This window comes from Variovorax sp. Root318D1 (assembly GCF_001424835.1).
Taxonomy (GTDB): Bacteria; Pseudomonadota; Gammaproteobacteria; order Burkholderiales; family Burkholderiaceae_C; genus Variovorax.
Genome location: NZ_LMCQ01000002.1, coordinates 343 through 56,985 on the forward strand (window position 1 = coordinate 343; position 56,643 = coordinate 56,985).

Consider the following 56,643-nt stretch of genomic DNA (forward strand, 5'->3'; position numbering starts at 1 on the left):
GCGCTGACCGCGACGTCGAAGATGGTGTTGGTGGCAAGAATGCCGGCCTCGGTGGCCGACGTCGATCCRATGACCTTGCCGCCCACCAGGTACAGGTAGATGGTGGCGCCATCGCTCTTGAGCCCTGAGTCACCACCCTGCGTGGCCACGCCCAGTGCGAAGCTCGACGTGGTGGTRCCYGGCCCGTCGGCGCCGTAGTTGACCGTCGCCGCGCTGAAGGCGGTCGAGAAGTCCTGCGTGTCCGAGTCGGTGGCCGCGCCGATGGTGTCGGCGTCCTGCNGGCCCGTCGGCGCCGTAGTTGACCGTCGCCGCGCTGAAGGCGGTCGAGAAGTCCTGCGTGTCCGAGTCGGTGGCCGCGCCGATGGTGTCGGCGTCCTGCGTGTTGAGCAGCACCGTGTCGGTGGGCGCCGCAAGCGCGGCCGACGGCCCGTCGTCCTCGAAGATCATCATGGAGCCGACTTCTCCCGTCGACTGCATGGTCTGGGGCAGACTGAATCCACCGATGTCGAAACTGGCGTTGAAATCCTTGTCGGTCGAGCCGACGTTTTCAATCAATACGCGGTTGTGGCCGCCACTCGTCTGGTATTCGATGACATAGCCGGCCTTGACTCCGCTGATCACGGCGGTGTCGCCGCTGAGATCAATGGACAGGCCTGTTACGAGGTTTCCGGCCGAATCGCGAACGACGACCGAACTGATATTGACGGCCGTATTATTTTGAAGGTTGTCCACATAGTCGTCGCCCGTCGCCAGCACCGTCGTAAAGGCACTGATCTTGAGCGTGGCCGCCTTATCGGGCTGCAGTTGAGCGACCGTGAAAGCTGCCGAAGTGGTGCTGACAAGGCCGGTGAAATCGATGTTCGATTCTTCGTCGGCCTCATTCTGATCGAGATTGGGAACCGTGTCGTCGGTGCTTGCGCCACTCACGAAAGTGAAATACATCCCTTCGGCAGGGCTCTTGGCGCCGGGAGGATCAATCATCTGGTTGTTGGTACCCAGGCTCGTGAACCCGCCGCCCTGACTGGAATTGACCGTGTCTCCTTCGTTGAATTTAGCGCCCGTCGATTCATTGGCCGGATTCTTGCCGGTCACGACAATTGCGGTGCTCGCATTGCCGAACATTGCGAACAGATTCTGGCCTGACGGCACATTGGCAAAAGAGAACGCGTTATCCGAAGTGACGGAGACAAATATCTTGTCCGCGAGATTGACGGGGTCGTCCGGATTCGAAGCATCCGGATGCGATATTGCTTCGTATTGAACAGTCCAGAGCTTCGCGCCCGACACCGGCGTTCCGGTTTCCTCCAGATAGGCCGCAAACACGACGACATTCAGGGCCGTCTTCCCATAGACGATGTTGTTGTTGGTTGTGTCGGTGTAAAGGAAGATATCTTCACCGTCGGTGGTATTGAGGCCGCTGTCGGCACCGTTGAACAAAGCGCCGTTGGTGTCCGTGAATGCAAGATCGCTGACCGTGCCCGACACGGTGAATGTGAATGCGTTGGTGCCGGTATTCGTGCCGTCGTAGCCGCTCAAGGCGGCATTGATGGCGGTCCCGACATTCTGGGTTGCCAGGCGGGTGCTGAAGGCCGTCGGCAGCGAGCTTGCGGCAATGTCGTTGTCGTTACTGTCGCCCGCAACAGCGGGCGTAGCGGCAAGGTTCTGTAAGTTGGCGGATTCGTCCAGAGTGACGGTCGAGCCGGCCGTCAAATTTAGCGCGGGCATGAAACACTCCTTTGCTGAAAAAATACTCCGATGGCAATAGCAATTTCGAGAGAGGCGATGGCGAACACCCGGTTCGCCTATATGCGGGATAACGATGCTGAACCGCCCGCCTGAGCGATGTCCATAGGCCGAAAGTTGTCACCCAAAGGATGACGCGCAGTGGCGGCGGCGTACTCATCCATGGGGAAGGGCCGTCGCGCCTCGATACCCCCGCGCCGCGCTCGCCGCGCGCGTCTCACGGCTCTCACACTTCGATACCTTGCGAGCACTGCAAATCGATTCGCGCGGTTGTGTGGTCTTTATCATTACTTCAAGCGAGCGTCTCAGGGAAGCCCATGGAACAAGTCCCACAGTCGCCTGCCAGGTTGGAACCTGCGCGGAACGTAGATCCTGCTCGACCGTCAGCGCGAGACTCTTGCGCGCGGCCGGCATTCGCACGGCCCGCGCGGCGCGCATCCAATCATCGTCAGACGGTGAGCCCGGAGATCCAGTCTCCTGCCGCGTGCCCTGCGCTCGAAACCCGTGTTTCAGTTCTCGTTGCAACCTGCCCAAGCCGCGCATCGGCGCTGTTCGGGCTGGGCCTGCTGGCGTCGAGGCATCGGCCCGAACGGATGTACCAGGTCGAGTACGCAGAGATGAACAGCATCTGCGACCTGGATGCCCGCTGCCGGCAACGGCCGCCTCGCTTGCTGCTCGTGGACGTCGCGTTGATTTCACCGCACAGCGTCAACCAGTTGGCCGATCTGCGTCGCCACTTTCCAGCCACCGACTGGCTCCTGGGCTGGGATGGGCCCTCGTCACAGGGTTTGGAGGCAGCGATTCGAAGCCAGGCGCGAGGCTGCGTCGAGTGGGGATCGACCGCGAAGCAGTTCGCACAATCGCTGGATGCGGTGCTGGCCGGCAGCTTGGGCTTTCCCGGTCCGGTGTTGCAGGCGCTGTATCTGTCCGTGCTGCGGTTGAAGTCAGCCGGCGGGCGGCCAGCGTCCACTGCGGCACCGCCTGCAGCCCGACTGACCGCACGCGAGGACGAGGTGCTGTCGCTGATGTACCGGGACATGACCAACAAGCAGATTGCCGAGCGACTCGGCATCAGTGTCAACACAGTCAAGAAGCACCTTGCGCACGTGTTCGCGAAGCAGGGGCAGCACAGTCGGCGCTGGCATTTGATCTGACCTGTACTCGCCGGACCGTGAACCGCGCATCCGCCCATCAGGAGTGGCCGTCCACCCGCATCTGAAAAAGAAAGTAGGGCGGAATGCAGGCGCCGCTGCCTTCGGGCTGGCCGTCGGACTGCGCGCAGATGAAGTCGTCGCGGCAGGGCTGCTGCGCCGAGCAGCTGCGCAGGTTGCCGGGCCGCGTGTGCTTGCTCAGGCACTCGCCAAAGGGCTTGCTCGCCGCCAGGCACTGGTTGAAGTCGCTGAGGATGGCGATGCTGCCGCAGGTGCCGTTCCTGTCGAGCGGATCGCAAGGGCCCGAGCACATGCCGCCGGGAAAGCCGACCGAAGTCTTCTCGCACACGGAGAGCGCACCTTCGCAGGCAATGCGCGGCAGCTTCTCGGCGCGGTCCAGCCAGGGGTTGGCGGATTGCGTGATGCGGGTGGGCTCGCAGCTTGCGCCGACCGTGGCTTTTTCATTCGCGGCCGCCGCATCGTCCGGTTCGGCCAGCGGCCGGAACGGCTCGGGCTGCGGCTTGGAGAGCGCAGCACGCACATAGCGGCCCCGCCGCGCCAGCTCGTCGTGCAGGTGCGGCGAGTGCGGCAGTGCAAGGGCGTTGCCATCCGTGAAGGTGCGCGTTGTCCCGCGTCGATCGACGCCCAGCAGATGAAAGCCCGCCACCGCGCGGCTCTGATGGCAGCCCGCGCAACTCAGATCGTCTAGCCGGCGCAGCACGGCTTGTGGCGATCGCAGCGTGCGGCTGCCGGGCACGGCCTGCCACTCATTTGCTGAGAAGACCTGCGCGAAGGGACGATTGGCCAGCCTTTCGAGGCCGCGAGGCGCCACCGAGATGGCCTCGGTCGCCAGGAACTTCTGGGGCACTTGCAGTGTGGCCTCGTCCAGTGCGCGCAGGTTGGCAGGCTGCCGCAGCCACTGCTGCAGTTCCTTGCGCAGCGGGGCATTGGCCTTGAGCCGCGCGACATCGGGCGTGTTCTCGAGCGGGGCCGCATTGAACCGCCGCGTGCCGGCATTCCAGCGGAAGGCGCGCAGCATGTATTCCGCATGGCCACCGAGATCGGGCCGCACCGCGGAGGGCCAGCGCACGCTCTGCAGGTTGGTCGTGATCTGCGCGATGCGCGCGGTCGCAAGGCGCTGCGGCGCCAGCGGACCTTCCGGCGACACCAGCCATCGGCCGAGCGCCTCGTCCGTCATCGAAGGCTGTGGCGGCTGCCAGCGCCGCGCGGTGCTCGCGCAGCTGCCATCGGCGTCGGGCGCATCGCCGCGCAGTTCGACATTGGCCGTCATCGGCAGGCGCGATTGCATCGCGGGCGTGCGGTAGGCGAGCCGGTAAATCAGCCGTGTCTCGCCGCAGGCGCCGCTCTGGAACGGCCGGCGGTCCATGCGGTTAGCAACGCCCACGAGTTCGAAGAAGGCATCCGGGCTCGCAAGCCAGCGCGCATTGAACAGCCGGTGCGGATAGCGTGAGATGCCGACGCCGGCTTGCCGGTCGCTGCGCTGGATGCGCGCGATGCTCTCGGTGAGCGGGCGTGCGATGGATTGCCACGCGGGGGACCGCATCAGCGCCTGGTTGGTTGTGATGCCTTCGGACGAAGCGGATGTTTCGCCGATCCAGTGGGCGAAGCCGGCGCCGGACTTTTCGGCGGCTTGCAAGGCGACCGGAGAAGTGACAAGAAGCATCGGGTCGGCCGCGTGCGCCATGGACACGGCCAAGGCGAGGGTCAGCGCGAGGCATGGAAGGCGGTGCTTCGAGAGCGGCATGCGCGCGATTGTGCCCGGGCCCTCCGGAGGGCCTGAACGGGCGTGACACAGTGTCCCGCTCCTGGGACATCGCCCCGCTTCTCCACGCGCGGCTCAGCAGTGCGCCCCTGTGAAGGCTCGGACGGAACGGGCCTTGCTATGACAAGCGGGTCCATGACTTCGCCGCGCCATCCACCACCGCCCATGAACTCCGCCGATCTCGCATTCGCCCCCCGGCACGACCTGGGCATTCGCACGGTGAGCGTGAGCGCTCCCGGACGCCTGCACCTGGGTTTTCTCGATCCCTCCGGCTCCCTGGGGCGCGCCTTCGGCAGCCTGGGCGTGGTGATCGACAGCTTCACGACCGAGCTCGAGTTGTCGGCTTCACCGTCGGACCACCTGGCGGCCGACACGCCGGCCGCTGAAGCCGAACTGGCCCGCGCCGCTGCGCATCTCTCGGCGCTTCGGCAGCGCAGCGGCTGCCATGCGCCGCTGGCGCTGCGCCTGTGCCAGGTGCTGCCGCCGCATGCGGGCTTCGGTTCGGGCACGCAACTCGCCACGGCCATCGGACGCGCCTTTGCCGAATGGCACGGCCTGGACGTGAGCACCGCGACTCTCGCGCACTGGCTCGGCCGCGGCCTGCGCTCGGGCATCGGCATTGCGGGTTTCGACACCGGCGGCCTGCTGCTCGACGGCGGTCCCGGGGCCGATGGCCTGCCGGCGCCGCTGCTCTCGCGCATTCCGTTTCCGGAGGATTGGCGAATCATCGTGGTCCAAGATCCTGGACACCGCGGCCTTTCAGGCGGCGCAGAAAAGAACGCCATTGCGGCCTTGCCCCCATTGCCGCAAACGGTGGCCGCCGACATCTGCCACCAGGTGCTGATGCGCGTACTGCCAGGTGCGGCCAGCGAGGAGTTCGCGCCGTTCGCCGCCGGCATCAACCGCATGCAGCAGCTGCTCGGCGAGCACTTCGCGCCGGCCCAAGGCGGCGTCTTCACCAGCCTGGCGGTCGGACGGCTGATGCAATGGTTCGCCGATGCGAGCCGTGCCAACGGCGCAGCCATTGGGCAAAGCTCATGGGGCCCGACTGGCTTTGCGATCGTGCAGTCGGAAACCCGCGCCCAGCTGCTCGTCGACGCCGCGCGGGCCGGCGGGCATGTCGACCCGGCGCTCGAGATCCGCATTGTCACCGGCCGCAATCGCGGTGCCGTTGTGCGCGACCGCAACGCGCCGCCGCGCACGCGCTGAAGCCGCCGCCTACTTTTTCCAACCACTTCAACGCAGGCTCTCTCACATGGAACGTCCCCGCATCCTCCACATGTTCACCCCCGGCCCCCAGATGAGCCCGTTCGACATCAACATGGCGGCGGACGCGGGCTACCAGATCATCGTGCCCTACTGCGGCGTGGCCATCGACCGCATCACGGGGCTGACGCAGGACACCATCTTCTCGCGCGGACCCAAGGGCGTTGCGCGCACCGGCATCTTCATCGGCGGGCGTGATGCGCAGCTGGCGGCCGACATGCTCGAGCGCGCACGAACCTCGATGGTCAAGCCCTTCGTCGTCTCGCTGATGGCCGACCCGAGCGGTGCCTACACCACGGCCGCGGCCATGGTGGCCTGCGTGGAGGCGGCATTGAAGCGCAACCATGGCCACGGTCTGGAAGGCCAGCGCGTGGTGATCCTCGGTGGCACCGGCCCGGTCGGACGCGTGGCCGGTGTGATAGCGGCGCAGGCCGGGGCCGACGTTTACTTGTCGAGCCGCAACGGCATCGACGCGGCGCAAGAGGCGGCGGATGAAACCGGCCAACGCTTCGGTGTGAAGCTGCACGGCCTCTCGGGCGGCGACCCCGACGCGGTGCGCCGCTCCATCGCCGATGCCGACGTGCTGCTGGCCTGCGCGGCCGCGGGCGTGCAGGTGGTGTCCGCTGAAGCGCTGGGCGCCGCGACGCGGCTCAAGGTAGCCGCCGACGTGAACGCCGTGCCGCCCGAAGGCATTGCCGGCGTGGGCGTGATGGACGACGCCAAGCCGCTGGCCGGCACGCAGGCCGTCGGCATTGGCGCGCTGGCCGTGGGCAACGTCAAGTACCAGACGCAGCACCGCCTGCTGGTGCAGATGTGCGAAGCCGAGAAGGCGCAGGTGCTGAGCTTTGCCGAAGCCTTTGCCGTGGCGCGCGCGTTCCTGGTCGAGCAGGCCGCCAAGACGGCTTGAAGCGCCTTCGCAAAAAAATGCCGACGATTGCCGTTGCCGCCATCTCCGCACGCGCCATGGCCGAGGCGGCGGCCAGCGACGGCTTCAAGGTCGTCGCGCTCGATCTCTTTGGCGATACGGATACGCGCCGCGCTGCATCGCGCTGGCTGCCGATCGGCGCGCCCGGCAGCTTGCAGATCGATGGCGCCAGCGTGATGGCGGCGTTGCGCACCTTGGCACAAGAGGGCGTGGACGGCGAACCGGTGCTCGGCTGGATCGCAGGCAGCGGCTTCGAAGGCGAGCCCGACCTGATCGAAGAGGGCGCGGCCGTGCTGCCCTTGATCGGCACCGCGCCCGCCGCCGTGCGCCGCCTGCGCGATCCGGCGGCTTTCTTCGGCTTTCTTTCGGCGCACGTCCTGCCGTTTCCGCAGGTGTTGCTGCAGCCGCCCGAGGACCCCGCGGGATGGCTGATGAAAGACGCACATGGTTGCGGCGGCTGGCATGTGCGCCATGCGCCCTGGTCGATGGACGAGCCGCCATCGCCGCACCACTACTTCCAGCGCGAGATGGCCGGGCTGCCGATGTCGGCCACCTTCATCGCCAATGGCCGCGACGTTCATGTGCTCGGCTTCAACGAGCAGAGCGTGCGCCGCTTTGGCACGCGGCCCTACGTGTTCTGCGGTGCCATCGGACCTGTCCCGTTGGCGGACGGCCTTGCGAGCCGAGTGACCGACATTGCGCGCGCATTGACCGTCGAGTTCGATCTGCACGGCCTCTGCAGCCTCGACTTCATGCGCGACGGTGACACCCTCGGCGTGCTCGAGGTCAACCCCCGTCCGCCGGCCAGCATGAGCCTCTACCGCTGGCCCGAAGGCACCCCAGGCGTCATGCAGGCGCACCTGCGCGCCTGCCTGCACGGCGAACTGCCGTCGACGCCTTTGCCCGCGCAGGACATCGAAGGCATCGAGATCGTCTTCGCGCGGCAAGCGATCGAGCTCGATGGGCCAGCGGCAGATCGTCTCGCCGCATGGCCAGGACTTCGAGACGTGCCGGCCGCGGGCCAGCGTTTCGACATCGACGACCCCGTGTGCACCTTGTCCGCCAGCGGCACCAGCGCGCAGGAGGTGCGAACCCGCTTGAACGAAGGCCGTGAACGGCTGCTGCAATCATTGGAGACCCACGCATGAGCAACACATCCTCGCCCACGGCCGCCGCAGGCCTGAGCGTCAACCTGCTGGCCCGTCCGATGGTCGAGCGGCTCCTGGCCGACGCCGACGCGCTCGGACTGCGGGTGCGCCGCGACGACACCGGCGTGCACATCGTCGATGCCGGCATCGAGGCGCCCGGCAGCGTGGCGGCAGGCCTGCAAGTGGGCGAGATCTGCATGGGCGGGCTGGGGCACGTGAACCTGCGAAGCGGCTCAGCGGGCGAGGGCTGGCCCACGTGGCTCGACGTGCGCAGCTCGCAACCGGTGCTGGCCTGCCTGGGCAGCCAGTACGCGGGCTGGAGCCTCTCGGCCAGCAAGGAAGAGACCGGTGGCAAGAAGTTCTTTTCGCTCGGTTCCGGTCCGGCGCGTGCACTGGCTGTGAAGGAAAAACTCTTTGCCGAACTGGACTACCGCGACCATGCACCCTGCGGCGTGCTGGTGCTCGAGGTCGACCGTGCGCCGCCAAAGATCGTCATCGACAAGCTCCTGCGCGACTGCGGCCTGGCGCCCGACGCGCTGACGCTGATCCTCACGCCCACCACCAGCCTTGCAGGCACTACGCAGGTGGTGGCGCGCGTGCTCGAGGTGGCGCTGCACAAGGCGCACGAGCTAGGCTTTGCGCTGGCCAACATCGTCGATGGTGCCGGCACGGCGCCGTTGCCATCACCAAGTGCCGATGGCGTCGAGGCCATGGGCCGTACCAACGACGCCATCCTGTACGGTGGCCGCGTGCACCTCACGGTCCGCGGCGATGATGCCGCGGCGCGCGAGCTGGCCCGTGCGCTGCCGTCGCGCAATTCACGCGACCATGGCCGCTCGTTCGCCGACATTTTCAAGGAGGTCGACTACGACTTCTACAAGATCGACGGCGCGCTGTTCGCACCCGCCGAGGTGTGGGTCAGCAACATCGACAGCGGCAACACGTGGCACGGCGGTGCGCCAGAGATGGGGCTGCTGCAGCGGCTTTGGCTGCAGGAAGCATGAAGGCAATCACATGACCATGCGCATCGTCATCATGACGGACGAGATCGGCTGGCACACCCGCCAGCTGCAGGCGGCGCTGCGTGCACGGGGCGCGGTGGGGCGCTGCGTCGACCTGGCCGACTGCAACATCGACACCACCGCGGCCTGGCACGGCCTGGTCATTCCCGGCTATGGGCGCGAGCTGCCCGATGCGGTGCTGGTGCGCGGCATTGCCGGCGGCAGCTTCGAGCAGGTCACCAAGCGGCTCGGCGTGCTGCATGCGTTGCGCGAACTGGGCGTGCCGGTCTACAACGACGCGCGCGCCATCGAGCGTACGGTCGACAAGTCGATGACCAGCTTGCTGCTGCATGCCGCGCGCATTCCGGCGCCGGCCACATGGGCTACCGAGTCGGCGGCGCAGGCGCGGCGTATCGCGATGCGCGAGGTGGCCGCAGGCCATGCGCTGGTGCTCAAGCCCTTGTTCGGATCGCAAGGCAAGAACCTCCGGCTCGTGGGCGAGGTAGACGGCGTGCACCACCCCATGCCCGACATCGATGCCGGCTACGCAGGCCTGGCCTATCTGCAGCGCTTCGTTCCGCCGATGGCATCGCCCGGTTTCGACTGGCGCGTGATGGTGGTGGGCGGGCGTGCCATCACCGCGATGCGGCGCGTCAGCACGCACTGGATCCACAACGTCGCGCAGGGCGCGCGCTGCGAGCCGGCCGAGCTGGAGCCGGCGCTCGCGCACATGGCCGAAGGCGCGGCGCGGGCGCTCGACATGGACTATGCAGGCGTGGACCTCATCGCCGCCGCCAGCGGGCCGAAGATCCAGGTTCTGGAGGTCAACGGCGTGGCCGCCTGGCAGGGCCTGCAGCGCGTCACGGGCTTCAACATCGCACGCGCCATCGTCGATGACCTGATCGACCGCAAGATGGCGCTGGCACACAGTGCCGCGCAGGCGCGCGTGGCACCAGAGCGCCGCGCCTGACGGCCATGCGCCAAGCGGCCGTTATCGAGCGCGCAAGGGCCTGTTTCCTTCGGGCCTGCTGGCTCGACGTGGCCGTGCGAAAGCCGGGCAACGTGAGCCTGGCTTCGCCCGGCCACGGCATGCAGGCGTCGATGTTCATTGCCAGCGCGCGCGCCGCGGCCGTGCCGCTGTTCGAGCCCGGCCGCTCCGTGGGCGAGCGCATCGAGGCCGCGGTGGAGGCCACCTGGAGCGTGGCGGGGTGCAACACCAACCTCGGCATCCTGCTGCTGTGCGCGCCGGTTGCCCTTGCCATCGAGCAGCATCCAGGCGCCGTGACGCCTGCTGCGTTACGCGCCGCCGTCGAGAGCGTGCTGGCTACGCTGGACATCGACGACGCCAGCGCGGCCTACCGCGCCATTGCGCGCGCGCACCCGGGTGGCCTCGGAAGCGCGGCGGAGCAGGACGTACACGACGCCCCCACCATCGACTTGCGCGCCGCCATGGCGCTGGCCGCCGACCGAGACCTGATTGCGCGGCAGTACCGCGACGGCTTTGCCGATCTGTTCGCCCTTGCATTCCAGCCGCCGGTCTCCCAGCCCGGCTGCGGGGAGACGCCGTCCGATGCCGAGACGCTACCGGATACAGCCACTGTGGCTTCGGTCCAACGGCTTTACCTCGCTTGCCTCGCCGCCTTTCCCGATTCACACATTGTTCGAAAACACGGCGAGCGCGTGGCACAGACTGTCATGACGGCGGCGCAGGGCTGGCGCGAGCGCGCCGCCGCCGGCGTCGTGCTCGATTCCGATCCTGCCTTTGCCGAGTGGGACCTGTCGCTCAAGGCCGCAGGCGTCAACCCTGGGACAAGCGCCGATTTCACCGTGGCGGCGCTGCTGCTTTCGGGCTGGATCCGCTCGTGCGCCGCGCCTGCGCGCGATGCGGCAAGCGCATGGCACGGATCGTGATACCCATGGCATTGCGCTGGTCTTCCTGACCGGTGTCGTAATGACCCTAATCACCTTGGACCTCTGAGAGGAGACTCGAAACCATGGCAAAAATCGATCGACTGATGGTGGGCGAATCGCTCGTTGGCGACGGCAATGAAGTAGCCCATATCGACCTGATCATCGGGCCGCGCGGCAGCGCTGCCGAGACCGCCTTCGCCAACGCGTTGACGAACAACAAGGACGGCTTCACCTCGCTGCTCGCAGTCGTGGCGCCCAACCTGCTGACCAAACCGGCCACCGTGATGTTCAACAAAGTGACCATCAAGGGCGCCAAGCAGGCGGTGCAGATGTTCGGCCCGGCGCAGCGCGGCGTGGCGCTGGCAGTGGCAGACAGTGTCGAGGATGGCACCATCCCCATGGCGGAGGCGGACAACCTGTTCATCTGCGTCGGCGTGTTCATCCACTGGCTTGCCGATGACGACAAGAAGATCCAGGACTACAACTACCAGGCCACTCGCGAGTCCATCCAGCGCGCAGTAGCAGGCTTGCCAACCGCCGCCGAGGTGGTCGACAAGAAGGGCACGACAGCGCACCCTTTCGCTGCCCACCTCTGAAGCGCACAAACAAAAACCGACGCGTGAACCGCGTCGGTTTTTTTCCATCTTCCGCCGCAACAAGCGGCGGAGGGCACTGTTCAGTGCTTGGCAGGCACCATGCCACTCGCGAGAAAGTTCAGCACCGTGGCACCTGGGGCCGACTTGGAAGCGCGATGCGTGGGCGCATGGCGTTCGATCTGCACGCCCACCGCCTGCACGTCGTCGAACTTGCGCGGCTTCACCACCTTCACGCGCGCCCAGCTGGCACCGAACTCGTCGATCAGGATGTCGGCAATGGCCTCGGCAAAGGCCTCGAGCAGTTGCAGCCGGTGCTCGGCCATAAGGCGCACCAGCCGCTCGCGCACGACGCCGTAGTCGATCGTGTCGCCGATGCGGTCGGTGTCGCAGGCACGCGCGCGCGGTACGCCGGCATGCACGTCGATCACCAACGGCTGCGCGTGATGCAGTTCCGAATCATGGATGCCGATCACCGTCTGGCCGCTGAAGCCTTCGATGAAGATCAAGTCCATGGGCGCGGACGCCTCCGCATGCGAGACAGCCGAAGCAAAGGGAGCGTTGGAAGGACGCGGGCTGGTGTTCAAGGGGGTGTCTCCAGTGATTCGAATGTGTTTGAAAGTGTGTCGGACAGCAGGCAAGTCAGCCAACGACAGGATTCATCTGCAAAATGCAGGCCAGAGATCGGACCCACTGCGGGGCTGCGAGTGCTTGGTGTTTCACCCGGTGCGCGGTAACTCAGCAGGAACAACAATGGGCCGACCAAGGAGACATATGGAACGCGCCGGAGAACTCCAATGACATTGACGCTGCGACAAGGCGACAGGCACGCTGACCGTGTGCTCGACGTGGTGAGGCGGGGCTTTCACGAGGAAGGCAACGATCTGGTCACGCGCTCGTGGAGCCGTTGCCTGAATCAATACCAGCTCGACCCGGGCCGCCCGCGCGAACCCGTGATCATCGCGTCGTCGGCCTTGCAGAGCCGGCGAAACCAGCATGCCGACGTGATCGAGTGCGCGCGCTACGAAATGACCACGCTCTACCAGCAGCTCGCGGACGCGGAATCCGCCGTGGTGCTGACCGATACCGATGGCGTCATCGTGCACATGGTGTCCTCGCCCGAGTTCGCGGCCGAGGCGGAGCCCATGGGCCTGCGCGCAGGCGGCATGTGGGGCGAGGCCGAGGCCGGCACCAACGGCATGGGCACCTGCCTCGCGGCCGCACACCCGATCTCCGTGCGGCGCGAAGAACATTTCTTCAGTCACTTCACGCAGCTCACCTGTTCGGCGGTGCCGGTGTTCGATCCGTCCGGCGAAATCATCGCCGTACTCGACGTGACCAGCCGCTCCAGCCTGATGCAGCAGCACGTGCTGGTGCTGCTCGGCATGACGGCGCGCATGATCGAGAACCGCCTCATCGACAAGCGCTTCTCGAATGCGCATCCGCTGCACTTCCACAGCCGGCCGGAGTTCGTCTACACGCTGCACGAAGGCAAGCTCGCGGTCGGCGACGACGGACGCATTCTTGCGGCCAACCGCAGTGCGCTGTTCCAGCTCGGCGTGCAGACAATGGACGAGATCCGCACGCAGCGCATCGACGATCTGTTCCAGACCTCGCTCGAAGACATTGTGCAGCGCAGTCTTTCTTCTTCATTCCATCCGGTAGTCGCCTACCGGGCCAACGCGGCGCTGCGCTTCTTTGCGGTGGCGCGTCGGCCCGCCTCCGATGCGGCAACGCCGTCGCGCGCAACGCGTGCAGTCGGCGCGGGTTCGGGTCCCATCGTGGCGGAGACCGGTGCCGAAGCCTTCCGGGCGCCGTCGCGCCCATCGGCCCCGCGCGCGCCCGGCATTCGCACCTTCAAGGACGCACGCCTCGTTGCGCACCTGGACACCGCCCGCCGCGTGGTCGCGCGCCGCACGCCCGTGCTGCTGTGCGGCGAAACGGGCTCGGGCAAGGAAGTGTTCGCACGCGCCATCCACGAGACCAGCCCCCACGCCGAAGGCGCCTTCGTGGCCGTCAACTGCGCGAGCCTGCCAGAGACGCTGATCGAATCCGAGCTCTTCGGCTACAAGGCCGGCGCGTTCACCGGCGCGCAGCGCAGCGGCCGGCGCGGCAAGATCTTGCAAGCCGACGGCGGCACGCTGTTCCTCGATGAAATTGCCGACATGCCCCTGGAACTGCAGGCCCGGCTGTTGCGCGTGCTCGACGAGCGTCAGGTCACGCCGCTCGGCACCGAGGAAACGCATCCGGTGGACTTTCAGCTCGTGAGTGCGAGCCACCAACACCTGCCGAGCCTGGTGCGCGAAGGCCGCTTCCGCGAAGACCTCTACTACCGGCTCGCAGGCATCGAGCTCGACCTGCCGCCGCTGCGCGACCGCACCGACAAGCGCGAACTGATCCACGACGTGCTGAAGGACGAAGGCGGCGGCGACAGCCGTCTCGGGGACGACGCCGAGCGCGTGCTCATGGCCTATGCGTGGCCCGGCAACCTGCGCCAGCTGCGCCACGTGCTGCGCAGCGCCGCCGCGCTGGCGGACGGCAAGACCATCACACGCGAGCATCTGCCGTCGCTGGCCGCCAGGGTGGTGCCTTCGCCTGTCTCGGCCTATGCCGCGCTGCCTGCCGCATCCGAGCCTGCGGAAGCTTCAGCGGACGCCGCGCCTTCCGACGCGGCACCCGCCGTCAAACTCAACCCGATCCAGGCCAACGAGCGGCAAGTGCTGTTGCAGATGCTCGAGCAGCATCGCTGGAACGTGAGCAACGTCGCCAAGGCGCTCGATGTCAGCCGCAACACCTTGTACCGAAAACTCCACAAGCTTCACATCGAAATCTCTCCACCCGATTGAGCCAACGGGCTCGCTGGACATGACGACGAAGGGGGAACCACCGGCCACGGGCACCAAGATCGATCCACGCGGCGCGGCCCTGGTGGCCGAAGACGGAGAGCCTCCGCTTGCGGCCTCGCCGCCGCGCTCGCGCATCGCCTGGTGCATCACAGGTTCCGGCCACTTCCTGGAGGAATCGCTGGCGCTCGCCTCGCGGCTGCCGTCCGTGGACCTGTTCCTCTCGGCTGCCGCCGAGGAAGTGCTGCCCATCTACAAGCTGCACATTGAAGCGCTGAAGAAGCGATTTCGCGTCTTTCGCGACAAGACGGCCAGCGGCGTGCCGGTGGGCATGCTCTACGACGACGTCTATCACACGGTGGTGGTGGCGCCCGCCACCAGCAACACGGTGGCCAAGTGCGCTTTCGGCATCAGCGACAGCCTGCCGACCAACATGTTCGCGCAGGCCGGCAAGCTCGGAATTCCTGGCATCGTGTTTGCATGCGATACGGAACCGGTGGTGGTGACCAAGTCGCCGCATGACTGGGTCACGCTGCGTCCGCGGCGCATCGAACTGGACAACGTGGAACGGCTGCGCGGCATCGACTTCTGTCACGTGGTCGCGTCGCCGGCCGAACTCGAAGCCGTGCTCGATGCACGCATGAAGGAACTCTCTCTCGCATGGAACACATCGTCTTCCTGACCGGGCGCCTCGCCCAAGCCAGCCTCACGCGGGTGCTGGCGGGTATCGAGGCGGCACCGTTCACGTGGGAAGTGCGGGAGATCGGGTTGCAGGTGGCCGCGCTGATGACGGCCGACATGATCCGCCGCCGCGTCGCTGCACCGGTGGTCACCGAGGCTGAAGGCGAGGGCGCCGCGCCGCGCGCAGCCGACCGCATCATGGTGCCGGGCCGCTGTCGCGGCGACGTCGAGGCCCTGAGCCTTCACTTCGGTGTTCCGGTGGAGCGCGGCCCGCAAGAACTGAAAGACCTCCCGCGCCACTTCAACCGCAGTGCACGGGCCGTGGACCTCAACGAGTACGAGGTCGCGATCTTTGCCGAGATCGTCGATGCGCCTCGGCTCACGGTGCCGCAGATCATCGAACGCGCGCGTTTGCTGGCGGCCGACGGCGCCAACGTCATCGACCTGGGCTGCCTGCCCGAGACGCGCTTCGACCACCTGGCCGACAGCGTGCGGGCATTGAAGGCCGAAGGCTTCCAGGTGAGCGTCGATTCGAGCGAGGCGCAAGAGCTTCTGACCGGCGGCAAGGCCGGTGCGGACTACCTGCTGAGCCTCACGCTCGATACCCTATGGATTGCCGACGAAGTCGAATCCACACCGGTGCTGATTCCGCGCGTTCCGGCCGATGAAGAATCGCTGTACGAGGCGGTGACGCTGATGCAGCAGCGCGGCCGCGCCTTCCTGGCCGATTCGATTCTCGATCCGATTCCGTTCGGCCTTACCGCATCGATCGTGCGCTACCACCGGCTGCGCGAGCGTTTCCCCGATGCGCCCATCATGCTCGGCGTGGGCAACCTTACCGAACTGACCGAGGCCGACACCAGCGGCATCAACGCGGTGCTGTTCGGCATTGCCGCCGAACTGAACGTGGCGGCCGTGCTGACCACGCAGGTGAGCCAGCATGCGCGCCGCGCGGTGAGCGAGGCCGACTGGGCGCGGCGCATCATGCATGCGGCGGCACGCAATGCCACGCTGCCCAAGGGCATGAGCGACGCGCTGATGACGGTGCATGCCAAGCACCCGTTTCCCGACACGCCCGAAGAGATTGGCGAGATCGCCTCGCAGGTGCGCGACCCGAACTTTCGCGTGCAGATTTCGCCGCTGGGCCTGCACGTGTACAACCGCGACGGCCTGCGGCTGGGGCAGGGCGCGTTCGAGCTCTGGCCGCAGCTCAAGCTGCAGGACGATGCCGACCATGCGTTCTACATGGGCGTGGAGCTCGCGCGCGCCGAGATCGCCTGGCAGCTGGGCAAGCGCTACGTGCAGGACCAGCCGCTGGACTGGGGCTGCGCTGCGCCAAGGCCGACCGAAGACCTCGCCCGCTGGTGCGCACCCGGAACGACCATGAAGACAGCGAAGAAGAATGACAACAACAACAACGCCGCCGAGCCCGGCGCCGTGAGCGCCACCACCGCGCCGACACCCTCATGAACGACCAGATCTTCGAAGCCGTGGTGACCACGGTGTCGCCCAGTGGCCAACCGCACGTGGCGCCGATGGGCATCCGCTACCAGGAGGGCGGCATCCTGCTGATGCCGTTCAAGCCCTCGACCACGCACGACAACATCGTGGCCACCGGCCATGCGGTGCTCAACATCGTCTGCGACACCCGCGTGTTTGCCGGCTGCGTGACCGGCCGTAAGGCGTGGCCCACGCTGCCGGCCGAACGCATCGAAGGCGTGCGCCTGGCCGCCGCGCTGCGCCACGTCGAATTGAAGTTAGCCGAGCAGCGTGACGACGCACAGCGCCCGGTGCTGCGCATGATGGCCGTGCACGAGGCCACGCACGCGCCCTTCGTCGGCTTCAACCGTGCACAGGCCGCGGTGATCGAGGGGGCCGTGCTGGTCAGCCGCCTTCACATGCTGCCCCCTGAAAAAGTGGAAACCGAAATGACCTATCTGCAGATTGCGATCGACAAGACCGCCGGCCCCGAAGAGCGCGAAGCCTGGGAGTGGCTGCGTACCGCGGTCGGGCAGCACCGTGCCGGCATGCCGGAGCGCGCATCATGACGCGCATGCTGGTGAGCGTGCGCAGCGTGGACGAAGCCTTGGTCGCGGCGAGCGGTGGGGCCGACTTCATCGACCTGAAGGAACCTAGCGACGGCGCATTGGGCGGCCTGCCCGTGGCGACCATCGGCGCCATCGTGGGCGCACTGCGCGCGCATGGCAGCGGCCTTCCGGTGAGCGCAACCATCGGTGACCTGCCGATGCATGCGCTGGACCGCATTCGTGCGCAAGTGGACGCGGTGGGTGCCTGCGGCGTGGACTACGTGAAGGTCGGCATCGAGCGAGGCCCTGAAGCCTTTGCGGTACTCGATTCGCTCGCAGCCTGCGATTGGCCGGTGGTGCCGGTCTTCATTGCCGACAACGGGCTGGACGCTGCGCTGATCGCGCACGCCTGTGCACTCGATTTTCCGGGGATCATGGTCGACACCGCCGACAAGCTCGCCGGCAGCCTGTTCGATGCGGTGCCGATGGCAGACTTGCGCGCCTTCGTGGCAAAGGTGCGCGCATCGGGCCGCATGGCCGGTGCGGCCGGTGCGCTGCGCGTGGCGCACGTGCCTTTGCTGCAGGCGCTGGCGCCTGATTTCGCGGGATTCCGCAGCGCGGTGTGCGTGGCCGACCGCAAGACGGCACTCTGCCCCGAGCGGCTCGCGGCGCTGGCCGCGCTGCTGCATGGCGAGGCCGTCGTGGAGCCGGCGGCGGCCTGAGATTTTCGAATCGGGCGATCTGGGTGATCGCACTTTTGGTGCGGCCTGCGCGGTTTCTTAGCAGAGCTTTCTCTGGCGTGGCTCGCTGGATTGCCGACCCATTTGTTGAGTGTTCAATTCCCCTCGATCGAGGCGCTTCCGGATAGTGGACGGCGAATCTACGGAGCGTCTGAGAGATGGACGCCACCATGATCTGAATGTCTTCAACTGAATTCGATTGTCAACTCGCTATGACAATTACTGCTTTGCAATGAGAGGAGATTTTTAACTCGATTTCGTGATTAAGTCCCTCGGCTTCGAGAGGGCAGGCTCTCACAATTCCGCTCAAACAACCCGCGTTGGGCACCCGGCAATTCGCCGAGCCAACGCGGTGTTCACCCGATGCAACGGGGAGGGACGGGAGCGTCATGAATAAAAGATTCAATCGGGTGATCTGGAGCGCAGCGCGCGCCATGCGGGTCGTCGTTCACGAGGCCGCCGCCACCACCGGCAAAGGCTCTTCCAAGGCCACCAAGATCACCACGGGCGCGCTCCCCAGCACTGCAGCCCTTGCACCCATGTTTGTAGGCGCCGCACTCGCGGGCCTGCTGACAGCCCCCTATGCACATGCCCAGATCGTCGCCAACCCGATGGCCCCCGGCGCCCAGCGCCCGACGATCCTTGTCGCGCCCAACGGCGTCGGCGTCGTCAACATCACGACGCCCTCGGCCGCCGGCGTTTCCAGAAATCAATACATCCAGTTCGACGTGAACGGCCGGGGCGTCATTGTCAACAATTCACGCACCAACGTGCAGTCGGGCATCGGCGGCTGGATCAATGGGAACCCCTACCTCGCCACCGGACCGGCGAGAGTGATCCTCAACGAGGTGAGCTCTTCGAATCCGTCGTACATCAACGGGCCGGTGGAAATCGCGGGCCAGCGCGCGGAGTTCATCCTGGCCAACCCGTCCGGCATCGCCCTGAACGGAGGCACGTTCATCAACTCTTCTGGCGTGACGCTCACGACGGGCACGCTGCAGTTCAATGCGTTCGGCGGCCTGGATGCCTATGTGGTGCGCGGCGGCACTGTCACCGTGGGCGGCAGCGGACTCGATGCGACACGCGCCGATCTGCTCACGCTGATTTCGCGCGGGGTGGTCGTCAACGGCGGCATCTGGGCCAACGACCTCAAGGTCGTGGCCGGGGCCAATGTGGTGAGTGCCGACGCGATGAACGTCACGCCCACGAGCGGCACCGGTCCCGCGCCGAGCTACGCCATCGATGTCGCACAGCTCGGCGGCATGTATTCAGGGCACATCCAACTGCTGGCGAACGAGGCCGGCATCGGTGTGCGCAACGCGGGCGCGATCCAGGCCTCGGCCAGCGCGGGTGCGGCGGGCCTGGCCGGCCTCGGCCAGCTCGTCGTGACTTCGGCCGGTCGCCTCGAGAACATCGGTACGATCCAGGCCACTGCCGATGCGAACCTCTCGGCCTCGAACCTCGCCAACAGCGGCACCATCAGCAGCGGCAGCAACCTCCGGGTCACGACACAAGGCAACCTGACCAACGCGCTCAACGGCACGGGCGGCACGCTTGAAGGCCAGGGCGTGCAGCTCGCCAGCACAGCGGGCGATATCGACAACCGAGGCGGCACCATCCGCCAGACCAGCGGCGTGGCGCTGACCCTTGCCGCGCCGACGCTGAGCAACACCAGCGGCGGGGTGATCGGGCTCGAACCCGCACCGGCGCCGACCGCTGGATCGGGCGGAACGACCGGCACCGGGACCACCTCGGGCGGCACCACCGGGACGGGCTCGACATCCGGCGGCACCACGGCGACGGCCAGCGGAACGACTTCGACGACGACCGCCGCCCCCGCACCGCCCCCCATCGAACCGGGCACCATCACCGCCGCCGGAGCAATCCGCAACGACGGCGGCAAGATCTACGCCGGCGGCCCGATCACGCTGCAAAGCGCCAACCTGATCAACAACGGCGGCACGCTGAGCGTCGCGAACATGGTGATCAACCAGCCGAGCTTCGACAACCACGGCGGCACGCTCAACGTCAGCAATGGCTTCAGCGCCAACGTCGAGCGCTTCGACAACACTGGCGGTACGCTCAATGCCGGCAGCCTGAACATCGCCACCACAGGCGACCTGATCAATGTCGACGGCACGCTCACCAGTGCGGCCGATGCCGTCCTGACGGTCGGCGGCCAAGCCGACAACACGCGTGGGACGATCTCGGCCACTGGCAGCTTGACAGCCAACGTGACGGGTGCGGTCAACAACACGGCCGGTACGCTGGCCTCCAACCAGGCCCTGACACTTACCGGCCAGTCCCTGAACAACAGCCAGGGCACCATCCAGTCGGCCGGCGGCAACGTCCAGCTCACCGCCGGCCAGCAGCTGCTGAACACCGACGGCCACATTGCCAGCGGCGCGAACCTCACGATCCAGACCGGCAGCCTCGAGGGCAGCAGCGGCACGCTTCAGAGCACCGGCGACCTGTCCGTCACCGCCGCCCAAGGCCTGACTGCGACCGGTACTAATGTCGCGAGCGGCAACGCCACGCTGCGGGGCGCATTTGTCGATCTCTCCGGCAGCCAGACCGGCGCCGCCAACGTCGCGATCGCCGCCACCCAGGGCAACGTGACCACCAGCGGCGCCACCGTCGCCACGCCCGGCACGCTCGCCGTCTCGGCCAATGCACAGTCCGGCCAGACACTCGTGAACAGCGCCGGCACTCTGAATGCCGGCCAGCTGCAGATCAGCGTTTCGAACCTCGCCAACACCAATGGCGGCGAAATCGTGCAGACCGGCACCGGCGCCACCACCCTGGCGACCAGCGGCACCCTGAACAACGACGGCGGCCGCATCGCGAGTAACGGCCAGGACCTGAGCCTGAGCGGCGTCACAATCACCAATACCGGCGGCAAGATCGAACATGTCGGCACCGGCACGCTCAGCATCGCGGGCGGCAGCTACAGCGGCAGCAACGGCCAGATCACCGCCAACGGCGCGTTGTCGGTCGCCATGTCGGGCGCCTTCAGCCAGGACGGCGGAACCACTTACTCACAGCAGATCGACCTGAGCGCGGGGTCCCTCAGCAACCAGGGCGGCAGCCTCGTGCAGGCCGGCAGCGGCACCACCACGCTGGCCGTGGGCGGCCTGCTGAACAACAACGGCGGCACCATCGCCAGCAACGGCCCCATCGCCGCGAGCGCAGGCTCGATGAGCAACCAGGGCGGCACGCTGCAGGCGGCAGGCAGTTCCGACCTGAGTCTCACGGTCGCCGGTCCACTCGACAACTCCGCGGCGGGCAAGATTCTCGCGGGCGGCAACGCCACCGTCGCGGCCGGCAGCCTGAACAACAACGCCGGCAGCGTGACGGCAGTCGGCGATCTGAATGCCACAATCTCGGGCGCTGCCACCAACGTGGGCGGTACGCTGGCCGCCAACGGCAACACCACACTCGTGGCCGGCACGCTGGACAACAGCGGTGCGGGAACGGTGGCTGCGGTCAGCGGCAACCTGAGCGTCACGACCTCGGGCACCACCACGAACAACGGCGGGACCCTGCAGGCCGGCGGCGCCACCACCTTGAGCAATGGCGGTCTGAGTAATCTAGGCGGCAAGGTCTTCGGGAACAGCCTCTCCGCGAACACCAACGGCAACACGCTGGACAACAGTTCTCAGGGTACCTTGGCGGCAACCACCACCGTCGATGTGAAGTCGGGCGCGCTCCAGAACGACACGGGCCTGATCCAGTCCGGCGCGGCGATGACCATTGACACGAACGGTCAGACGCTCACGAACACCAATGCGGCCGGCTACACCAATGGCCAGGGCGGCATCACCAGCGGCGGCACACTTGCGCTGACCACCGGGGCAGTCGACAACACTGCCGGGTTCATTGGCGCCGCAGGAGACCTCAGCGCGTCCACCGCCCAGTTCACCAACGCGAATGGCGGCCTCGTGCTGAGCCAATCCAGTGTCGTGATCGACACCCGCGGCGCCACCTACGACAACCGAGGTGGCCAGACCCTCGCTGCGGGCGATCTGACGATCAACGCCGGCGCCGGCTCCATCGACAACACGTCCAGCCTGCTGCGTTCCGGCGGCACCACCACGCTCAACGCCGGCACCGTCGTCAACACGAACACCCTCGGCACTGACCAGGGCATCGAAGGCCAGAACGTCGCCATCGGCACGGGCACTTTGAACAACAGCGCCGGCGCCATCCGGGCCGATGTCAACGCCACCATCACCAGCGGCGGCACCGTCGACAACACGAACGGGCTGATCTCGGCCGGCGACACGCTCAAGATCGTGGACCCCAACGCGGCCACGCCCAGCGCCAAGACGCTGAGCCTCATCAACACCGGCGGCACGCTGGTGGCGGACAAGAGTGTCCAGATCGAGGCCGCGGGCTTCAGCGGCGATGGTCAACTCGTCTCCGGCGGAGATCTCTCTGTCGCGCTCACCCAGGACATCGTCAACAACGCGGATGTGACCGCCAATGGCAACCTGAGCTACATCACCACTGGCAACTTCACGAACAACGGCAAGCTGCTGGCGGGCCAGACGTTGACCGTGGGCGGCAACGATGTCGACAACACGGCCAACGCGGAAATGTCGGGGATGGACACCGTCGTCACTGCCGCCGGCACGCTGACTAACCGTGGCCTGATCGACAGCCACGGTGCCACACAGATTAACGCGGGCACGCTGAACAACATCGGCACCGGCCGGATCTACGGCAACGACATCTCCATCGCCACCGGCACCCTGCTCAACGATGCCGAGACCCTCGATGGCGTGACCAAGGCGGGCACCATCGCAGCGCGCGGCAACCTCGACATCGGCGCGACCACCCTCACCAACCGCGAACACGCACTGATCTTCAGCGGCGGCAACATGGCCATCGCAGGTGCGCTCAGGGCGGCACGCTCAACAACCTGAGCGCCACCATCGAATCGCTGGGCAACATGTCGATCTCGATGGGGCAGATCAACAACTGGGACACGCACATCCAACTGGGGCCGAAGACCACCACGACGACGCAGGTGGTCTCCGTCGCGCCGGTCGGCGGCAGCGGGTTCTACACGCTCGACCAGGTCGTGGTCATTCCCGGCCAGCCCTTCGTGTGGGCACGCAACCCCGACGGTTCCACCGGCGCTCTGCTGTACAGCAACGGCTACGGCATCTGGACCACCACCGCCACGACCACGGCCGACACAGCCATCAACGCCGACCCAGCCCTCATCTCGTCGGGCGGCGACATGACGCTCGTGGGCGCCGTCTACAACCGGGACAGCCGGATCATCGCGGGCGGCACGCTGACCGCGAGCAACGTCACGAACGAGGCCCTGAAGGGGAGCTACCAGACCACCAGCTTTTCGACGGTGGTCAATGACAAGGGACAGCAACAGCCGATTGTTCTCGGGCCCATGGCGAGTGGAACGGTTAACGTCGGCGCATTCGAATACGTCGACCACGTGAACGCCACCAGCGGCTACAACGCGGGAACTGCAGCCACCGGGTCCACCTCGGCGGGCGGCGGGGGCACCGGCAGCGCGGCCGGCGGCACCCGCACGGGCACCATCGTCGAGGTGGCGGCTAACGTCGGCGGCGTCGCGGGTGCGGGCGGCGCGGGCGTAGGAGTCTCGGGCGGTGCCAGCAGCGGCAGCAGTCAGGCCATTCCTCTCGTTGTGCGCACCAGCACGCCGAACCTGGGCTTTCCCACGGCCAGCCTGTTCAGCCTCCATGCCGGGCCGGGCGGCTACCTGATCGAGACCGATCCACGCTTTGCGAACTACCGCAACTGGCTCAGCAGCGACTACCTGCTGAACAGCCTCGGGCTCGACCCGAACGACACACTCAAGCGATTGGGCGACGGCTTCTACGAACAGAAGCTCATCCGCGAGCAGGTGGCGCAGCTCACGGGCTATCGCTACCTGGACGGATTCAACAGCGACGAAGACCAGTACACGGCACTGATGAACGCGGGCGTGACTTTCGCCAAGGAATACGGCCTGCGGCCCGGCATCGCGCTGACACCGGCGCAGATGGCGCAGCTGACCAGCGACATCGTCTGGCTGGTCGAGCAGACCGTGACCTTGCCGGACGGCAGCACGCAGCGCGTGCTGGTGCCTCAGGTCTATGTGCGTGCGCGACCGGGGGATATCGACGGCTCGGGCGCGCTCCTGGCCGGCAACCAGGTCAAGATCGACGGCAAGGACAACAACCTGGTCAACACCGGCACCATCGCCGGACGCCAGTTGGTCAGCATCAATGCGAACACCATCGACAACCTCGGTGGCCGCATCAGCGGCGGGCAGGTGGGCCTGACGGCCCAGGTCGACATCAACAACATCGGCGGCACGATCGATGCGCGCGACAAGCTCTCGCTGGACGCCGGACGCGACATCAACGTCCGGACGACGACGGCTTCCGGTGGCATGGGCAACACCAATATCGACCGGGTCGCGGGCCTGTACGTGACCAACCCGGGAGGAACCTTGGTGGCCAGCGCCGGACGCGATGTGAACCTGATCGGCGCCGTGGTGGCCAACGCGGGCAATGGGCAGACGTCCATCAAGGCCGGTAACGACATCAATCTCGGCACGGTGACCACCACCACCGCGGCATATGCGATCGGCGAAAACCTGAGCGGAGGCTTCTCGCAGAGCAGGGAGGTCGGCACGCGCATCACCGGCGGCGGCAATGTCCTCCTGGATGCCGGGAACGACGTCAAGGCGCGGGCCGCGACCGTGGCCGCGGGCGGTGACCTCGGTGTCAGGGCGGGCAACGACATCCTCATCGAGTCGGGCCGCCAGACCACGGATTTCGGGTTCTCCACCCAATGGAAAGACAGGGGAACCCTCACGAGCACCAGCAACAGCATCACCGGGCAGGCCCACACCAACACGGCCATCGCCAGCAGCTTCAGCGGCAACAACGTTGCCATGGAAAGCGGCCGTGACCTGAACATCGTGGGCAGCGATGTCAATGCCCGTGGCGACGCCAGCTTGAAGGCGGGACGCAATGTCAACATCGTGTCCGCAGTCGACAGTTCCTCTGCGAGCCTGGACAGTTCCCGTGAGACCAAGGGGTTCATCGTTCCGAAGCTGGGCGGCTCCAGCATTGATCGCGCGATTCGCAAGGAGCAGCACGCGGAGGTTTCCAGCCAGTTCGAGCGAGCATCGAACGTCACCGCGGGTGGCAACCTGGGTGTCACGGCGGGCCAGCAGGTCAATGTCTATGCCAGCAACCTCGGCGCCGGCGAAGACCTGAAGATTTCCGGCAAGGAAGTGACCGTCCTGAGCGGAACCAACCAGTTCCACAGGGAGATCGGCCGCAAGGACTCGAAGCAGTCCATCGGCACGATGGGCAACTTCAAGCGCGTCGGCAAGGGCATGAACGGCAAGGAGAGCGTGACCGATACCCTGGATCAGACCCTGCTCGCACCGGCCACGCTGCATGGCAAGAACGTCACGGTCACCGCCACCGATGCTGATCTGACCTTGGGGGCCGTGCATATCAAGGCAGAGGATGCCGTTGCGCTGAATGCGCCGAAGGGCGCCGTGAACTTGGATCTCGTCAAGACCGGCACCGAAGTGGGCCAGAGCCGTGGCGAGAGCGACCCCATGTACCAGCGTACGCGGAACACTGGCCTGCACCTGGAAAGTGCGAACTACACCCAGATCGACAGCAAGACACTGAAGCTGGACACGCCCAAAGTGAATGTGCAGGTGGGGCAGAACGCGACCAAGGGGCCGGGCGACATCTACGTTGCGCAACAGACCATCGAGCAGGTTCTGCAAGCACAGCGCAATCAGCCCGGCATGGGGTGGCTGAACCAGATCCAGAGCGACCCGGCCCTCAACAAGGCGCAGATCAACTGGGAGGGCGTGCCGCTGGAACAGCGGCGGTGGGCAGAGCAACAAGGCAGCCTGACCGAGGCGGGCGGCGCCGTGGTGGCGATTGTGGCCACCGTGATGACCTGGGGCGCGGCCAGCAGCATCGGCACGGTGGCCGGGAGTGCCGTAGGCGGCGGCACCACGGGCGCCGTCGTCGGTGCAGCGGTCGCAGCCGGCGTGTCGAGCATTGCCGCGCAAGCCGCCGTCGGACTGATCAATCACAACGGCAACATTGGCGCGGTGCTGGAGGATCTGGCTTCGAGCCGTGGCATCAAGAACATTGCCACGGCGATGGTGACGGCCGGGGCCTTGCAGGGGCTGAATACAGCGCTTGGCATAGAAAGCTGGACATTCTCAAGTGGAGCCACTTGGCCTCGAGTCTTGGGGCGCAACCTGCTCAACGGTGCAGCCACAGCTGCGGTCCGTGCATCCATTAATGGCTCAAGTTTTGAGAATGAACTCCAGTATGGCCTCGTCAATGGCTTCTTGAATACTGCAGCTGCAGGAGGCGCCAATTTGATCGGGGATCTTGACGGATTTTCCCGAGAGATAGCCCACGCTGTAGCGGGATGCGCAATTGGCGCGGGCAGAGCGAGTGCCGGCGGCTACGGAACCAGTGCAGGCAGCGGATGCTCGGCCGGCGCAATAGGCGCCTTGACAGGGACACTAACGGCGCAATTTTTGCTAAATAATGGCATTGAAGATCCGGCGACCATAATCAATATCAGTCAGCTTGTGGGTGGCATTTCAGGTGCCCTCGTCACCGGGCAAGCAGCCGGCAGTGCTATTTCCGGACAGTCGGCTGTCGACACCGTGATAAACAATGATCTGATGCATATCACCGGACGTCGCCGCCGAGATAGTAATAATATTTTTGGACATACGGCGCTGGCAGTTCAAGGGGCCGGAGTTTACAGTTACGGAAACGACACGCCCCTTGGTTCGGGTCCCTTGTCCTATATTCAATCCCAAAGTACCTTGCGAGACCAAGTCATTACAGTTGTGCCTCGAACGCCCTCTCAGGACGAGGCCGCATATCAATACTTCATTAGTAGGCCTGGCATGAACAGCGTGGATCTGATTGACACTTGTGCGTGCAGATCCAACGATGCTGCTGTCGCAGCAGGGCTTACAAGTGCGTTTATTCCCTCCCTGCCGATCAGCGTAGCGGTTACCGCTACGAATGCTCCTGGTTCGCAGACTTTTTATATTCCGCGCGGCGGCGAAATTCCTCCGGCGCTACTCGAAATCATTCAAAGATTTCAGCCACTCAATGTTCCTTGATTATTTTTTTCACACGCGGCGTGGAATTTTCATGATTCTTGCGCTTGGAGTATTCCTTGCTCTTATTGCGGTTGCATCAGTTCTCACCATTGGTGAAATTTCAAGGATCAAGCGGCGAAATTCCTATTTCGATGAAGCGAACATCGGAAGTGATTATTCGCTGGTCATCGCGCGCCTCGGCAAGCCGACATTTATCGAGCCTCGATCAGCAAGCGACAAATCGTACGATTGGGGCATGAAGTCCTCATGCAACGGCGAATGCAGCGTGCGGATTGGCTATCGAACATCAGTTTTTCTCGATCTCAAGCTCGTGATATTTGACTTCAATGATCAAAATAAATTGATCTACAAATCGCGCCAAGTATCACCGTAGAAGATTTGGGTGCTGATCGCGCCAAAAAATCTAGCCGCAAACGAATTATGAAGCTGTCACACATTTCCCCTCTCCGCATCGTTGCGAGCGCCGCCCTCGCCGCAAATCTTCTCCTGTCCGGCTGCGCCACCAAGCTGACCCAGCCCATCACCGGCTACACCTGCTGCAACCTGCGCCCCGACTACGGCTGGGTCTCCAGCACCAACATGCTCGGCGGCCCCATCGTGCTGGCCGGCGAACCCGTGGTGCTCGACACCATGAAGCGCGACACCTACTTCTTCGGCACCATCGGCGGCGACTACGTCTCCCTGCGCGACGATGCCGCCCGCAGCAAGGACGATGCCTTGCGCTGGGCGCGCCAGATCGTGGTGCCCACCGACCCCCGGGTGGCGCTCGGCAGCTGGAGCCCCGAGGTGCAGAAGGCCGTCTACGCCGCCAAGGTCGTGCCCGGCATGNATCGTGGTGCCCACCGACCCCCGGGTGGCGCTCGGCAGCTGGAGCCCCGAGGTGCAGAAGGCCGTCTACGCCGCCAAGGTCGTGCCCGGCATGACCCGGCCCCAGGTGCTGATGGCGCTGAGCTATCCCTCGCGCAACGACACCAAGGACCTGAACGCCAGCAGCTGGCGCTACTGGACGATCCAGGAAGACGAGCCGGTGGACATCCTCTTTGGCGCCGATGGCGCCGTGAGCGGCTTCTCGGGCAAGCCGTCCGCCGTGCGCGCGGTCGAATTCAGGCGCTGACCATGAACTGCTTCACCGGCGTGCCTCGGCGCACGCGCATGGCCGTGGCCGTAGGCCTGGCTCTGGCCACCTCTTCGTTGTTGGCGATTGCGCAGCAGTCCCCGACCACCCCGCAACCCTTCGTCGAACAGCAACGCCAGCAGGAGCGCGAACGCGCCCTGCGCGAGCAGAACGAGCGCACGGTCGACCAGCGCCTGCAGGCCGCACCGCCCGCGCCCACCCAGCGCATCCCAGCCTCCGAAGCCCCGTGCTTTCGGATCGACCGCGTGCTCTTGGTCGGCGAGCAGGCCGAGGCCTTCCAGTGGGCTGTTGCTGACCTGTCGGGTCCCGAAGGCAACGATGCGCCTCTCGGCCAGTGCCTGGGCACGGCCGGTGTCAACGTGGTCCTCGCCCGCGCCCAGCAGGCCGTCATCGCGCGCGGCTTCGTCACCACCCGTGTGCTGGCCGCGCCGCAGGACCTGTCCAGCGGCACCCTGACCCTCTCGCTGGTGCCCGGGCGCATCGCGGCCATCCGGACCACGCCCGATTCCTCGGCCACGCTGCTCGGCAGCGACGCTTTGCTGGGCTCCGCCGTTCCCGCGCGAGCCGGCGACCTGCTGAACCTGCGCGACATCGAGCAGGGCCTGGAGAACCTCAAGCGCGCCCCCACGGCCGAGGCCGACATCCAGATCGAACCCTCGACCGCCCCGAATGCCCGGCCCGGCGACAGCGACCTGGTGGTCAAGTACGTCCAATCCAAGAAGTGGCGCGTCACCCTGAGCCTGGACGACAGCGGCACCGAGGCCACCGGCCGCTACCAGGCCGGCGCCACGGTATCGGTGGACAACCCCTTTGGCCTGAACGACCTGTTCTATGTCAGCGCCAACCACAACCTCAACGGCCATGTGTTCAGCGACCCCGCCAAGGGCACCGAAGGCCAGACGGTGCACTACTCGCTGCCCTACGGCTACTGGATGCTGGGCTTCACCGCCTCCAACAGCCAGTACCACCAAAGCGTCGCGGGACTGAGCCAGGACTATGTCTACGCCGGCAAGACGAACAACGCCGAAGTCAAGCTCTCGCGCCTGCTGTACCGCGACCAGCGCCGCAAGACGACCTTGGCGCTGAAGGGCTTCCGCAGGGAGTCGCGCAACTTCGTGGACGACACCGAGATCGAGGTGCAGCACCGCGTGGTGGGCGGCTGGGAGCTCGGGCTGAACCACAAGGAGTTCATCGGCGACGCGACGCTGGAAGGCACGCTGGCGTACAAGCACGGCACCGGCGCCTTCGGTGCCATCGCCGCGCCGGAGGAACAGTTCGGCGAGGGCACCTCGCGCCTGCGGCTGTACACGGCCGAAGTCAGCCTGAACGCGCCGTTCAAGCTCGGCGAACAGAAGCTGCGCTATTCGGGCCTGATCCGCGCGCAGTGGAACCGCACGCCGCTGACGCCGCAGGACCGCTTTGCCATCGGCGGGCGCTACACGGTGCGCGGCTTCGATGGCGAGACGAGTTTGATGGGCGAGCGCGGCTGGTTGATTCGCAACGACATCGGCTGGGCCATGGGCCAGAGTGGGGCGGAGCTGTATCTCGGGGCCGACTACGGGCATGTGGGCGGGCGTTCGACCGCGGACCTGCTGGGCCGCAATCTGGCGGGCGCGGTGCTCGGCGTGCGCGGCCAGTGGAGCAAGCTCAGCTATGACTTCTTCATCGGGGCGCCGATCAGCAAGCCGGAGGGGTATCGCACGGCCAAGACCACCTTCGGGTTCAATCTCAACGCGAGCTTCTGAAGATGGCATGGGACGCTACCGGCAGCGGATTTGGCGAACTGTTGCATTCAAACCATGGCTAGCCAAATATTCAAATCGGCCGCGATGTACGGCATCAGCAGGGCGATTGGCCCTCGTGACGGCCCCGGGTGGATCGTTCTCTTGACGCGCAATAGCGTGCATTTTTCTAAGCCGTTTCCCTTTTCCATGTATGGCGGCGAAGAGGCTGCGCTGATACGGGCCCAAGCGTGGCGTGACGACATCGTCAAAGCGCACCCGCCGAGGACCCGCGTGCAGAAGGCCACCCTACTCAAAAGCAACAACACCAGTGGTATTCCTGGCGTGACATGCCAGTTGGGACAGGACGACAACGTGCAGGCGTGGATCGCGGGGACGACGCTGTCGCCAGGGAAGAAACTGACCAAGTATTTCAGCGTCAGCCGCCATGGCGCGGCGCAGGCCAAGTTGCTGGCCATCGCCGAGAGGCAAAGGCAACTGCAACAATTGACCGGGCTGTGCGCCGTTCACCCGGCGGAAGCCACGGTGCGCAACGCTCCCGCTACCGCCATTCCACCGCATATCCCGGCGCCCGTTGGCAAGACCGAGATCATCCTGCGCAACAACAAGAGCGGCGTCGCCGGTGTGCATCGCTTTCCGAAGTACTGGGGTGCCCTCACGTACTACACCGACCCGGTGGAAGGCAAGAAGCTGGTATCGAAGTATTTCTCCGTCAAGACGCATGGCGAGGACGAGGCCAAGGCATTGGCCATCGCCGAGCGCCAGAAGCAACTTGAGTTGGTGGCACGTCTGAAGGCACGCAAAGCCACGAAGCGGGAGCGCTCGTCTTGAGGTCCGGCAGCGGCCCTGCAGAGCATGCAGCGACAGGTACTTGCCCCGCCGTTTCGGCGACCGAAGCGCAAGCATGCGCGCGACGCGGCATCATGGCGGCAGCCGCGGTGCTCCCACGCTGTTTTCCGCCGCAATCTCGCGCGACCGCTGTTTGTCAGCGTGGCGTGAAGGTGGCCTCGCCCAGCAATAGCGACCGCATGATTGCCAGCTGGTTCTTGTGAAGCAGCGTGATCGGAAAAGCCGCGTCATCGGACTGCTCGGCGAACTGGTGGTCGAGCACACCGGCATCGCCAAGCTCCGCGAGCGTCATCTGCGGATCGATGGCGCATGACTTGACCAGCACCAGCTGCTCGGCATTGAGATGCTTCGCGAGATCGAGCGCAATGGTGTCCGACGTGGCGTCCCAGCCGGTGCGCTCGTCGGGGTGGTCGCGCCGCAGTTCGAGCGGCAGCCACAACGCCGTTTTTCCCTGGCGCAGCAGGTCGGGGATGTCGGTCTTGCGCGTGGCCAGCTGCAGGCCCGGATTCAACGCATGCAGCTGGTAGGCCGTCTGCGCCATGGCCAGCACGGCCATGTTGTGCGCGGCCAGGTCGTTGAACTGCCAGTGCGACTGCACGCGCCGCACTTCATCCGCAAAGCTGCCGCCGCCGCAGACCACGGTGACGCGCCCGCCGCCGATCTGCGTCAGGAGGTCGAGCCACTGCGGCAGCACCGGGTCCGAACAAAGGCTACCGCCGATCTTGACGACCCACATCAGTCGTGCTCCCGTTCGAACAGCGCCGCCACCGCGACGCTCGGTGCGCACACCTGTGCCCAGGTGGTGGTGCCCGCGGCCGCATGGTGCGCCACGCGCGCGACGTCGCCGCCATACGCGGCAAAGCGGTGCGGCACGGAACCCGTGGTTTCGGAGGCGGCCGCAGCGGCCAGGTCGGGCACCAGGAAAGCACCACAACCCGCGCTCACGATCACAGCCTCGCGCGAGAGCGCATGCGCGGCCAGCACCCGGCGCAACTGCCCGGCAATGGCTTCGACCTGCGCTGCGCGCCACGCCCGCGCAAGATCCAGCCATTCGCCCGCGGAGGCGTCGCGCTCGTCCAGCCCCACCATGCGCGCAAGACGCTGGCGCGTGGCGGGCAGGTCCTTGTCCGCGTTGTCGGCGCTCGGGTACAGGTCGTGCGCCGGGTCGAGCTCGCCGCACAGCCTGTAGACGTCGGCCGTGGTGGCGAAGAACTCGTTCATCACGTGCCGTGCCTGGCCGCGCCATTCGATGCGCTGCGTCAGCGCGCAGACCGGGGTTCGCACCACGCCGTGGTAGGCGAGCTCGCCGCTCACCAGGCGTTCGGCGTCGGTGCGGCTGGTGGTCAGCACGCCCTGGTTGCCGAAAGCGATGAGGTCGGTGGTGGTGCTGCCGATGTCGACCAGCACGCCTTCAGGAAACACCAGCGCGGCGTGCCGCGCGGTGGCCAGCCAGTTGGCCGAGGCGATGTGCTCCCAGTGCCGCGAAACGTCCGCGGCGGTGGCGCACCAGCCGGCATCGCCGGCGAAAAAGTGCAGGGCGCCCGGCGGCACGGGAAGCGATGCCGACAGAGCGGCGGCAATGCCGCGCACGCCGGCTTCGCGGTCGGGAAAGAGGTCGACCATTTCGCCTGTCATGGTCACTGCATGCTGCGCTGCGCCGAGGCTGGGCCAGCGCGCCTCTGCGGCTTGCAGAGCGCGGGTCAGATGGTCGAGGCCCTGCCAGAGCGGACAGCCCCATTGCGCCACGTCGACCACCTCGCCGCCTTGCAGCAGGCAGGCCTTGACGTGCGCGCCGCCGATGTCCCACCCGATGGTGGTGCGTTCAGGCGACTGCACGCGCAAGTTCCTGTTCTTGAACGCCGATGCCGTGCAGGCGGTCTGCCAGCAGTTCCGCCGCCAGGTTGCGCCCCAGCGCCGCCGAGAGCCCGACATAGGCGCAGGTGACGCGCGGATTGACTTCGATCACCACCGGCCCGCGCTCCGGATGCCAGACCAGGTCGATGCCCGCGAAACCGCGCAGTCCGGGGATGGCATGCGCCACCCGCTGGGCCAACCCCGCCAAGGAGGCCCGACGCGGATCGCCCTGGCCCACTGCATCGACGCTCACACCATCGAAGGACAGCCGTCCGTGCGGGTCGATGGAGATGCGTTGGCGGTTGATGCTGAGCATTTCGGCATTCTGCGCCGTGCACAGCAGCGAGAGGCTCAGGGCTTCGCCTTCGATCCATGGCTCGAGGGTCAACGTGGCGCCGGCCTCGGTTCGCCGTGCCAGATCTTCGAGCGCGTCCGCATGGCGGGTGTGCACGTGGGTGGCCACGCCGCCGGCGCCGTCGTCGGGCTTTACTACCCAGCGCGCAATATCGGAGGCATCGGCAAAGGCCAGCGGCGTCTGCACGCCGTGTGCGGCCAGGTGCGCGAGCGTGGCCTTCTTGCCCGCCGTCAGTTCGATGGCTTCGACGCTGCAGCCGAGCCAGCGCGCGTTGCCCACCGTGCGCTGGAAGCGCGCCAGCAGGCCGTCGGTTTCGGGCGCGACCAGCCACACCAGGTCGTGCAGCGCGCTCTGGCGCGCCACGAAGTCGAAGGCCGATTCGTTGGTGCGCGGCCGCAGCGGCACAGCGCCGGCAGGCAGGGTGTTCCCCGGTTCGCAGACCGCCGCCGAGACCGAACAATCGGCGGCGCGCCGCAGGTCCGCCACCATGGCATCGCGCATCGACAGGCCCAGCGGCAACAGCTCGTCGGCGGCCGCATCGTCGCCGTAGTCGCTCCATCCGCCGCCGCTGAGATACTCGTAAACAAAAACGCGTGTCGTCATTTCATCATCCACTTTCCGGGCTCTTCCCCATGACTTCCGAACTGAACCTGATCCCCGTCGTCGACCTGCTGCAGGGCCAGGTGGTGAGGGCCGTGCGCGGCGACCGCAAGGCCTACCGGCCGATCGTTTCGGCACTGTGCGCCAGCAGCGACCCGGTGACGGTGGCGCGCATCCTGTGCGACCACTGCGCGGCGCGGCAGCTGTACGTGGCCGACCTCGATGCCCTGCAGGGCGGCCCGGTGCAGATCGCGGTGCTGGCCGATCTGCTGCGGGCGCTGCCCGAGGTCGAGCTGTGGCTCGATGCGGGGTTGGCCGACATCGACGCCGGCGAGGCGCTGCGCAGCCAGTTGGCGCCGTATACCTCGCGCATCGTGCTGGCGTTCGGCAGCGAATCGCTGCGTTCGCGCGAGGCGCTGGAACGCTGCTTCGCCAGGGACGAAGAGGGCGCCGGTACGGGCCAGCAGGGCGTCGCACTGTCGCTGGACCGGCGTGACGGTCAGCGCCTGGACCCTGCCGGCTGCTGGGACGCGGTCGAACTGTGGCCAAAGCGGTTGATCGTGATGACGCTCGAGCGTGTCGGCTCCGGCGCCGGGCCAGATTTGGAAACCTTGCAGGAGGTGAGGCGCCTGGCACCGGCTGCCACCGTGATCGGTGCTGGCGGGATCCGCAGCGAGGACGACCTGGCGCGTGCCAGCGCGGCCGGCGCCGATGCCTGGCTCGTGGCCAGCGCTCTGCACGACCTGCAACTGCCACGCGTGCGCCGCTGATCTGCCGGGGGTGGCGCAACGGGGGTGGTTGGGGCATGCCATCAACCCGCTGCACTCACGAACCGTGCCATCCCCGATGGCGCTCGCATGCGCCGCCGCAAGCCGCTGCCGTCACGCATTGACCGCCAAAAGCGCAACACTATGTCTCACAAACTGTGTGTCATAGGGTGCGACCCCTAGGCGCACGGGCCTCGCGGCTGAATGGCACATGGCTTGCGTGGTGGCCTGCCCATGAATGAATCCGACACTGCCACGCAGCCCGCCAATGCACCGTGGACCTGTCCGTTTTGTCCCCTGTTGTGCGACACCTTCGGCGTGGACATCGGGCCGCCCGGCACGCCGCTGAAGCTCGTGGGCAGCGATTGCCCGCGTGCGCGCAATGGCCTGGCCCATTTCGACGCCGCGGCCAGTGCGGCGCAGCCGCAAGTCGACGGCCGCGACTGCGATCTCGACACCGCGCTGGCCGCCGCCGCCTCTCTACTGGCCGCCAGCCGCCAGCCCCTGTTCGGCGGCCTTGGCACCGACGTTGCCGGCGCGCGAGCCCTCTATGCGCTGGCTTGCGAAACAGGCGCCATCTGCGACCCGGCACAGGGAAAGGCGCTGATGCATGGCCTGCGCGCATTGCAGGATCGCGGCGGATTCAGCACCACGCTGGCGGAGGTGCGCACGCGCGCCGACTTGATCGTCTGCATGACCGAGGAGCCCACGGCGCACTACCCTGAATTCTTTCGCCGCTGCGGGGCGGGGGAACGCGAAGACCTGGCTATCGAGACCTTGCCCCTGCACGGCGACCTGTTCGACACCGTGGCCCTGTTGGCCGCGCTCGTGGCGGGTCGCGTCCGGTCGGACGACGATCGCGTGCCCGCCGAGCTTGCAGCGTTATCGGCGCGTTTGAAGGCGGCCCGCTATGCGGTGTTGGTGTACGAATCGGCCCGCCTGCCTGCCCAGGGAGCGCTGATCATCGAGGCCATCCAGCGCATCGTCGGCACGCTCAACCGCAGCACGCGCGCAGCCTCGCTGCCGCTGGGCGGTGGCGACGGCGCGTCCACCGTGAACCAGGTATTCGCCTGGCTGTCGGGCCTGCCGCTGCGCTCGCGGGCCGGGCCGCGAGGCCTGGAGCATGAGCCGCTGTGCTTCGACGCAGAGCGCCTGTTGGCGGACGGGGCGGCCGACACGCTGCTGTGGGTGTCGAGCTACGGCCCCGAGCCCGCGGCACCTTCCACGGATGTGCCGCGCATCGTGCTCGGCCATCCGGCCATGCGCTTGCAGCGAGGCGATCGCGTGTTCATTCCCGTGTCGACGCCGGGCATCGGCTCCGGCGGCCATCTGTTCCGCACCGACGGCTCGGTGATGCTGCCGCTGCGGCCGCTGTACGACGACGGGCTGCCGAGCGTCGCCGACGTGGTCCGGCGCCTCACGGATGCGGTCAAGTCGCAGACGAAAGGGCGCGTGCAATGACGACCACGCTTTGCCTGCGCGGCGGCCGCGTCATCGATCCCGCGAACGGTTGCGACGAGGTGCGCGATCTCTACGTGCGCGGTGGCCGCATGGTCGAGCTTGCGCCGAACGAAAGAGCCACCGAAGAGATCGACCTGAGCGGCTGCATCGTGATGGCCGGTGGCATCGACATGCACACCCACATCGGCGGTGGCAAGGTCAACCTCGCGCGCATGCTGTTGCCCGAAGACCATCGCGCCAACGCGAACCCCGTGGCGTTGCCTGACAACGTGCTGGAGCTGGCCTCCTGCGGCACCTGCACGCCCGGCACGCTGGCCACCGGCTACCGCTATGTGGAGATGGGCTACACGGCAGCCTTCGAGCCGGCCATGATGGCCTGCAATGCGCGCCACACGCACATGGAGATGGGCGATACGCCCATCCTCGACCATGGCGCCTACGTGATGCTCGGCAACGACGAGCTGTTCCTGCGCATGCTGGCCGAGCGTTGGGATTTCGAGCGCATTCGCGACTACGCGGGTTGGACCATCAACGCCAGCAAGGCGATGGGCGTGAAGGTGGTGAACCCCGGCGGGATCTCGGCCTTCAAGTTCAACCAGCGCAAGCTCGACGTCGACGAGAACCACGTGCACTGGCAGGTCGCGCCGAGGCAGGTGGTGCATACGCTGGCCCGCGCGCTGCGCGAGTTGGGCGTGCCGCATCCGCTGCACATCCACGGCAGCAACCTGGGCGTGGCCGGCAACATCCAGTCCACGCTCGACACCATCGCCGCACTGGACGGCCTGCCTGGGCACCTCACGCACATCCAGTTCCACGCCTACGGCACCGAGGGCCCGAAGAAGTTTTCTTCGGCCGCACTGCAGCTGGCCGAAGTAGTGAACGCGAACAAGAACGTGAGCATCGACGTGGGCCAGATCATGTTCGGCCAGACCGTCACGGCCTCGGGCGACACCATGCGTCAGCATGCGCAGTCGGGCCTGGCCGATCCGCGCAAATGGATCGGCGCCGACATCGAGTGCGAAGCCGGCTGCGGCGTGGTGCCGTTCCGCTACCGCGAGCAAAGCTACGTGAATGCGCTGCAGTGGGTCATCGGGCTGGAGATATTCCTCCTGGTCGACGATCCATGGCGCGTGGTGCTGACCACCGACCATCCCAACGGCGGTCCGTTCACGAGCTACCCGCATTTGATCCGCCTCTTGATGGACCGCAGCTTTCGCGAGGAACAGCTGGCCAAGCTGCACCCCGAGGTGGCGGCGCAGGCCGCGCTGCGCTCCATCACGCGCGAGCTCTCGCTGTACGAGATTGCCATCATGACGCGCGCCGGCCCTGCGCGCCTGCTTGGCCTGCCCGACCGCGGCCACCTGGGCGCGGGCGCGGCGGCCGACATTGCGGTGTACCGCGAGAACCCTGACCGCGAGGCCATGTTCGCGACCCCCGAATACGTGTTCAAGGACGGTGTGCTGGTGTCGCGCGCGGGGCGCGTCACTGCGGCGCCGGTGGGCGGAACGCACTTCGTTGCGCCGAACTACGATCGCGGCATCGAGCAGCGCTTGCGCCGGCATCTTGCGGCAGAAGGCTCGGTCAACTTCGACCACATTGCAATTGGCCACGACGAGCTGTGCCAGTGCTGCAACGGCGGGCGCCTGCTGCCGGCGGCTTGCTTCTAGGAGGCGTCGTCGTCATGACATCCTCCGTGCAGTGCAACGGCGTCGTCATCGACCAAACCTTCGCCGAAGCCTTTCCCATGAAGGCCACGCGCATCGTCATTACGGCGCACAACATCGAATGGGCGCGCCACGCCGGCGTGTCGGCCACCGGTTTCGCCACCTCGGTGATCGCCTGTGGCTGCGAGGCCGGCATCGAGCGCGAGCTCGGCCCGCATGAAACGCCCGATGGGCGCCCCGGTGTGAGCGTGCTGATTTTTTCCATGTCGGGCAAGGAACTCGGCAAGCAGCTCGAACGCCGCGTCGGCCAATGCGTGCTGACCTGTCCGACCACGGCCGTGTTCGCAGGCCTGCCCAAAGGCGCGGGCAGCGACGTGGCGGCGCTCGGTAAGAACCTGCGCTTCTTCGGTGATGGCTGGCAGATTTCGAAGGTGATCGACGGCGTGCGCTACTGGCGCGTGCCGGTGATGGACGGCGAATTCGTCGCACAGGAAGACACGCCCGTGGTCAAGGCGGTGGGCGGCGGCAACCTGCTGCTGCTGGCGCGCGATACCGATGGCGCGCTGGCCGCCGCCGAAGCCGCAGTGGCGGCGATGAAGCGGCTGCCCAATGTGATCATGCCGTTTCCGGGCGGCGTGGTGCGCTCGGGCTCCAAGGTCGGCAGCCGCTATGCGAACCTGAACGCCTCGACCAACGATGCGTTCTGCCCCAGCCTCGTCGGCCTGGTGCCTCACAGCGAATTGACGCAGGGCGGTACGTCCGCACAGGAGATCGGCTGCGTGATGGAAATCGTGATCGACGGCTTGACCGAGGGCGACGTGGCCGCGGCCATGCGCGTCGGCATGGAGGCGGCCATCGGCATCGGCCCGGCCGGCGGGCTGCTGCGCATTTCGGCCGGCAACTATGGCGGCAAGCTGGGCCCGTTCCACTTCCACTTGCACAAGCTGCTGGGCAATGCGGGAGATGCCTCATGAGCGGATGGCATTTCAGGCTGCGGCAGGCGCCGGCATTGCGTGTCGACTTGCGTGGTGTCACGCCGGCGGCGCTCGCGGAACTCTCGGCCGCCCAGGTCGAGCAGTTGGCCGTTGGCCATGGCAACGAGATGCTCGGATTGGCCGAACTGTTCGATATTTCGCCGGGCGAGGAGGGCGTGCTTCGCTTCGAAGGCAGCCTCGAGCGATTCGACCGCATCGGCTGGCAGATGGAGAGCGGCAGCATCCGCGTCGAAGGCCATGCCGGCCACTACGCGGGCGGCTGCATGCGCGGCGGCGAGTTGCGCATCGAAGGCCATGCCGGCCTCCTGGCCGCCTGCGAAATGGCGGGCGGCAGCATCGACGTGAAGGGCGACGTCGGCGATTTCGCCGCGAGCACCTTGCCCGGCAGCATGGACGGCATGCGTGGCGGCACCTTGGTCGTCCATGGCAATGCGGGCGAGCGCTTCGGCGACCGCATGCGCCGCGGTACCGCCGTTGTCCATGGCGCCGCGGGCGCTTTCCTGGGCTCGCGCATGGTGGCGGGTACGATCGGCGTGGGTGGCAGTGTCGGCGCGCATGCGGGCTTTGGCATGCGCCGCGGCAGCATCGTCTTCGCGGAGGCCGGTGCGGCCTTGCCGGAAGGCATTGGATCGGCGCTGACCTTTGTGCCCAACCGGGCTGCAACGCCGGTGTTCTGGGCGCTTCTGGCGCGAGACCTCGCGCGCCATGGCGGATTGTTCAGCGACCTGCCGGCACGCCGCATCGAACGCCATTTGGGCGATCTTTCGGCGGATGGCAAGGGCGAGCTCATCACGTGCTTATGACTTCCTTCCCAACTTTCAACCTCGAGTGCCTATGACGCATCCTTATCTTTTTCATGCCGGCGAAGCCACCGTGCTCGCGAGGGAAGGCCAGTTCACCGACGCCATGCCGGAGATACTGATTGGCGCGACCGACGGCCCCGTGGGCCAGGCCTTTGCCAACATGATGGCGCAGAGCAAGGGCCATACTGCGATGTTCGCGATTCGCGCCTGCAACCAGCTCGTGCGGCCCGCGACCATCATGGTGCCCAAGGTCACGCTGAAGGACGCGGCCAACATCGACCTGTTCGGCGGCGTGGTGCAGAGCGCCACGGCCGACGCGGTGGTCGATTGCCTGATCGAAGGCATCATTCCGAAGGAACACGCCAATGCGCTGTGCATCATCAGCCTGGTGTGGATCGATCCGCGCTGCGCCAAGGACCAGGATCTGGACAAGAAAGACATGTACCGTACCAACTACGAAGCCACCAAGCTCGCGATCCGCCGTGCGCTCCACAACGAGCCCTCCGTGGAGGAGCTGATTGCCAACCGCCATCGCATCAAGCACGATATGGACGATTGGAGCTGACCGTGCCTTCCTTCGCGCTCCTCGACGACTGCGGTTCGACGCCCGAGCGGCCCACCAGCCGGCTGCACTCGGGCTTCGTGCGCGAGCACCGGTGCACCGACGCAGCCGGCCTCGACGGCGTGTGGGCGCGCGTCGATACCGACCTGCGGCAAGGCTTGCACGCGGTGCTGTTGGCCGACTACGAATGGGGCGCCAAGCTGCTGCACGCGGGCCAGAAGAGGCTCCCGGCCAATGATGCTTCAGCACTGCGCGTGCTGATGTTCCGCGATTGCGAAAGGCTTTCGGCCAATGAGGTCGCGGCCTGGCTCGAAAAGCACGAGGCCGGCGACACGCATGAAGCCGGCCAGCCGCAGCCAGCCGGCGTGATGAACCTGCAGCCCAGCATCGACGAGGCCGCATTCACCGACGCCATCGCGCGCATTCACGGCGCCATTGCGGCGGGCGAGACCTACCAAGTCAACTTCACGTACCGGCTGAACGGGCAAAGCCACGGGTCGCCCGTCGCGCTGTACCGGCGCCTGCGCGAGCGGCAACCTGTGGCCTATGGTGCGCTGATCGCATTGCCGGAAGGCAGCGAAGACAACATCACGCACGTGCTTTCGTGCTCGCCCGAGCTCTTCTTGCGCCACGACGCCGGCGTGCTCACGGCTCGGCCAATGAAGGGCACCGCGGCACGCGCCGTTGCGCCCGAGGGCGACAGCGAGATGGCGCGCCTGCTGTCGGTCGATACCAAGAACCGGGCCGAGAACGTGATGATCGTCGACCTGCTGCGCAACGACATCGGCCGCGTGGCGTGCACGGGCTCGGTCAAGGTGCCCATGCTCTTTGCAGTCGAGCCGTATGCCACGGTGTTTCAGATGACCTCGACCGTGCAGGCGACGCTGCGCCCCGGCGTGGACATGCCCGAGCTGCTGCGCGCGGTGTTCCCCTGTGGATCGATCACCGGTGCACCCAAGCACCGCACGATGGAATGGATCTCCGAATTGGAGAGCACGCCGCGCGGCCTTTATTGCGGGGCCATCGGCTGGATCGAGGCGCCCGCGAAAGGCGCGACCATCGGCGACTTCTGCCTTTCGGTGGCCATTCGCACGCTCACGCTCGGCGCGGAATCACAGGGCGCGAGGCCACTGCGGCTGGGCATCGGCGCCGGCATCGTGCAAGACAGCATCGCGGCCGACGAGTTCGAAGAGTGCCTGCTCAAGGCGCGCTTCCTCACCGCCTTGGACCCCGGCTTCGAGCTGTTCGAAACCATGCTGGCCACGCCGGGCGACGGCATCCGCTACCTGGACCGCCACCTGGGGCGGCTGGCGGGCAGCGCGCGCGTGCTGGGCTTTGAGTTCAATCCCGATGCCGCGATGGAGGCGCTACGGAATGCGTTGCCCACGCTGGCACCCGACCAGCCTTCGCGCCTGCGCCTTTCGCTGGCGTACGACGGGCGCATGGGCATCACGCATTCAGCACTGCCGCCTTTGCCCCCCGGCGCAGTGAAGCTGCTCATTGCCAGTCAACGCTTGCCCAATGCCAACCCACTGGCCGCGCACAAGACCACGGTGCGCCAGCACTACGATGCCGGCGTGCGCACCGCCGAGCGCGCAGGCGCCTTCGACAGCCTGTTCTTCACGGAGGACGGCCGGCTCGTCGAAGGCGGGCGCAGCACGGTGTTCGCGCGCATCGACGGGCGTTGGTGGACGCCGCCTGTTGCCGACGGCGCACTGCCAGGCGTGATGCGCGGCGTACTGATCGAAGACTCCATCTGGGAGGCCGCGGAACGCAGCCTGTCGCTGGAAGACCTTCAGGCGGCGCAGAAGCTGGTGGTGTGCAACGCGCTGCGCGGCGTGCTGCCGGCGCAGCTGCAACTTCCTCAGGTGCCATCCCGGCTGCGGCCGCCGTTGCAGCCGCAGGTCCATGCGGCATCGGCCGCTTGAGGCAGGCGCGCGTTTCGATCCCGGTTCCGCGATGAAGCTCGCGCTGTTCGATCTCGACCACACGCTGATCCCGTTCGACAGCGGCATGGCCTGGACGCGCTTCCTGGTGGCGCGCGGCGTGCTGCCGGCGGATGCCGAGACCGTCTACCTGGGCTACTGCCAGCAGTATGTGGACGGCACGCTCGACATCCGCGAGCTGCATCGCGTCAGCGTCGCGCCACTGGCAGGCTTTGGCATGGCCACGCTTCGGCAATGGGCCGCGGAGTTCGAAGCCGAAGTTACGCCCCGCGTGCCGGACCAGATGCGTGCGCTGGTCAAGAAGCACCAGGACGCGGGCCACCTCTGCGCCATCGTGACCGCCACCACCCGCTTCATCGCCGAGCCCTTCGGCCGCGTGTTCGGCATGGCCGACGTGCTGGCGACGCGCTCGCGAGTGATTGACGGCACGCTCGACGGCGGCATCGACGGTGATCCGTGCTTCGGCGTGCACAAGCTGATGCACGTGAACCAATGGCTGACGTTGCACGGCACGCGCCTCGATGGGCTCGAACGGTCTTGGTTCTATTCCGATTCGACCAGCGACCTGCCGCTGCTGGAGGCGGTGTCTGACCCGGTGGCGGTGGCTCCGGACGAGCGGCTGCGCGCGCATGCGCTGAAAGCCGGCTGGCCAGTTATCGAGCGCAGCTGAGCCGCGAGGCCCGCGCGTCGATGCGCTCGCTAAACCTGGATCAACCCCCAGCGCAACGCCACCCAGGTCAACTCAGCCTGGTTGACCGCGCCCAGTTTCTGCTTCACGCGGTACAGGTGCGAGCCCACCGTGCTGAGCGAGAGGTTCAGCGTGCTCGCAATCTGCGCCACCGTCATGCCGCGCGCAAGCTGGATGAAGACCGAGAACTCGCGCTCGCTGAGCAGGTCGGCCGGGTTGGCCTCGCCTTCGATCTGCGCTGTGGCCAGGGCCTGCGCGGTGGTCGCGTCGATGTAGCGCTCGCCGCGCGCCACGGCCTTCACGGCGGCAATCAGTGCCTCGGGTGCGCTGCGCTTGGCCAAGTAGCCCAGGGCGCCAGCGCGCAGCACGCGGCGGGGATGGATCGTGTCCTCGTGAGCGGACAGTGCCAGCACGCGCGCCTTCGGGTCGTGAGCCAGCAAGCGCCGCAGGGCTTCTAGTCCACCCATGCCGGGCATCGAGAGGTCCATCACCACCAGATCGGGCCGCACCTGCGGATAGTCCTGGCAGGCCTGCTCGCCGGTGTCGGCCTCGGCCGCCACCTCGATCTTCGCATCGGCCAGCAGCATGCGAAAGCCCATGCGCACCAGCGCATGGTCATCGACCAGCATCACTCGAATCGTCTGATCCGCTTGGTTCATGAGTTCTCCGTGGCGGCCGCCGGCAAGGGCAGGCGCACCGTCAATCGGGCGCCGCTGGGTACGGCGGGTTCAAGGCGCAATTCGCCGCCGAGGCTGTCGATGCGCTCGGCGAGCCAACGCAGGCCATAGTGCCCGACGCTGGTTTCCCTTGCGGCTTCAGGGCCGGGAAGGCCGCGGCCGTCGTCGGTGAGCATGAGATTCACCGCGTGTTCGTCGCCCTCCAGCGCCAGCACAATCCGGTGCGCCTCGCCATGCCGCAGCGCGTTGGTGATGCCTTCCTGCGCAGCGCGGTACAAGACCAGCGCCGTGTCGGTGTCCAGCCGGAGGCGATCGAGTTCGATGCCGAGGCGCCATTCGAGCTCCACGCCGCCGTGGCTGTTGCGCGTGCGCTCGACCAGGTCTTCGAGCGCGGCCACCAGCCCGAACTTGTCGAGCACCAGCGGTGTCAGGCGCGGGATCATGCCGTGCATGGCGGTGTAAAGGCGTGCCGATTCCTCGGCGATCAGCCGCGCCGCCTGCTCCGCCTGCGGATCGAGCGACTGCACGCGCTGCGCGATCGACAACGCCATGCTGCGCATCGCGGTGACCGATTGGCCCAACTCGTCGTGCAGCTCGCGTGCGATGAGGCGGCGTTCCTGCTCGATCTTCTGGTCGACCCAGCGGCCCAGCTCGCGGCTTTCGGAAAGGCGGCTTTCGGCCCGCACCGCGCGCCGCTCGGTCTCGATGTGCTGCTGCAGCATGCCGACCATGCGGTTGAAAGCGGCGCCGATGGCCGCGGCCTCGGTACCGGGCAGGGTGCGCAGTGCCACGTCGAAGCGCCCGCTCTCGAGCTGGTTGAGCGCGTCGACGATGTCGGCGAACGGGCGCGTCGCGCGGCCCACGAGCCAGAACACGCCCGCGTTGACCACCGCCAGGAGGCCGAGCGCGCTCAGCATCAGCAATGCGAAGTCGTCCCAGGCATCGAGCACGGCACGCGACGCGTTGGAATTCACCATCAGTTTGCCGCCCGGAAAGGCGATGGACAGCTTCGAGGGTGGCGGCGAGACCAAGCCTGCGAACCAGTCGGGCGCGTCGCGGCCGGCCTTGTAGACCGAGGTCGGCGAGCTGTACAGCACCTTGTCGTCGTTGTCGAGCAGCGTGATGTCGTTGGAGCGCACGCGCCCCACGCCCTGCAGGAACGACAGCATCGCCGGCGTGCCCTGGGCCGCATAGAGCCATGCGGTGCGGTTCAGCAGCTGCGCAGCCACGCGATTGGCCGCCACGACTTCCTCGTGTACCGATTCGCGCATGGCGCGTAGCTGCAGTGCGAGCATGGCCGTGACGAACAGCAGGGTCAGCAGGCTGACGATGAGGTTGATCTTCAGGCGTAGCGTCATGACGCGGATCCGTCGCCGAAGTGGCCGTGCCGCGCGTAGCGGTCGAGCGCGGCAACCATCGCGGAGGCCATGGCCGGATGCGAGGGGTCGTGTCCTGCGCCGTCGATCCAACGCAGTTGGCTGTGCGGGATGCGATCGTGCACCGCCTGTGCGCCTTCGGGGCGGCAGATGCGATCGTCGCGCGAATGCAGCAGCAGGGTAGGCACCAGCGGCAGCGCGCCGAGGCGGTCGAGCAGCGGGGGCGCGTCTAGCCAGCAGCGGTGCTGAAGGTAGTGGCTTTGCACGCGATAGCGGTCGACCAGCGCGTCGAGCGTGGCGCGGTCGGGTTCGATGGGCGTAGGCTCTTCGTTTCGTAGGGCTGTGCCGCGCGCCAGTGTCTGTTCCCAGCGCCACCAGGCCAGGGCAAGGCGCCGCGGCAGATCGCCGGACGACGCGTTCAGCAGCCCGCGAGCGAGGAAACCGAGCATGTCGTGGCGCTGATCGGCCGGCGCCACGGACGCGAAACGCGCCCATGCGGCCGGCGCGCGGGCATCCGTGTCCTGGAAGAAAGCCTCGATGTCTTCGGCCCGCGGCAGAAACACCGCACGCAGCAGCAGGGCGGCCACCGCCTGCGGTTCAAACAGCGCGTGCGCGAGCGCCAGCGTCGCACCCCACGAGCCGCCGGCCACGAGCCAGTGCGGCACTTCGAGCTGATCGCGCACGTGCCGCAGATCGTCCAGAAGATCGGCCGTGCGGTTGTGCGCCGTCGCACCGCGCGGGCGGCTCCGGCCGGCGCCGCGCTGGTCGATGGCGATCACGCGATATCGCGCCGGATCGAAGAAGCGGCGCAGCAGCGGCGAGCTGCCCGATCCGGGCCCGCCATGCAGCACCACGGCGCAGATGCCCGCCGGATCACCACTTTCTTCTACATGCAGCACGTGGCCGTGCGACACGGCCAATGCATGGGTTCGCCAGGGTGGAGATTCGGGGTACAGGCCGGTAGGAAGCACGGGGGCCATGGTACGCGGTGACCCCACGGCCGCTATTCATGAAAATCATGAAGTGCCATTCATGATTTCACGGCTAGGTCGCGAGGGTCCATGGGTTCAATATGCGTCCTGGAGCACACGAAGTTCCCGCAGTCGCCAGGTGGCGCTGTGCAACCTCTGCAGGAGACACTACATGAAATGGGAAACCCCGACGGCAACTGATCTTCGCTTCGGCTTCGAGATCACGATGTACGTCAGCGCACGCTGAATTGCGCGCCTCGTCACAACCCGTCCCGTCAATCGCGGGGCGGGTTGTTTCGAACCTCTTTCTTCTTTTTTTTCCCCCTCGATGCGCATCACCGTATTGGGCTCCGCCGCCGGCGGCGGCTTTCCGCAATGGAACTGCAACTGCCCCAATTGCGCCGGTGTGCGCGCGGGCACGGTGCGCGCCAAGGCGCGCACCCAGTCCTCGATCTTCGTGCGGCCCGACGACAGCACCGACGGCGTGCTGTTCAACGCCTCGCCCGACATCCTGGAGCAGATCCGCAGCAGCCCGGTGCTGCAGCCGGCCCGCAAGATGCGCGACACCGCGATTGCCGGCGTGGTGCTGATCGACGGACAGATCGACCATGCCACCGGCCTCTTCATGCTGCGCGAGCGCGGCACGCCGCTCCCGCTGTGGTGCACCGACCCGGTCGCTGAAGACTTGAGTCAGGGTAATCCCGTGCTGCGCGTGCTCTCGCACTATTGCGGCGTGGCGCGGCAACCGATTGCGCTCGACGGCAGCGCCTTCGAGGTGCCCGGCGTGCCCGACCTGAGCTTTCGCGCGATGGCGCTGACCGGCAAGGCCGCGCCGTATTCGCCGCACCGCGAACAGCAGGTGGAGGGCGACAACATCGGCGTGACCATCTTCGACCGCAAGAGCGGCAAGAGCCTGTTCTACGCGCCGGGCCTCGGCGCCATCACGCCGCCCGTGTTCGATGCCATGGCCAGCGCCGATGCGGTGATGGTCGACGGCACCTTCTGGACCGACGACGAGATGGTGCGCCTCGGCGTCAGCGGCAAGCATGCTCGGGAGATCGGCCATCTGCCGCAGTCGGGCAAGGGCGGAATGATCGAGTGGTTGTCCCGGTTGCCGCCGACCACCAAGCGGCGCATGCTGATCCATATCAACAACACCAACCCCATCCTCGACGAAGATTCCGAAGAGCACGCGGCGCTCAGGCGCGCAGGCATCGAACCGTGCGAAGACGGAATGACCATTCAACTCTGATTCAAAGCGCCTCAACGCGACACGCGACACCATGCACGCCGACAGAATCCAGGACCCATTTCGCGCGGCCGCGGGCAGCGACAAATCCGCGCCGGCATGGAGCCGCGAAGAATTCGAAGCCAAGCTGCGCGAGCGCGGCCGCAGCTATCACATCCACCATCCGTTCAACGTCATGCTCAACAGCGGCCGGGCCACGCCCGAGCAGATCCGCGGCTGGGTGGCGAACCGCTTCTATTACCAGATCGCGATTCCGATCAAGGACGGCGCGGTGATCTCGAACTGCCCCGACCCTGCGGTGCGGCGCGGCTGGGTGCAGCGCATCCTCGACCACGACGGCTTCGAGCTCGGCGGAATCAAGGACGAAGGCGGTATCGAAGCGTGGCTGCGCCTGGCCGAGGCCGTGGGCCTTGCGCGCGAAGAAGTGCTCGACCTGCGCCACGTGGTGCCGGCCATGCGTTTCGCGGTCGATGCCTACGTGAACTTTGCGCGCCGTGCGCCGTGGCAGGAGGCGGTGTGCTCATCGCTCACGGAACTCTTCGCGCCCGAGATTCACAAGCAGCGCCTGGCCACTTGGCCGGAGCACTACGGCTGGATCGAGCCGGGCGGCCTGACCTACTTTCGCAACCGCGTGAGCCAGGCCAGGCGCGACGTGGAGCAGGGCCTGGCCATCACGCTCGACCACTTCGACACCCGCGCGCTGCAGGAGCGCGCGCTGGAGGTGCTGCAGTTCAAGCTCGACATCCTCTGGGCCATGAACGATGCGATGGCCACGCGCTACGGCGTGGGCGGCGCATGACAGCGAGCAAGACCATGCTGACCGCCGAGAGCAAACCTCGCGTCGGCCCCGGCTTTCGCCTGCAATGGGAGCCGGCGCAGGAATGCCATGTGCTGCTTTATCCCGAGGGCATGGTGCGGCTCAACGGCAGTGCGGGCGAGATCATGAAGCGCTGCGACGGCGAACGCAGCATCGCGGCCATCGTGGCCGACCTGGAACAAGCCTTCGACACCACCGGGCTCGAACCCGAGGTGCGCGGCTTCGTCGAAATGGCGGCGCAGCAGAACTGGCTGCGCTGGGATCCCCAATGACGAATGTGGCACCTCGCCCCGGACCGCCGCTCTGGCTGCTGGCCGAGCTTACCTACCGCTGTCCGCTGCATTGCGTGTTCTGCTTCAACCCGGTCGACTTCGCCCGGCAGGAGGACGAGCTCGGCACCGAGGACTGGTTGCGCGTGCTGCGCGAGGGCCGCGAGCTCGGCGCGGTGCAATGCGGCCTCTCGGGCGGCGAGCCGCTCTTGCGCGACGATCTCGAAGTCATCATCGCCGAGGCCGCGCGGCTGGGCTACTACACCAACCTGCTGACCTCCGGCGTCGGCCTCACGGCGCAGCGCGCCGCCGCGCTCAAGGCCGCGGGCCTGGACCACGTTCAGCTGTCGTTCCAGGACTCCACGCGCGAGATGAACGACTTTCTCTCGCACACCAAGACCTTCGAATTGAAGAACCGGGTCGCGAAGATCATCAAGGACCAGGGCTGGCCGATGGTGCTGAACGTGGTGATCCATCGCATGAACATCGACCACATCGACCGCATCATCGAGATGGCGCACGAGATGGGCGCCGAGTACCTCGAGTTGGCCAACACGCAGTACTACTCGTGGGCCTTCGTCAACCGCGACCAACTGCTGCCCACGCACGAGCAGCTTCGCCACGCCGAGGAGGTGACCGACGCCTGGCGCAAGCGGCTCGGCGAGCGCATGCGCATCTTCTTCGTGGCGCCCGACTATCACGAGGGCAAGGCCAAGAAATGCGTCAACGGCTGGGGCAGCATGTTCCTCACCGTGGCGCCCGACGGCACCGCGCTGCCTTGCCACACCGCCAAGATGCTGCCCGGCCTCGAGTTTCCGAACGTGAAGGCGCACAGCCTGCGCGATATCTGGTTCGACTCGGAAGGCTTCAACCGCTACCGCGGCACCGGCTGGATGAAGGAGCCCTGCGCGAGCTGCGATCAGCGCGAGCAGGACCTGGGCGGCTGCCGCTGCCAGGCGTACCTGCTGGCGCAGGATGCGGCCGCCGCCGACCCGGTGTGCGTCAAGAGCCCCGATCACCATCGCGTGGTGGAGGCGGTGGAGCGTGCGGCCGCGCGGGATCCGGCGGCGCCCACCGAGCATCCGCTGGTGTTTCGCGATCCGGCCAATTCGCGGCGGCTCTCGGCCGCACTCGTCACGCCGGACGCGTGAGTCCGCGCGGCGGCACGCTGTCGATTGCTTTCTTTTCGCGCTTCGCCGGCTGCCGCTCGCGCAGCCAGCCCAGATCCGGCGCGAACCGCCACACCAGCAGCAGCAGCGCCAGCAGCGCGGGGATCCATCGCAGGTCGGTGTCCGTCGGCACCTGTTGCGCGTAGCGGCTGTCGAGCATCGCCGTCATCAGCGCATCGGGCTTGTTCAGGCGCCGGTAGTTCACACCCACCAGTTCGGCCAGCGAGCGCAGGTGGTCTTGCCTGAGCTCTGAAAGATGCTCGTGGTTGAGCGTGCCGCCCATGGCCGAGCCTTGCACCACCTCGTCGGCACGCCAGTAGCCCGCGGGCTCGCCGTTGCTGCCGGTTTTGGGAATGGGCACCGGCACGTCGCCACCCACGCCGATTAGCCAGCCCTTCACGTCGCCGGGCTTGATGTCGGTCATCGGCGGCGTCTCGTTGATGCGCAGCGGCGGCGATTCCTGGCCGTCGCTGATGAAGACGAAGCCGGTGTCCGGCCCGATGCTGCGGGCTCCGCGCACCGCCCAGGTCACGCCCTTGCTCACGTTGCTGGCGTTGGCCCAGCGCATGCGGCCGTCGATGCGCTCGAGCGAGGCCAGCAGTTCTTCATAGTGGCTGCAAACCTCGACCGGCGTAAGGATCACCACCGAGCGGTAGTCCGCAAAAATGCTCCAGCCCACCTTGGAGCCGCAGGGCAGCGCACCCAACACGTCGCGCATGGCCGCGCGCGCCAAGGTCAGCCGGCTCACCGCCGTATGGTTCAGTTCGACATCCTCGACGTTCATGCTTTGCGTGATGTCGAAGCTCACCTGCCAGTTGAACACCGGGCGTTGCAACTGCACGCGCGGAGGCCAGACGGCGAACGCCAGCAGGAGCACGGCCAGCAGCAGAGGTCCGTTGCCCGTGCTGCCGCCGAAGCGCCTTGCAGCCGAAAGCCACCGCCGCGCGGGAGACGATGGCGTCACGGCAGATCTCCCGCAACGAAGCCCGGAACCCGGACCCGGCGCTGCTCGTGCGCGGGCTGCTGCTCGGCGGAGAAAGCCTCGTGATCTTCGGGTGCGAGCCGCAGCGCGCGCTCCAGGTTGTAGCGGGCGTCCCAGTCCTGCGGCGAGGCGCGCAGCAGGTCGCGCAGCCGCTGCTTGCCCAGTTCGAACAGGGGCAATGCGCCGGCCTCTTGCGCCATGCCCTGGCGCAGGTACATGTTGCCCAGGTTGAACAGCGCCTGCTGCGCGATAGGGTCGCGTTCCCCGGCCTGGATCAGCGCCGCGTATCCCTTGAGCGCCGCATCGTGCGCGCCGGCTTTAGACAGCGCCAGCGCCTGCGCCAGTTGCAGCTCGCGCGGCGCGGAAACGGGCGCGGGCGAGGCATCCTTGGCGATCGGCGCGGTGGCGATGCGCGCGATCTCCGTGTTCAGGCCTTGCGTGCGCTGCAGGCGCAGCCCGCGCTCCAGCGCTACGCCGGCGCAGCACAGGCTAATGACGCCAAAGACCAGGTGAACCGTCCGTCGTTTCATGCGTTTTTCCGCCAGCTTTGCAGTTGCACCGCGCGGCAGGCGAGCAGGCCCGCGCAGCACAGCATGGCCGCCAAATAGAACGCGGCGCCGTGGTCACGCCGTGGCACCCGCTCATGAATGGTCAGCGGAAAATTCTGCTGCTTGTCGATCTCTGCCATGGCCGCCGCCATCGCATTGGAATCGTCCACCTGATAGAGCCTGTAAGGCGTGGCGAGCGTCTTGAAGAACTGGTGCAGCGCAAGTTCCTCGCCGAGGCCGTAGGCCGATACCGTCTCGGTGTTGAGATTGGGCGAGTTCGGGCCGCTGCGCACGTAGATCCAGTACAGCCCGATCTTCTCGCGTGCAAGGCCCGCATGAACGCGCTGGCGCGTCGCTTCGTCGAGCTGGGCGCCGCCGTCCGAGACGATCAGGATCACGCGGCTTCCCGAATAGCTGCGGCCTTCGAACTCCTCGATGGCGGCCAGCAGCGCGGTGCCCATGCGGGTCTCGGGAAGGCCGCGGCCGATGGCGGTGGCAGCCAGCGCGGCCTGCACCGTGTCCGTCTTCTGCGTGAAAGGCACGGCCACGACCGGCACCGTGCTGAAGGTCATGAAGGCGAAACGGTTGTCGGGCCGCTTGGCGACGAATTCGCTCAGCAGGTCACGCACGACCTTGGCCTTGGGTTCCTGCGACATGCGGCCCGCCGTCTGCAGGCCGTTGGTGTGGACCGTCGCGTCCATGCTGCTGCTGCGGTCCATGAGAATGAGCACCTCCGCGCCGCGGCCGGGTCGCTCGACCACGGCGCCCGATTGCCCCGGTCCCGCAAGACCGAGCACCGTGAACGCCATGGCGCCCGCCGCAAAGGCGCGCCACAGAAAACCCACCAGGCGGCCGACCCGATCGGCTGGCAGCCACGCCAGGTACGAGAAGCCGAGCGTGTCGCTGCGCCTGCGCAGCAGCGGCAACAGCGCGAGCGGCAGCAGCATGAGCATCCAGGGCTGGGCAAGATCGAAGCGCATCGTTCGCGTCCCGTGTCAGTGCCTGTGGCGCTTTTCCGCATTGCAGAGGGCACGGCACAGCGGCTTGAGCGGGTAGGCGGCGTGCAGCTGGGCCGATGCAGCAGCACTCTCGGCAAAGAAGAAGCGGCGCGTCGACTCGCGGTAGAAATCTTCCAGGCGCGGTTGCAGCGGTCGCAGGTAGGGTGCCTCGGCCAGCAGCTGCGGCAGGCTGGCGCCGTGCACGACGCGGCCGGCGCTCTTGTTCAACGCGCGATGCACCACGCGCCATGCCTCAGGGCTCGAGGGATCGTCGAGACCCTTCAGCTGGCGCCAGGCATTGGCGAACGGAAGCTGCTGCGCTTCACGCCGGTTGCGCCATGCCCACCAGCCGAGCCAACCCGCGAACACGGCCAAGAGCGCAAGCATTGAGAGCTTCAGCTGCTGCTCCACCGCAAAGGTGGAGATCGGCGCAACCGGACGGTCCGGGCGCAGCGCTTGCAGATCGCCTTCGGCGAGCACGTCGAGCGGCGTCAGCGGCCCGATGCTGATCGGCCATGCAGGCAGCGCCAGTGCCGGGCCCGATGCGGTCGCGATGCTGAGCGCCGGCAGCGAGATGGCGGTCAGCGCGCGTGGGGCGTTGACCACCTGGTAGTCGATGGCCAACCAGCGCCGCCCCTCGGCATCGGTCTCGATGCGTGACGGCCTGCGTTCCAGCCAGAGATCGATGCGCGCGGTGCTGGGCAACGCGCCCGGCTGCAACGGCTGGCCGGCCTCTTCGAGCAGTACGCGCTGCGTGAGCACGTCGCCGATCACGTGGCCGAATGCGCGCGGCTGCTCGACGGTGGCCGCACCTGCCGCGCCCGCTGTCATGGCGAGCACCAGCAGCGCGGCATGGACCCGGTTCATGCCGTCGTCTCCATGAAGTAGCGCGTGAGCGCCTCGGCGTCGAAACGGCCATGCATATGAAAGGGTGGCATGCCGTGCGCGTTGAAGAGGGCGGTGAGTTCGCTTCGCCGTTTTGCGACTGCATCGCGCCACCGCGTGCGCAGCGATTCGCGCATCCAGAGGCTGCGCCGCACACCGGTTTCGGCATCGCTCAGGGCGACGAGTGCGCGCGCATCCGGCGGCTCGGTCTCGGCCGGGTCCCAGACCACCAGCGGAACCACGCAGGCCGGCGCGAGCTGTTCGAGCAGTTCACCGAGCGCGGCAGTCGGCCAGTGAAAGTCGGACGCCAGGAACACCAGCCCGCCGCGGCCGACGATGCGTTCGGTCGCGCGGCGCAAACCTGCCAGCGCGCTGCCGTCAGTGAGGGGGGCGCCAGGCGTTGCGCTGCAGTCGCGCAGCATCCGCGCCATCAGGCTGCCGTTGCCGCGGCTATGGCGCGCCGGCACAAAGAGGTCTTCGCGTTCGCGCTGGTCGAAGGCCAGCAGGCCGACGGTGTCGCCGGCGCGAAACGCGCTGTAGCCCAGCGCCTCGACCAGGTCGGCCACCACGTCGAGCTTGCGCCGCTCGGCACCGAAATGCATCGAGGCCGACACGTCCACCACCACGTGCACGGGAATGGCCACGCGCAGCCGGTGGATGCGCACCAGCCAGTCGCCGCGGCCGTCGCGCACGCTGGCACGCAGGTCGATGCGCCGCGGATCGGGATGGTCGAACAAGCGCCGGTGCGCGGCAAATTCCTGTCCGCTGCCCTGGCTCAGCCCGCGCTGCGCACCCGGGCGCCAGCCGCCGAAACGGCGCGGCAGCTGGTAATGGAATTCGTCGACGCGCTCCATGGCCGGCTCGGTGTTTCGGGGCGCGGTCAGGGTGCCGCGATCTTGTCCATGATCTGCGTCACCAGCGCTTCCGACAACTCCGCGCGGCGAAGCTCGTACACCGGCGTGAAGAACACGCGATGCCCGAGCACCGAGGGGAGCACCGCCGCAAGATCAGCCGGCTCCAGGTGCGAGCGCCCCTCGAGCCAGGCGACCGTGCGCGCGGCGCGCAGCAGTGCGCTCATGCCACGCGGGCTGGCGCCGGCAAGGATCAGGCGGTCCATGTCTACGTTGTCCAGCCGAATGCCGAACTTCTGCGGTGTCTCGGTGGCTTCCCACACGTCGAGCACATAGCGCTCGATGGTCTCGCTGGCGCGCACGCTGCGCTGCACCTGTGCACCGATGGCGTTGAGCCGGTCCCAGGGCAGGATGGCCGGCGCCACCTTGTCGATCAGGCTTTCGGTGTCGTGGTAAGCGGTGTCGAACACCAGCGACTGGCGAATGCCGCGGTCGCTCGGTTTGGGCATGTTCAGCTCGAACATGAAGCGGTCGCGCGCCGCGGAGGCCAGTTCGAAAGTTTCTTCGCGCTCGACCTTGTTGCGGTCGGCAAACACCGTCATGTGCGGAAAGCTGTACTCGCGGTCGAACGCCGAGACCGTGCGCTCGGCCATGGCGCGCAGCAACAGCGATTGCACCTGCGGCCGGGCCCGGTTGATCTCGTTGAAGAAGAAGGTGACCAGCCGCTCGCCATGGCGCAGCAGGGGCCCCGGGTCGATGCGCGGCCGGCCTTGCGCGTCGACGTAGGTGTGATAGACCAGATCGCCCGGCATCAGGTCGACAGTGCCCTCGACCCGCTCGAAGTCGCCACCGATGGCGCGCGAGAAGGCGCGCAGCACCGTGGTCTTGCCGACCCCCACGTCGCCTTCGAGCAGCACGTGGCCGCGCGCGAACAGCGCCACGTTGATGAGCCGGATCGTCTCGGCCTGCCCGATGATTGCCTTTGCGACTTCGCTTTCGACGCGCAATGCGAGGCGGCGCCAGTCTTCGAGTTGTTCTTCGTTGCCCATGGTGTTGCCGCTGTGTCGCGCGATGCCGCGGGCTACTTCGACTCCATCATCTTCTTGAGGTTGCCAAGCCCGCTGCGGTAGAGGTCGGTCACGGCCTTGAGCGCGGCTTCGTCATTCTGGTCAGGCGGAGGATTGTTGTTCGGAAAGGCGCGATAGAAGGCACCGCGCCACTCGACAACGGACTTGCCGCCGTCCGCCACCACCGAGAGGGTGGAGGTGTAGTTGGTGACCGGCAGCGCGCCGCCGTCCTTCGCGCGGTAGCTGTATTTCTTCTGCGCCTCGTCGTAGCTCTCGAGCGTCTCGATCAGCGTTCCGCCGCTCTTGAGCTTGAGGGTCCGAACCGAACCTTCGGTGTTGCCCTTGTCGGAAGGGCTTTCCGCCACCACCGGGTGCCAGTCCTTCAGCGCATTGAAGTTCTTGATCTTGGCCCACACGGCATCGGCCGGCGCCTCGATGGTGACTTTCTCGCTCACCTTCTGGCGCGTGGGGCCGTGGGCCAGGCCGGGAGCCGATGCGGCAAGAAGAACGGATGCGAGAAGGACGGAGAGGGCCCGTCGGCTGGAAGGAAGTGTCGGCATGGAAACGTCCGTGATGAAGAATGAGAAAGGTGGGTCGAAAAATTTCAGTGGTCCATAGGCGCGCCGATGAAGGCGCCGAATCCGCGGCTGTTCTGTCCCGTGGCAATGGTCTTGAGCTTCTGCCCGCTCGCGGCGTCGAGCACCTGCACGTTGTCGTCCATCCAGTTGACGACGTACACGCGGTCACCGTGCGCGGCAATGCCTTCGGGGTACGCGAAGCCGGGGAGGGTGCGCAGCACCTTGAGCGAGGCGGCGTCGATCACGCTGACCGTGTCTTCGTGCTGGTTGGTCACGTAGAGCAGGGCGCCGCCTTGGGCAAGCGCCGCGCCGTAGGGCGCCTTGCCGACCTTCACGGTGCCAATGACGGAGGGCCGGCGGGTGTCGCGCATGTCGACCACCGAGACGTCGTTGCTCTGCACGTTGAGCGCATAGAGCCGGGAGCGCGGGGCGTCGTAGAGCAGCGCGAACGGATGGCTGCCGACCCGCACGCGCGCCATCACCCGCCGCGCACGGGCATCGACCACGGCGACGCTGTCGTCGTCGCGCTCGGCCACGAACACCGTGGTCCCGTCAGGGTGTGCAGCCACACCGGCGGGCGCGCGGCCGACCGCGATCGAGGCCAGGGGTTTTGCGGCATTGGCAGCTTGCGCATCGAACACCAGCAGCCGGCTGCTGTACCAGTCGGCCACGTACAGGCGCTTTCCGTCGGCCGAGATGTCGATGCCGACCGGTCCGTTGCCGGCCGGCAGCGTGTTCACGACCTTCTGCCTGCGCATGTCGATGACGGAGATCGTCTTGCTGTCGGGGTTGGACACGAACACTCGGCCGGCGCAGCTTGACGCCACCACACCCGCAGGCGAGCGCCCGACGGGCACGGTGGCCACCACCTGCTGCGATGCAACATCGATCACCGACACGTCGTGGCTGCCCTGGTTGGTGATGTAGGCGAACGGCGCAGCCCAAGCCGCGGTGCAGCAAAGCAGGACCGCGGCAACCCCGGCGCGCACAGGTGTTGCGGTACCTGTCATGGCCCCGTGCCGGGGGGGCGTTTCAGCGCGCGGTGGGAGGGCCGATGAAGCAGCCATTGTTCACCTTGGCCTGCAGCGCCTTGTAGCGCTTGATGTCGGCCTGCAGCTTTTCCGAATCGCGGATGTAGCCGCCGCGCTCGCCGCCAATGGTGGTGGCCTTGGCCGCGGTGCTCAGGTCCACGTATTCCGAATACTTGATCTCCTTGGCAATGGCATCGACCGCGCAAGAGCACTTGTTCGTCATCTCGAAGCGGCCCGCGTCCGGATGCGCGGCGATGCATTCCTGCACGTACAGCACACGGTCGACGGTAGGAAAGTCATTCGCGCGCTGCGGGGCGCCATGCGCGGCCATCGGCAGGCCGAGAAGGCAAAAAAGGCGGAAGATTTTTTTCATGGCGTTCGCTGGAATTTCGAGGGAGAGAGATGCAGCACTATCGCGCCGGCGCCTTGGCCCCGTCGATGAGGAGCTCCTCGACGACCAGGGGCTGGGCTGCCGCGCTCTCGCCCGGTATGGAGGTGCGAATGCCGTAGACGCCGCCCGGCACCGCGTCGGACAACGTGAAGCGATAGGTCTTGCCCGCGAACTTTTCGTACTTCGGCCGGTTCGGGTCGTCAAGGAAAGGGCTGAACGCGATCTCCTTGCCCTTGACCGTGCGGCCTTGGTAGCGCAGCGACACGTCGCGCACCTCGGCGTCCTGGTAGATCGCCATGCGGATGCGCTTGCGGAAGTGATATTCAGAGCCGCGCGCGAGGCGCTTCATCTCGCGGACGTCGTGCTCCAGAAAATAGAG

The 56,643-nt window shown here is 66.8% G+C and carries 51 protein-coding genes and 1 pseudogene (1 of these 52 only partly in view); 32 read left to right on the top strand and 20 right to left on the bottom strand.

Translation table 11 applies throughout. The features are described 5' to 3' along the window. Both ASC78_RS27850 and ASC78_RS28330 read right to left on the bottom strand, forming a co-directional pair. Positions 1-263: DUF5801 repeats-in-toxin domain-containing protein (locus tag ASC78_RS27850; RefSeq protein WP_235504979.1), on the bottom strand; the 263-nt coding region annotated here is incomplete at its 3' end. A 17-nt stretch (positions 264-280) separates the two neighbouring features. Then, positions 281-1,725, bottom strand: a pseudogene (locus ASC78_RS28330) (DUF5801 repeats-in-toxin domain-containing protein); the annotation flags it as partial. Positions 1,726-2,198: 473 nt separating this feature from the next. On the opposite strand from ASC78_RS28330, the gene ASC78_RS26820 reads away from it, so the two are divergent. Continuing rightward, complete coding sequence (locus ASC78_RS26820) at positions 2,199-2,897, top strand: helix-turn-helix transcriptional regulator (protein ID WP_162246080.1); 699 nt, start codon at positions 2,199-2,201, stop codon at positions 2,895-2,897. Between the two features lie 37 nt (positions 2,898-2,934). Here the strand turns inward: ASC78_RS26820 and ASC78_RS02655 are convergent, their stop codons facing one another. Beyond that, complete coding sequence (locus ASC78_RS02655; RefSeq protein WP_055796002.1) at positions 2,935-4,659, bottom strand: hypothetical protein; 1,725 nt, start codon at positions 4,657-4,659, stop codon at positions 2,935-2,937. Between the two features lie 183 nt (positions 4,660-4,842). On the opposite strand from ASC78_RS02655, the gene ASC78_RS02660 reads away from it, so the two are divergent. The 7 genes from ASC78_RS02660 (at position 4,843) to fae (ASC78_RS02690) (ending at position 11,524) form a co-directional block, all read left to right on the top strand. Then, a complete protein-coding gene (locus ASC78_RS02660; RefSeq protein WP_055796005.1) occupies positions 4,843-5,886 on the top strand; it encodes a beta-ribofuranosylaminobenzene 5'-phosphate synthase family protein in 1,044 nt (347 codons plus the stop codon). A 46-nt stretch (positions 5,887-5,932) separates the two neighbouring features. After that, positions 5,933-6,850 carry an NAD(P)-dependent methylenetetrahydromethanopterin dehydrogenase gene (locus ASC78_RS02665; RefSeq protein ID WP_055796008.1) on the top strand — a complete coding sequence of 306 codons (918 nt, stop codon included), beginning with the start codon at positions 5,933-5,935 and terminating at the stop codon, positions 6,848-6,850. 17 nt (positions 6,851-6,867) lie between these two features. Continuing rightward, on the top strand, positions 6,868-8,016 hold the full coding sequence (locus tag ASC78_RS02670; RefSeq protein ID WP_055796011.1) for an ATP-grasp domain-containing protein: 1,149 nt from the start codon (positions 6,868-6,870) through the stop codon (positions 8,014-8,016). Beyond that, positions 8,013-9,020, top strand: coding sequence for a methenyltetrahydromethanopterin cyclohydrolase (gene mch / locus ASC78_RS02675; protein WP_055796015.1), 1,008 nt, complete (start codon positions 8,013-8,015; stop codon positions 9,018-9,020). Before ASC78_RS02670 ends, mch begins: the two co-directional genes overlap by 4 nt. A gap of 16 nt (positions 9,021-9,036) precedes the next feature. Then, positions 9,037-9,987, top strand: coding sequence for an ATP-grasp domain-containing protein (locus tag ASC78_RS02680; protein WP_200934256.1), 951 nt, complete (start codon positions 9,037-9,039; stop codon positions 9,985-9,987). Between the two features lie 5 nt (positions 9,988-9,992). Continuing rightward, on the top strand, positions 9,993-10,928 hold the full coding sequence (locus tag ASC78_RS02685) for a triphosphoribosyl-dephospho-CoA synthase (protein ID WP_055796020.1): 936 nt from the start codon (positions 9,993-9,995) through the stop codon (positions 10,926-10,928). 83 nt (positions 10,929-11,011) lie between these two features. After that, positions 11,012-11,524 (top strand): formaldehyde-activating enzyme, encoded by a 513-nt coding sequence (fae, locus tag ASC78_RS02690; RefSeq protein WP_055796023.1) that lies wholly within the window; start codon positions 11,012-11,014, stop codon positions 11,522-11,524. A gap of 80 nt (positions 11,525-11,604) precedes the next feature. On the opposite strand, the gene ASC78_RS02695 is transcribed toward fae (ASC78_RS02690), so the two are convergent. Then, positions 11,605-12,036 carry a dihydroneopterin aldolase gene (locus ASC78_RS02695; RefSeq protein ID WP_055796026.1) on the bottom strand — a complete coding sequence of 144 codons (432 nt, stop codon included), beginning with the start codon at positions 12,034-12,036 and terminating at the stop codon, positions 11,605-11,607. A 282-nt stretch (positions 12,037-12,318) separates the two neighbouring features. Here ASC78_RS02695 and ASC78_RS02700 point away from each other — a divergent pair, with 282 nt between their 5' ends. The 11 genes from ASC78_RS02700 to ASC78_RS02750 all read left to right on the top strand — a co-directional run bounded on the left by ASC78_RS02700 (position 12,319) and on the right by ASC78_RS02750 (position 30,692). Then, positions 12,319-14,367, top strand: coding sequence for a sigma-54-dependent Fis family transcriptional regulator (locus ASC78_RS02700; RefSeq protein WP_055796028.1), 2,049 nt, complete (start codon positions 12,319-12,321; stop codon positions 14,365-14,367). A 19-nt stretch (positions 14,368-14,386) separates the two neighbouring features. Continuing rightward, positions 14,387-15,046 (top strand): flavoprotein, encoded by a 660-nt coding sequence (locus ASC78_RS02705; RefSeq protein WP_082517407.1) that lies wholly within the window; start codon positions 14,387-14,389, stop codon positions 15,044-15,046. Next, on the top strand, positions 15,025-16,515 hold the full coding sequence (locus tag ASC78_RS02710; protein WP_055796030.1) for a DUF6513 domain-containing protein: 1,491 nt from the start codon (positions 15,025-15,027) through the stop codon (positions 16,513-16,515). The genes ASC78_RS02705 and ASC78_RS02710 overlap by 22 nt, the downstream gene beginning before the upstream one ends. Continuing rightward, entirely contained in the window at positions 16,512-17,093 is a 582-nt protein-coding gene (locus ASC78_RS02715; protein ID WP_055796033.1) for a DUF447 domain-containing protein, read from the top strand. Before ASC78_RS02710 ends, ASC78_RS02715 begins: the two co-directional genes overlap by 4 nt. Further along, positions 17,090-17,794: a (5-formylfuran-3-yl)methyl phosphate synthase gene (locus ASC78_RS02720; RefSeq protein WP_055796036.1), complete on the top strand. Its 705-nt coding sequence runs from the start codon at positions 17,090-17,092 to the stop codon at positions 17,792-17,794. The genes ASC78_RS02715 and ASC78_RS02720 overlap by 4 nt, the downstream gene beginning before the upstream one ends. A gap of 407 nt (positions 17,795-18,201) precedes the next feature. After that, entirely contained in the window at positions 18,202-22,740 is a 4,539-nt protein-coding gene (locus tag ASC78_RS27340) for a beta strand repeat-containing protein (RefSeq protein WP_157634368.1), read from the top strand. A 26-nt stretch (positions 22,741-22,766) separates the two neighbouring features. After that, positions 22,767-26,984: a DUF637 domain-containing protein gene (locus ASC78_RS27345; protein ID WP_055796040.1), complete on the top strand. Its 4,218-nt coding sequence runs from the start codon at positions 22,767-22,769 to the stop codon at positions 26,982-26,984. A 31-nt stretch (positions 26,985-27,015) separates the two neighbouring features. Continuing rightward, on the top strand, positions 27,016-27,357 hold the full coding sequence (locus tag ASC78_RS27350; protein WP_157634369.1) for a hypothetical protein: 342 nt from the start codon (positions 27,016-27,018) through the stop codon (positions 27,355-27,357). Positions 27,358-27,404: 47 nt separating this feature from the next. After that, positions 27,405-27,812 (top strand): hypothetical protein (locus tag ASC78_RS27855; protein WP_235504969.1); only part of this gene is annotated, 408 nt, incomplete at its 3' end. Positions 27,813-28,136: 324 nt separating this feature from the next. After that, positions 28,137-29,864: a ShlB/FhaC/HecB family hemolysin secretion/activation protein gene (locus ASC78_RS02745; protein WP_055796468.1), complete on the top strand. Its 1,728-nt coding sequence runs from the start codon at positions 28,137-28,139 to the stop codon at positions 29,862-29,864. A gap of 84 nt (positions 29,865-29,948) precedes the next feature. Then, on the top strand, positions 29,949-30,692 hold the full coding sequence (locus ASC78_RS02750; protein WP_055796049.1) for an AP2/ERF family transcription factor: 744 nt from the start codon (positions 29,949-29,951) through the stop codon (positions 30,690-30,692). 154 nt (positions 30,693-30,846) lie between these two features. Here the strand turns inward: ASC78_RS02750 and ASC78_RS02755 are convergent, their stop codons facing one another. Genes ASC78_RS02755 through ASC78_RS02765 form a run of 3 tightly spaced genes read right to left on the bottom strand, consistent with a single transcriptional unit; the run spans position 30,847 to position 33,522 of the window. Further along, the gene (locus ASC78_RS02755) at positions 30,847-31,446 is read right to left on the bottom strand and encodes an amino acid kinase family protein (RefSeq protein WP_055796051.1); all 600 of its coding nucleotides are present in this window, start codon (positions 31,444-31,446) and stop codon (positions 30,847-30,849) included. Then, the gene (locus tag ASC78_RS02760) at positions 31,446-32,546 is read right to left on the bottom strand and encodes a hydantoinase/oxoprolinase family protein (RefSeq protein ID WP_235504970.1); all 1,101 of its coding nucleotides are present in this window, start codon (positions 32,544-32,546) and stop codon (positions 31,446-31,448) included. The genes ASC78_RS02755 and ASC78_RS02760 overlap by 1 nt, the downstream gene beginning before the upstream one ends. Beyond that, positions 32,533-33,522, bottom strand: a complete 990-nt coding sequence (locus tag ASC78_RS02765) for an ATP-grasp domain-containing protein (RefSeq protein WP_055796056.1) — start codon at positions 33,520-33,522, stop codon at positions 32,533-32,535. The genes ASC78_RS02760 and ASC78_RS02765 overlap by 14 nt, the downstream gene beginning before the upstream one ends. Before the next feature lie 29 nt (positions 33,523-33,551). On the opposite strand from ASC78_RS02765, the gene ASC78_RS02770 reads away from it, so the two are divergent. The 8 genes from ASC78_RS02770 (at position 33,552) to ASC78_RS02805 (ending at position 42,387) form a co-directional block, all read left to right on the top strand. Then, a complete protein-coding gene (locus tag ASC78_RS02770) occupies positions 33,552-34,289 on the top strand; it encodes a HisA/HisF-related TIM barrel protein (RefSeq protein ID WP_055796059.1) in 738 nt (245 codons plus the stop codon). A gap of 231 nt (positions 34,290-34,520) precedes the next feature. After that, positions 34,521-35,747, top strand: a complete 1,227-nt coding sequence (locus tag ASC78_RS02775; RefSeq protein WP_055796061.1) for a hypothetical protein — start codon at positions 34,521-34,523, stop codon at positions 35,745-35,747. Further along, positions 35,744-37,414 (top strand): formylmethanofuran dehydrogenase subunit A, encoded by a 1,671-nt coding sequence (locus tag ASC78_RS02780; RefSeq protein WP_055796063.1) that lies wholly within the window; start codon positions 35,744-35,746, stop codon positions 37,412-37,414. The genes ASC78_RS02775 and ASC78_RS02780 overlap by 4 nt, the downstream gene beginning before the upstream one ends. A 14-nt stretch (positions 37,415-37,428) precedes the next feature. Continuing rightward, the gene (fhcD, locus tag ASC78_RS02785; RefSeq protein WP_055796065.1) at positions 37,429-38,385 is read left to right on the top strand and encodes a formylmethanofuran--tetrahydromethanopterin N-formyltransferase; all 957 of its coding nucleotides are present in this window, start codon (positions 37,429-37,431) and stop codon (positions 38,383-38,385) included. Continuing rightward, a complete protein-coding gene (locus tag ASC78_RS02790; RefSeq protein ID WP_055796067.1) occupies positions 38,382-39,209 on the top strand; it encodes a formylmethanofuran dehydrogenase subunit C in 828 nt (275 codons plus the stop codon). The genes fhcD and ASC78_RS02790 overlap by 4 nt, the downstream gene beginning before the upstream one ends. Positions 39,210-39,240: 31 nt before the next feature. Further along, positions 39,241-39,774, top strand: a complete 534-nt coding sequence (gene fae, locus ASC78_RS02795; RefSeq protein ID WP_055796069.1) for a formaldehyde-activating enzyme — start codon at positions 39,241-39,243, stop codon at positions 39,772-39,774. Positions 39,775-39,776: 2 nt separating this feature from the next. Beyond that, positions 39,777-41,699: an aminodeoxychorismate synthase component I gene (gene pabB / locus ASC78_RS02800; RefSeq protein WP_055796471.1), complete on the top strand. Its 1,923-nt coding sequence runs from the start codon at positions 39,777-39,779 to the stop codon at positions 41,697-41,699. A gap of 31 nt (positions 41,700-41,730) precedes the next feature. Further along, positions 41,731-42,387 carry an HAD family hydrolase gene (locus ASC78_RS02805; RefSeq protein ID WP_055796474.1) on the top strand — a complete coding sequence of 219 codons (657 nt, stop codon included), beginning with the start codon at positions 41,731-41,733 and terminating at the stop codon, positions 42,385-42,387. Positions 42,388-42,416: 29 nt separating this feature from the next. Here the strand turns inward: ASC78_RS02805 and ASC78_RS02810 are convergent, their stop codons facing one another. From ASC78_RS02810 to ASC78_RS02820, 3 genes are read right to left on the bottom strand one after another with little or no spacing between them, the layout of a single operon-like run. Further along, positions 42,417-43,064, bottom strand: coding sequence for a response regulator (locus ASC78_RS02810; RefSeq protein ID WP_055796070.1), 648 nt, complete (start codon positions 43,062-43,064; stop codon positions 42,417-42,419). Continuing rightward, entirely contained in the window at positions 43,061-44,440 is a 1,380-nt protein-coding gene (locus ASC78_RS02815; RefSeq protein WP_055796073.1) for a histidine kinase, read from the bottom strand. The genes ASC78_RS02810 and ASC78_RS02815 overlap by 4 nt, the downstream gene beginning before the upstream one ends. Then, positions 44,437-45,438, bottom strand: a complete 1,002-nt coding sequence (locus ASC78_RS02820; RefSeq protein WP_235504971.1) for an alpha/beta fold hydrolase — start codon at positions 45,436-45,438, stop codon at positions 44,437-44,439. Before ASC78_RS02820 ends, ASC78_RS02815 begins: the two co-directional genes overlap by 4 nt. A 163-nt stretch (positions 45,439-45,601) precedes the next feature. Between ASC78_RS02820 and pqqA the strand changes: the two genes are divergently transcribed. The 5 genes from pqqA (at position 45,602) to pqqE (ending at position 48,915) form a co-directional block, all read left to right on the top strand. Beyond that, entirely contained in the window at positions 45,602-45,676 is a 75-nt protein-coding gene (pqqA, locus tag ASC78_RS26830; protein ID WP_010100094.1) for a pyrroloquinoline quinone precursor peptide PqqA, read from the top strand. A gap of 81 nt (positions 45,677-45,757) precedes the next feature. Further along, the gene (pqqB, locus tag ASC78_RS02825; protein WP_055796076.1) at positions 45,758-46,681 is read left to right on the top strand and encodes a pyrroloquinoline quinone biosynthesis protein PqqB; all 924 of its coding nucleotides are present in this window, start codon (positions 45,758-45,760) and stop codon (positions 46,679-46,681) included. Positions 46,682-46,712: 31 nt separating this feature from the next. Continuing rightward, entirely contained in the window at positions 46,713-47,477 is a 765-nt protein-coding gene (gene pqqC, locus ASC78_RS02830) for a pyrroloquinoline-quinone synthase PqqC (RefSeq protein ID WP_055796079.1), read from the top strand. Continuing rightward, positions 47,474-47,767 (top strand): pyrroloquinoline quinone biosynthesis peptide chaperone PqqD, encoded by a 294-nt coding sequence (gene pqqD / locus ASC78_RS02835; protein WP_055796082.1) that lies wholly within the window; start codon positions 47,474-47,476, stop codon positions 47,765-47,767. The genes pqqC and pqqD overlap by 4 nt, the downstream gene beginning before the upstream one ends. Then, entirely contained in the window at positions 47,764-48,915 is a 1,152-nt protein-coding gene (pqqE, locus tag ASC78_RS02840) for a pyrroloquinoline quinone biosynthesis protein PqqE (RefSeq protein WP_157634371.1), read from the top strand. Before pqqD ends, pqqE begins: the two co-directional genes overlap by 4 nt. Here pqqE and ASC78_RS02845 read toward each other — a convergent pair. The 10 genes in view from ASC78_RS02845 to ASC78_RS02890 are tightly spaced (at most 44 nt apart) and all read right to left on the bottom strand, a layout consistent with a single transcriptional unit that may run on beyond the window. Continuing rightward, positions 48,899-49,897, bottom strand: coding sequence for a VWA domain-containing protein (locus tag ASC78_RS02845; RefSeq protein ID WP_055796083.1), 999 nt, complete (start codon positions 49,895-49,897; stop codon positions 48,899-48,901). The two genes, pqqE and ASC78_RS02845, sit on opposite strands and share 17 nt — an antisense overlap. Continuing rightward, positions 49,894-50,445: a hypothetical protein gene (locus ASC78_RS02850; protein WP_055796085.1), complete on the bottom strand. Its 552-nt coding sequence runs from the start codon at positions 50,443-50,445 to the stop codon at positions 49,894-49,896. The genes ASC78_RS02845 and ASC78_RS02850 overlap by 4 nt, the downstream gene beginning before the upstream one ends. Beyond that, positions 50,442-51,443, bottom strand: a complete 1,002-nt coding sequence (locus tag ASC78_RS02855) for a vWA domain-containing protein (RefSeq protein WP_055796087.1) — start codon at positions 51,441-51,443, stop codon at positions 50,442-50,444. The genes ASC78_RS02850 and ASC78_RS02855 overlap by 4 nt, the downstream gene beginning before the upstream one ends. Before the next feature lie 15 nt (positions 51,444-51,458). Further along, a complete protein-coding gene (locus ASC78_RS02860; protein WP_055796089.1) occupies positions 51,459-52,328 on the bottom strand; it encodes a hypothetical protein in 870 nt (289 codons plus the stop codon). Beyond that, positions 52,325-53,200 (bottom strand): DUF58 domain-containing protein, encoded by an 876-nt coding sequence (locus tag ASC78_RS02865; protein ID WP_055796091.1) that lies wholly within the window; start codon positions 53,198-53,200, stop codon positions 52,325-52,327. The genes ASC78_RS02860 and ASC78_RS02865 overlap by 4 nt, the downstream gene beginning before the upstream one ends. A 26-nt stretch (positions 53,201-53,226) precedes the next feature. Then, entirely contained in the window at positions 53,227-54,246 is a 1,020-nt protein-coding gene (locus tag ASC78_RS02870) for an AAA family ATPase (protein ID WP_055796095.1), read from the bottom strand. Between the two features lie 32 nt (positions 54,247-54,278). Continuing rightward, complete coding sequence (locus tag ASC78_RS02875; RefSeq protein WP_055796098.1) at positions 54,279-54,824, bottom strand: SRPBCC family protein; 546 nt, start codon at positions 54,822-54,824, stop codon at positions 54,279-54,281. Between the two features lie 44 nt (positions 54,825-54,868). Then, entirely contained in the window at positions 54,869-55,852 is a 984-nt protein-coding gene (locus ASC78_RS02880) for a YVTN family beta-propeller repeat protein (protein WP_055796101.1), read from the bottom strand. A 22-nt stretch (positions 55,853-55,874) separates the two neighbouring features. Then, positions 55,875-56,246, bottom strand: coding sequence for a hypothetical protein (locus ASC78_RS02885; protein WP_235504972.1), 372 nt, complete (start codon positions 56,244-56,246; stop codon positions 55,875-55,877). A 37-nt stretch (positions 56,247-56,283) separates the two neighbouring features. Further along, positions 56,284-56,643, bottom strand: partial view of a hypothetical protein gene (locus ASC78_RS02890; protein WP_055796104.1) — the 3' portion only. It continues 336 nt past the right edge of the window; 360 of the gene's 696 nt are visible here — the last part of the coding sequence; its start codon lies off the right edge, out of view — the gene reads right to left on this strand; the stop codon is at positions 56,284-56,286.

Coding starts and splice junctions, on each gene's coding strand:
- ASC78_RS02655 (WP_055796002.1), bottom strand. CDS start 4,659: ATGCCGCTCTCGAAGCACCGCCTTCCATGCCTCGCGCTGACCCTCGCC.
- ASC78_RS02660 (WP_055796005.1), top strand. CDS start 4,843: ATGAACTCCGCCGATCTCGCATTCGCCCCCCGGCACGACCTGGGCATT.
- ASC78_RS02665 (WP_055796008.1), top strand. CDS start 5,933: ATGGAACGTCCCCGCATCCTCCACATGTTCACCCCCGGCCCCCAGATG.
- ASC78_RS02670 (WP_055796011.1), top strand. CDS start 6,868: ATGCCGACGATTGCCGTTGCCGCCATCTCCGCACGCGCCATGGCCGAG.
- mch (WP_055796015.1), top strand. CDS start 8,013: ATGAGCAACACATCCTCGCCCACGGCCGCCGCAGGCCTGAGCGTCAAC.
- ASC78_RS02680 (WP_200934256.1), top strand. CDS start 9,037: ATGCGCATCGTCATCATGACGGACGAGATCGGCTGGCACACCCGCCAG.
- ASC78_RS02685 (WP_055796020.1), top strand. CDS start 9,993: ATGCGCCAAGCGGCCGTTATCGAGCGCGCAAGGGCCTGTTTCCTTCGG.
- fae (WP_055796023.1), top strand. CDS start 11,012: ATGGCAAAAATCGATCGACTGATGGTGGGCGAATCGCTCGTTGGCGAC.
- ASC78_RS02695 (WP_055796026.1), bottom strand. CDS start 12,036: ATGGACTTGATCTTCATCGAAGGCTTCAGCGGCCAGACGGTGATCGGC.
- ASC78_RS02700 (WP_055796028.1), top strand. CDS start 12,319: ATGACATTGACGCTGCGACAAGGCGACAGGCACGCTGACCGTGTGCTC.
- ASC78_RS02705 (WP_082517407.1), top strand. CDS start 14,387: ATGACGACGAAGGGGGAACCACCGGCCACGGGCACCAAGATCGATCCA.
- ASC78_RS02710 (WP_055796030.1), top strand. CDS start 15,025: ATGGAACACATCGTCTTCCTGACCGGGCGCCTCGCCCAAGCCAGCCTC.
- ASC78_RS02715 (WP_055796033.1), top strand. CDS start 16,512: ATGAACGACCAGATCTTCGAAGCCGTGGTGACCACGGTGTCGCCCAGT.
- ASC78_RS02720 (WP_055796036.1), top strand. CDS start 17,090: ATGACGCGCATGCTGGTGAGCGTGCGCAGCGTGGACGAAGCCTTGGTC.
- ASC78_RS27340 (WP_157634368.1), top strand. CDS start 18,202: ATGAATAAAAGATTCAATCGGGTGATCTGGAGCGCAGCGCGCGCCATG.
- ASC78_RS27345 (WP_055796040.1), top strand. CDS start 22,767: ATGTCGATCTCGATGGGGCAGATCAACAACTGGGACACGCACATCCAA.
- ASC78_RS27350 (WP_157634369.1), top strand. CDS start 27,016: ATGATTCTTGCGCTTGGAGTATTCCTTGCTCTTATTGCGGTTGCATCA.
- ASC78_RS02745 (WP_055796468.1), top strand. CDS start 28,137: ATGGCCGTGGCCGTAGGCCTGGCTCTGGCCACCTCTTCGTTGTTGGCG.
- ASC78_RS02750 (WP_055796049.1), top strand. CDS start 29,949: ATGTACGGCATCAGCAGGGCGATTGGCCCTCGTGACGGCCCCGGGTGG.
- ASC78_RS02755 (WP_055796051.1), bottom strand. CDS start 31,446: ATGTGGGTCGTCAAGATCGGCGGTAGCCTTTGTTCGGACCCGGTGCTG.
- ASC78_RS02765 (WP_055796056.1), bottom strand. CDS start 33,522: ATGACGACACGCGTTTTTGTTTACGAGTATCTCAGCGGCGGCGGATGG.
- ASC78_RS02770 (WP_055796059.1), top strand. CDS start 33,552: ATGACTTCCGAACTGAACCTGATCCCCGTCGTCGACCTGCTGCAGGGC.
- ASC78_RS02775 (WP_055796061.1), top strand. CDS start 34,521: ATGAATGAATCCGACACTGCCACGCAGCCCGCCAATGCACCGTGGACC.
- ASC78_RS02780 (WP_055796063.1), top strand. CDS start 35,744: ATGACGACCACGCTTTGCCTGCGCGGCGGCCGCGTCATCGATCCCGCG.
- fhcD (WP_055796065.1), top strand. CDS start 37,429: ATGACATCCTCCGTGCAGTGCAACGGCGTCGTCATCGACCAAACCTTC.
- ASC78_RS02790 (WP_055796067.1), top strand. CDS start 38,382: ATGAGCGGATGGCATTTCAGGCTGCGGCAGGCGCCGGCATTGCGTGTC.
- fae (WP_055796069.1), top strand. CDS start 39,241: ATGACGCATCCTTATCTTTTTCATGCCGGCGAAGCCACCGTGCTCGCG.
- ASC78_RS02805 (WP_055796474.1), top strand. CDS start 41,731: ATGAAGCTCGCGCTGTTCGATCTCGACCACACGCTGATCCCGTTCGAC.
- ASC78_RS02810 (WP_055796070.1), bottom strand. CDS start 43,064: ATGAACCAAGCGGATCAGACGATTCGAGTGATGCTGGTCGATGACCAT.
- ASC78_RS02815 (WP_055796073.1), bottom strand. CDS start 44,440: ATGACGCTACGCCTGAAGATCAACCTCATCGTCAGCCTGCTGACCCTG.
- ASC78_RS02820 (WP_235504971.1), bottom strand. CDS start 45,438: ATGGCCCCCGTGCTTCCTACCGGCCTGTACCCCGAATCTCCACCCTGG.
- pqqB (WP_055796076.1), top strand. CDS start 45,758: ATGCGCATCACCGTATTGGGCTCCGCCGCCGGCGGCGGCTTTCCGCAA.
- pqqC (WP_055796079.1), top strand. CDS start 46,713: ATGCACGCCGACAGAATCCAGGACCCATTTCGCGCGGCCGCGGGCAGC.
- pqqD (WP_055796082.1), top strand. CDS start 47,474: ATGACAGCGAGCAAGACCATGCTGACCGCCGAGAGCAAACCTCGCGTC.
- pqqE (WP_157634371.1), top strand. CDS start 47,764: ATGACGAATGTGGCACCTCGCCCCGGACCGCCGCTCTGGCTGCTGGCC.
- ASC78_RS02850 (WP_055796085.1), bottom strand. CDS start 50,445: ATGAAACGACGGACGGTTCACCTGGTCTTTGGCGTCATTAGCCTGTGC.
- ASC78_RS02855 (WP_055796087.1), bottom strand. CDS start 51,443: ATGCGCTTCGATCTTGCCCAGCCCTGGATGCTCATGCTGCTGCCGCTC.
- ASC78_RS02860 (WP_055796089.1), bottom strand. CDS start 52,328: ATGAACCGGGTCCATGCCGCGCTGCTGGTGCTCGCCATGACAGCGGGC.
- ASC78_RS02865 (WP_055796091.1), bottom strand. CDS start 53,200: ATGGAGCGCGTCGACGAATTCCATTACCAGCTGCCGCGCCGTTTCGGC.
- ASC78_RS02870 (WP_055796095.1), bottom strand. CDS start 54,246: ATGGGCAACGAAGAACAACTCGAAGACTGGCGCCGCCTCGCATTGCGC.
- ASC78_RS02875 (WP_055796098.1), bottom strand. CDS start 54,824: ATGCCGACACTTCCTTCCAGCCGACGGGCCCTCTCCGTCCTTCTCGCA.
- ASC78_RS02880 (WP_055796101.1), bottom strand. CDS start 55,852: ATGACAGGTACCGCAACACCTGTGCGCGCCGGGGTTGCCGCGGTCCTG.
- ASC78_RS02885 (WP_235504972.1), bottom strand. CDS start 56,246: ATGAAAAAAATCTTCCGCCTTTTTTGCCTTCTCGGCCTGCCGATGGCC.